Here is a 57671-nt window from a genome sequence, read left to right on the forward strand (position 1 = left end):
CCGGCGCGAGATCCTCCCGTGGTACCCGACCGCGCCGTGGGCGTGACCCCAGCCCCCGCCAGCGCGGGGGAGTGACGGAGAAGGCGATGGTTGCCGGGCGGGTCATCTCATCCGTTGTCCAGCGACAGGTCAAGTACGTGGTGCCGGTGCCGCCGGCCGCCGCGCGCGACGTGGTGGCGGCCGTGTACCAGCAGGCGGCGGAGGAGATGCGGCTGGTGGTGCCGCCGGTCCTGCTGCACTCGCCCTCACCGCCGGCGTTGGCCGCGTACTGGGCGCTGATGCGCGAGCCGCTGATGACCGGGGGAGCGGTCGACCGCCTGGGCAAGGAGGCGGTCGCCGCCGCGGTGTCGGTCGCCAACATCTGCCCGTACTGCGTCGACATGCACAGCACGGGGATGTACGACCTGTCCACCGAGCACGACGCGGAGGCCATCGCCGCGGACCGGTTGGACGACGTCGCCGACGTCCGGGTACGTGCCCTCGCCAGTTGGGCCCGGGTCGCGCACCAGCCGGACGCGCCCGCGGCGGTGCGCCCACCGTTCCAGGAGGACGAGCGGGCCGAGCTCGTGGGTGTGGTGGTGAGCTTCCACTACCTGAGCCGGATGGTGAACGTCTTCCTCGCCAACTTCCTGCTGCCGCCGAGGCTCAGCCCCGGGCCCGGCGCCGCTTCAAGCACGGCATCAGCCGGGTGCTCAGCGCGTCGCTGCGGGAGATCCGCGAGCCCGGGCGGTCGCTGCCCCTGCTGCCGGACGCGCCGCTGCCGCCCGACGCGGGCTGGGCCGTCGGCAACCCCACCGTCGCCTCGGCGGTGGCCCGGTCGTACGCGGCGTTCGAGGCCGCCGGTGAGCGTGCCCTGTCACCGGCGGTACGGGCGCTGGTGCGCCAGCGGCTGGACGGCTGGCGCGGCGAGGAGACCGGGCTCAGCCGGGAGTGGTGCGAGGACCTCATCGCCGCGCTGCCCGAGCCCGACCGTGCCGCGGCCCGACTGGCCTTGCTGACCGCCCTGGCCTCGTACCAGGTGGACGAAGAGACCGTCCGGGAGTTCCGGCTGCGTGGGCACTCCGCCGCCGACCTGATCGACGCCGCCGCGTGGGCCAGCTTCACCGCAGCGCGCCGCGTGGGCGGCTGGCACCTGCCGGCCTGAGACACCGGGTCTTCATCCGGAGCGTGCGCAGAGCTACCGCATTATCAACGATCGATTGCGCCGGCCGTGCAGAAAATGAATAGTGGCACTCACCAGAATCGAATTTCTGGCATCGGCGAGCACGTCTGAAGAAGGCCCAGAGCACGTCCGGAGATGACGTGCGTTGCACCCTTTGCGAGGCTCAATCCAGCCCACTCTCCACGATGGGTAATTCGATGTTTGGGGGAGAGTTGACCGGTGTATGGCCAGCGCTGAGGCGCCGCATTCTGACACCTAACATGTCGGCGACAAGATTGGACGTCCGAGGATTCAACGAGAAAAGCCCAGCCGCCAAAGAGCTGCTGGAGCGGGTCGGCCGGACGTTTCTCACCGGTTACGCCTATGCCGCCGAGGCGCGGACGCCATTGGATGCGGAGGAACGCCTCGAAGAAATCCCGACGCGCTTTCGCGGATTCGCTTACGAGGGCGCGGCAATGGGATTCGCCGTCCGGGACGCACTGCCATTCGGCAGCGGTGGGCTTCTCTCCCGATTCATCGCCGGTCGCGGCGCGGCGCACATCTACATGGTCATCGTCGGGGTGGGTTGGGCCATGGCCCGGGTGCCCCGCGCTTCGTGGTCGAAGATCGCGCCGACCGACCCGCTGCTGCGGTGGCTCGCGCTGGACGGGTACGGCTTCCACCAGGCGTACTTCCGCACCCAGCGGTACGTGCACGAGCAGTACCGCGAGGAGCGGTTCCCGTGGCCCTCGGATGGGCCGAGGTGGCACGCCGACCGCGTCATCGACCAGGGCATCGGCCGGGCGATGTGGTTCGTCGGCGGCACCGACGCCGACCTCGTCGCGTCGATGATCGAGAAGTTTCCCGAGCAGCGGCGGGCGGACCTCTTCGCCGGCGCCGGGCTGGCCGCCACCTACGCGGGTGGGGCCGACGAGGCGGAGCTGCGGTCGTTCTGGGACCGCGCCGGCGAGTACCGGCCACAGGTCGCGCAGGGCGCCTCGTTCGCCGCGTCGGCCCGCGTCCTCGCCGGCCTGGTGGTGCCGCACAACGAGGTCGCGACCGAAGTGTTCTGCGGCATGGCGGTCGCCGAGGCGGCGGAGGTGAGCACCCGGACGCGTCCCGACGGACCGGTCCGGGGCGAGATCCCCGCGTTCGAGGTGTGGCGCCAGCGCATCGCCAACGAGTTCGTGTCGATCGGAAGGTGCTAGCACATGGCCCAGAGAGTTGGCTGGCTGCGCAGGCAGCTGCCCGGAATCGTCGCCTTGGCGCTGGTCGCGACGCTGTTCCAGGTGTCCCGGCTGCCCACCGCGACCGCCGCCGAGCTGGAGAGCATGGCGAGCAGGTACGCGTTCACGCCGATGTCGATCGCGATGCCGGGCGGGTACCCGCAGCAGACGATCCGCAAGGTGAACAAGGACTACAAGAACATCGACGCCTGGATCTCCTCCGTGGGCGCCGGCGTGGCGATGAACGACCTGGACGGCGACGGGCTCGCGAACGACCTCTGCATCACCGACCCGCGCATCGACCAGGTCGTGGTGACGCCGGTGCCGGGTGCGAGCGCCGGCCGGTACGCGCCGTTCGCGCTCAACCCCGGTGCGCTGCCGATGGGCGTCGCCATGGCGCCGATGGGCTGCCTGCCCGGCGACTTCAACGAGGACGGGCGGATGGACGTGCTCGTCTACCTGTGGGGCCGCACGCCGATCGTCTACCTGGCGCGGGCAGCCGAGGAGTCGGCCACCACCGGCACGACCGACCTCACCGCGGCGTCGTTCCAGGCCACCGAGCTCGTCCCCGGCGGACGCGGCCCGGACTACACGGGTCCACTGTGGAACTCGAACTCCGCCGCCGCGGACGACTTCGACGGTGACGGCCACCTCGACATCTACATCGGCAACTACTTCCCGCACGGCCCGGTGCTGGACGACACCAAGAGCACCGGCGTGGCGATGAACCACTCCATGTCCAACGCGTTCAACGGCGGCGAGGACTACTTCTTCCGCTGGACCGAGGCCACCGCGGGCGCGCAGCCCACGGCAACGTTCGAGATGGTCGCCGACGTGCTGCCCCGCAACGTCTCCAAGGGCTGGGTGCTCGCCTCCGGCGCCAACGACCTCGACGGCGACCAGCTGCCGGAGCTGTACCTCGCGCACGACTTCGGCCCCGACCGCCTGCTCTACAACCAGTCGACCCCGGGCCGCATCAAGTTCTCCCCGGTCAAGGCCGTACGCAAGCCGTTGGTGCCCAAGTCGAAGCGGATCGGCGCGGACTCGTTCAAGGGTATGGGCGTCGACTTCGGCGACCTCGACGGTGACGGCCTCTACGACATGTACGTCAGCAACATCACCACCTCGTTCGGCCTGGAGGAGAGCCACTTCGCGTTCATGAGCACCGCCAAGGACGTGGACGACCTGCGGGCCCAGCTCGGCAACGGCAAGGCGCCGTACGTGGACCGCAGCGCGCCGCTCGGTCTGGCCTGGTCCGGGTGGGGCTGGGACGTCAAGCTCGCCGACTTCAACAACAGCGGCTCGCTCGCCGTCGCGCAGACCACCGGGTTCGTGAAGGGCGAGGTCAACCGCTGGCCGCAGCTCCAGGAGCTCGCCATGGCCAACGACCTCGCGCTGGACAACCCGCACTGGTGGCCGCACGTGGTCGCCGGCGACGACGTCGGCGGCAGCCAGCGCATGCACTTTTTCGTCAAGGGCGAGGACGGGCGCTACGTGAACCTGGCCGGTGAGCTCGGCCTGGACATCCCGGTACCGACCCGCGGCATCGCCACCGGCGACGCGGACGGCGACGGCCTCCTCGACTTCGCGGTCGCCCGCCAGTGGGACGCGCCGGTCTACTACCAGAACGACAGCGAGTCCTCGGGTGCGTTCCTCGGCCTGCGGCTGACCCACCCGGCCGCGCCGGCCGGCGCCACGGACGAGGCGGAGAAGCCCGCGGCCGATGCCGCGACGGCGACCACTGGTGCGGCGACCGGCTCCCCGGTTGTCGGCGCCCAGGTGACGGTGACGACCGAGGACGGGCGCAAGCTGCTCGGCCGGGTCGACGGCGGCAGCGGCCACTCCGGCAAGCGCAGCCACGAGGTGCACATCGGCCTCGGCGAGAACGTCACCGGGACGGTGCAGGTGCACCTGCGGTGGCGGGACCGCGCCGGAGAGGTGCACGAGCAAGACCTACGACTGACCCCGGGCTGGCACTCGCTCGAGCTCGGCGCCCTGGCCCTGGAGAGGTGACGGACATGGCCGAGACTCAGAAGGCACCACGGCACGATCCCAAAGTGATCAAGGCACTCCGCAACTTCGCCATCTCGATCACCGTTTTCAACATCCTCGGCTTCACCATCTTCGGCTTCGAGCAGCCGTGGACCTGGCCGTTCATCGCCATCCTGACCGGCTACACGATCGAGATCGCGCTGGAGATCATCGGAGCCCGCGCGGAGGGCCGCTCGCCGCGGTTCATGGGCAACGGGGTACGCGGCATGGTGGAGTTCCTCTACCCGGCCCACATCACCAGCCTCGCGCTCAACATGCTGATCTACGTCAACGACCAGGTCTGGGCGATGATGTTCGGGGTGGCGGTCGCGATCGGCGCCAAGTGGGTGCTGCGGGCGCCGGTGCGCGGCCGGCTGCGCCACTACATGAACCCGTCGAACTTCGGCATCGCGGTGATCCTGCTGGTGTTCCCGTGGGCCAGCGTCGCGCCGCCGTACCACTTCACCGAGCACGTCAGCGGTCCCGTCGACTGGATCATCCCGGCGGTCATCGTCCTCGGCGGCACCATGATCAACGGCATGCTCACCGGCCGGATGTGGCTGATCATGGGTTGGCTTGTCGCGTTCGCGCTCCAGGGCATCTTCCGCGGCATCGTGCTGGACACGTCGATACCGGGTGCTCTGATCATGATGACCGGCGTCGCGTTCGTGCTCTTCACCAACTACATGGTCACCGACCCCGGTACGAGCCCGTCGCGTCCCGCCGCCCAGATCGCCTTCGGCGCCGGCGTCGCGATCGTGTACGGCATCATCACCGGCGCCGGCATCGCGTACGGGATCTTCTTCGCCACCGCACTCGTCTGCCTGACCCGCGGCGGCTTCCACTGGGCGCTCTACTTCGTCAACAAGGCCCGCGAGGAGCGCGAGGCGGCCGAGCGTGCCGCCGCCCTGGCGGCAGCACCGCCCGAGCCGGCGGTCGCGGTGGTCTCGCCCAACGGCAAAGACCACACCGAGAAAGAGGTCGTGAACGCATGACGCGGATCGCAATCGTCGGCATGGCCTGCCGCTACCCGGACGCCACTTCGCCCCGCGAGCTGTGGGAGAACGCGCTCGCCGGCCGCCGCGCCTTCCGCCGGCTGCCGGACGTGCGGATGCGGCTCGAGGACTACTGGGACCCGGACCCGGCCACACCGGACCGCTTCTACGCGCGCAACGCCGCGGTCATCGAGGGGTACGAGTTCGACCGGATCGCCTACAAGGTCGCCGGCAGCACGTACCGCTCCACGGACCTCACCCACTGGCTCGCGCTCGACACTGCGGCGCTCGCCCTGGCCGACGCGGGCTTCCCGATGGCCGAGGGGCTGCCCCGCGAACGCACCGCCGTGGTGGTGGGCAACACGCTCACCGGCGAGTTCTCCCGGGCCAACCAGCTGCGGCTGCGCTGGCCGTACGTGCGCCGCATGGTCGCCGCCGCGCTCAAGGAGCAGGAGTGGGACGACGACCAGCTGACCTCGTTCCTGGACGGCTTCGAGTCGACGTTCAAGAGCCCCTTCCCGGCGGTCGACGAGGACACCCTGGCCGGTGGCCTCTCCAACACGATCGCCGGCCGGATCTGCAACCACTTCGACCTCAAGGGCGGCGGCTTCACGGTCGACGGCGCCTGCTCCTCCTCGCTGCTGTCGGTCGCGACCGCGAGCAAGAACCTCATCGACGGTGAGGTGGACGTCGCGGTCGCCGGCGGGGTGGACCTCTCGATCGACCCGTTCGAGATCATCGGGTTCGCCAAGACCGGTGCGCTCGCCAAGGGCGACATGAAGGTGTACGACCGCGGTTCCAACGGCTTCTGGCCGGGCGAGGGCTGCGGGATGGTCGTGCTGATGCGGGAGCAGGAGGCGGTCGCCGCCGGGCACCGCGTCTACGCCACGATCGCCGGCTGGGGGATCTCCTCGGACGGCAAGGGCGGCATCACCCGGCCCGAGGTGAGCGGGTACCAGCTCGCACTGCGCCGCGCGTACGAGCGGGCCGGCTTCGGCATCGGCACGGTGAGCCTCTTCGAGGGACACGGCACCGGCACCGCGGTCGGCGACGCGACCGAGCTCCAGGCGCTGTCGCTGGCCCGGCGGGGCGCCGACCCCGACGCGGCACCCGCCGCGATCAGCTCGGTGAAGGCGATGATCGGCCACACCAAGGCCGCCGCCGGCGTGGCCGGCCTCATCAAGGCCGCGATGGCGGTACACCAGGAGGTCCTGCCGCCGGCGATCGGCTGCGTCGACCCGCACCCGTTGCTGACGGAGGACTCGGCGGCGCTGCGGGTGCTGCGCAAGGCCGAGGCGTGGCCTTCCGGCATGCCGGTGCGCGCCGGTATCACGGCCATGGGGTTCGGCGGCATCAACACCCACGTGGTACTGGACAAGTCGGACCTGCCGCGGCGTACCTCGTTCGACACCCGTACCCGCGCGCTGGCCTCGTCGGCGCAGGACGTCGAGCTGCTGGTCGTCGACGGCGCGACGCCGCAGGAGCTGCGCGAGCGGCTGGGCCGGCTGGTCGACTTCGTGCCCGCGCTGGCGTTCGCCCAGCTCGCCGACCTGGCCGCCACGCTCCACCGGGAGCTGCGCGACCTGCCGTACCGCGCGGCCGTCGTGGTCTCCTCGCCGGACGACGCGGAGGCCCGGCTGCGCCGGGTCTGCGACGCGCTCGACGCCGGTGAGACCACGCTCTTCGCCGCCGACGGGCGCAGCTTCCTCGGCCACGCCAGCGGGCCCGGCCGGATCGGGTACCTCTTCCCGGGCCAGGGCTCGGGAAGGGGCACGAGCGGCGGTGCGCTGCGCCGCCGGTTCCCCGAGGTGGACGAGGTGTACGCCGGGGCGGCGCTGCCCACCGGCGGCGACATGGTGGCCACCGCGGTGGCCCAGCCGCGGATCGTCACCGGTTCGCTGGCCGGCCTGCGCGCCCTCTCCACCCTCGGCCTGGAGGCGACCGTCGCGGTCGGCCACAGCCTGGGCGAGATCTCGGCGCTTCAGTGGGCCGGCGCGATGGACGAGGAGACGCTGCTGCGCGTCGCCGCCGTCCGGGGCCGGACGATGACCGAGCACAGCGCCTCCGGCACCATGGCCGGCATCGGTGCGTCGCCGGAGACGGTCAGCGCGCTCATCGCCGGCCTGCCGGTCGTGATCGCCGGCTACAACGGGCCGACCCAGACGGTCATCGCCGGCACGGTCGAGGCGATCGAGGCGGCCGCCGGCAAGGCCGCCGAGGCCGGCCTCCAGTGCACCCGGCTGTCGGTGTCGCACGCGTTCCACTCGCCGCTGGTGGCACCGGCGGCGGCCGCGTTCGGCGACCGGCTCGCCGCCGAGCGGTTCGGCCGGGTCGGGCGGCGCATCGTCTCCACCGTCACGGGTGAGGCGCTGGCGCCGGAGACCGACGTACCGGCCCTGCTGCACCGGCAGATCACCGACCCGGTGCTCTTCGCCCAGGCGGTCGCGCTCGCCGCGAAGGACATCGACCTGCTCGTCGAGGTCGGGCCGGGGCGGGTGCTCAGCGGGCTCGCCAGCGGCACCACGGACGTGCCGGCGGTCGCCCTGGACACCGACGACGAGTCGCTGGCCGGGCTGCTTCGCGTGGTCGCCGCCGCGTACGTCGTCGGCGCCGCGGGCGTGCACGCCACGCTGTTCCACGGCCGGTTGACCCGGCCGCTCCAGGTGGGCGCCGAGTTCAAGTTCTTCGCCAGCCCGTGCGAGGCCGCCCCGGTGGTGGACGTGCGGGGCGGCGTAGGGCAGGCCGCGGTCGCGGCCACGAGCGCGCCCGCGCTGCCCGCCGACCCGACCGAGTCCAGTGTGGACGTGCTGCGACGGCTGGCGGCCGAGCGGGCCGAGCTGCCGATGGACATGGTCCGCGAGGACAGCCGGCTCCTGGACGACCTGCACCTGAGCTCGATCACGGTCGGCCAGGTGATGAACCAGGCCGCCCAGCACCTCGGCCTGTCACCGGCCCAGGCACCGACCAACTTCGCCACCGCGACGGTGGGGGAGCTGGCCAAGGCCCTCGCCGAGCTGGCCGAGACCGCCCAGGAGGCGGACGCGGCCGGGCCGAAGCTCGTCGCGGGCGCCGCCGTGTGGGCCCGGCCGTTCACGGTCGACCTCGACGAGGTACCGCTGCCGGCCCGCGCCGCGACCGAGCACAACGGCCCGTGGCGGGTGTACGCGGCCGGGGACAGCCAGCTCGCCGAGTCCCTGCGCGGGGTGCTCGAGCACGGCAAGGTCGGCGGCGGCGTGCTCGTCTGCCTGCCCGAGGACTGCACCGAGCAGCACCTGGAGGTGGCGCTGTGGGGTGCCAAGGCGGTCGCGACCGGCGCCGCCGCCAACCGGTTCGTGCTCGTGCAGCACGGCCGAGGCGCGGCTGGCCTGGCCAAGACGCTCCGGCTGGAGGCGCCGCACGTGCGCACCACGATCGTGCACCTGCCGCCGACGCCCGACGCGCCCGACCGGGTGCTCGCGGAGGTGGCCGCGACCGCGACCTTCAGCGAGGTGTACTACGACGCGGCCGGCGTGCGGCGGGTGCCGACGCTGCGCCCGATGCCGGTCCGGCCGGCCCGCACGCAGCAGCCGCTGGACGACACCGACGTGCTGCTCGTGACCGGCGGCGGCAAGGGCATCACCGCCGAGTGCGCGCTCGCGGTGGCCGCCGACACCGGCGCCGCCCTGGCGGTGCTGGGCCGCTCCGACCCGGACGCGGACCCGGAGCTCGCGGACAACCTGCGCCGCATGGCGGACGCCCGCGTGCGCGTGCACTACGCCCGGGCGGACGTCACCGACCCGGAGCAGGTGCGGCAGGCGGTCGCGAGCGTGACGGCCGAGCTGGGCCCGGTCACCGCTGTGCTGCACGGCGCGGGTCGCAACGAGCCGGCCGCGCTGACCAGCCTCGACCAGGCCGCGTTCCGCCGTACCTTCGCCCCGAAGATCGACGGGCTGCGCGCGGTGCTGGACGCGGTCGACGGCGACCGGCTGCGGCTGCTCGTCACGTTCGGCAGCATCATTGGCCGGGCGGGGCTGCGTGGCGAGGCGCACTACGCCACCGCCAACGACTGGCTGGCCGACCTCACCACCGAGTACGCGCGGGAGCACCCGCATTGCCGCGCCCTCTGCCTGGAGTGGTCGGTCTGGTCCGGCGTGGGCATGGGCGAGCGGCTATCGGTCGTCGAGGGCCTCTACCGCGAGGGCATCACGCCGATCTCGCCCGACCAGGGCGTGGAGATCATGCGGCGGCTGCTCGACGACCCCGACGCGCCCGGCGTGGTCGTGGTCAGCGGGCGGACCGAGGGCATCGACACGGTACGCCGCGAGCTGCCCGGCCTGCCGCTGCTGCGCTTCGTCGAGAAGCCCCTGGTCCGGTACCACGGGGTCGAGCTGGTCACCGAGGTGGAGCTGAACGCGGGCACCGACCTGTACCTGGCCGACCACCGCCTCGACGGCAACCTGCTCTTCCCGGCGGTGTTCGGCATGGAGGCGATGGCCCAGGTGGCCACCGCGGCAACCGGCCGGGGCACCGTACCCGTGCTCGAGCGGGTCGAGTTCGAACGGCCGATCGTCGTGCCGCCGGAGGGGAGCACCACCATCCGGATCGCGGCGGTCGTCACCGACGACGACACCGTGGATGTCGCGATCCGCAGCTCGGAGACCAGGTTCGCGGCCGACCACTTCCACGCCCGGCTGCGCTTCATCGGCGCGGGCGTGCCGGACGGGGCGCCGTACCAGGTCGCCGAAGGGCTGCCGGCGGTGCCGCTGGACCCCGCCCGCGACCTGTACGGGGACACGCTGTTCCAAGGTGGACGGTTCCACCGGCTGGTCCGCTACCACCGGGCGGCCGCCCGGCACGTCGACGTCGACGTGGCCGCGGTCGAGGCGGGAAACTGGTTCGCCAGCTTCCTCCCCGGCGAGCTGCTGCTCGGCGACCCGGGCATGCGGGACGCGCTGATGCACGGCAACCAGGTCTGCGTACCGCACGCCACGCTGCTGCCGGCCGGCATCGAGCGGGTGCACCCCGGGGGCGACAAGCTCGCCGCCGCCGGCGAGCTGCGCTTCTGCGCCACCGAGCGCAGCCGCGACGGGGACACGTACGTCTACGACATCGCCGTACGCACCAGGGACGGCGAGGTCGTCGAGCGGTGGGACGGGCTGCGCCTCCAGGCCGTACGCAAGAAGGACGGCCGGGGTCCGTGGGTCGCCCCGCTGCTCGGGCCGTACCTGGAAAGGGCGCTGGAGGACCTGCTCGGCGCGCGGATGGCGGTGGCGGTCGAGCCGTACCCCGGTGGCCGGGAGGCGCAACACCGCGACCAGACGGCGCTGACGGCAGGCCGCGCACTCGGCGGCCCGACCTCGGTCGGGTACCGGCCGGACGGGCGCCCCGAGATCGACGGCGACCGGGCCATCTCGGCCTCGCACGGCGGCGGCGTCACGCTCGTCGTGGCGGCCCCCGGCACGGTCGGCTGCGACGTGGAACCGGTCGCCGAGCGGGACCCGGCGGCGTGGCGCGCGCTGCTCGGCGGGCACGCCGGCCTGGCCGAGCTGGTCCGCGCCGAGCTGGGCGAGTCGGCGGACGCGGCGGCAACTCGGGTGTGGGCGGCCATGGAGTGCCTACAGAAGGCGGGCCTCCCGGCACACGCGCCGCTCACCGTGACCCCACGGCGGCAGGACGCCTGGCTGGTGCTCGCCTCCGGCACGCTCCGGATCGCCACGCTGGTCACGAGCCTGCGGGACGCCGCCGAACCGGTCGCGATCGCGATCCTCACCGAGGGATGGAAGTAGCAGATGGACAAGTACTTCGAGTACCCGCACACGGTCGGCTTCGAGGAAACCAACATCGTCGGCAACGTCTACTACGTCAACTACCTGCGGTGGCAGGGGCGTTGCCGGGAGATGTTCCTCAAGGAGCGGGCGCCGGCGGTCCTCGCCGACCTCCAGGACGACCTCAAGCTCTTCACGCTGAAGGTGGACTGCGAGTTCTACGCCGAGATCACCGCGTTCGACGAGCTCTCCATCCGGATGCGCCTGGTCGACCTGGCCCAGACCCAGGTCGAGTTCAGCTTCGACTACGTGCGGCTCGAGCCGGGCGGCGGGGAGACCCTCGTCGCCCGGGGCCGGCAGCGGGTGGCCTGCATGCGCGGGCCGAACACCGCCACCGTGCCGACCCGGGTGCCGGAGTCGCTGGCCCAGGCCCTCGAGCCGTACGCGCCTGCCCGGGTGTAGCCATGGGAGAGGTGAGCGTCAACGGATCCGGGCCGTCCGGCGAGGTCACCGACACGAAGGTGCTCCGGCGTGCGTTCGGCACCTTCGCGACCGGCGTCACGGTCGTCACCGTGGGCGGCAGCGTCGCGCACGGGATGACCGCCAACTCCTTCACGTCGGTGTCACTGGACCCGCCGCTGGCGTCGGTGTGCGTGGACCAGGACGCGATCATGCACACCAACCTGACGGCGGCGGGCAGCTTCGGCGTGTCCATCCTCGCCGCCGACCAGGAGGACGTGGCGCGGCACTTCGCCAACCGGTGGCGGCCGCTGGGGATGGCGCAGTTCGAGCAGGTGTCGTGGGAACCCGGCCGGCTCACCGGCGCGCCGCTGATCGCCGGTGCCGTCACGCACTTCGAGTGCGAGCTGTGGCGCTCGTACGGCGGCGGCGACCACACCATCTTCCTCGGCAAGGTGGTCTCCCTGTACCGGTGCTCCGACGACGACGTGCTGGTGTTCATCAACGGCCGGTTCCGCGCGGCCGCCGTGTCGAACGAGGTGTCCACATGACGCTCGCCCCTGCTCGACGCGTGCCGCCCGGACCCCCGGCCCGGATGGCGCCCGCGCTGCTGTGGAAGCTGGTCCGGGACCGGCTCGGGCTGATGTCGTCGGCCGCCGCCTACGGCGACGCGGTGCGGATCGCCATCGGTCCCAAGGTTCTCTACTTCTTCAACCACCCCGACCACGCCAAGTACGTCCTGGCGGACAACCCGACCAACTACCACAAGGGCGTGGGGCTGGCGCAGGCCAAGCGGGCGCTCGGCGACGGGCTGCTCACCAGCGAGGGCGAGCTGTGGCGCAAGCAGCGCAAGGTGATCCAGCCGGTGTTCCAGGCCAAGCGGATCGCGCAGCAGGCCAACGTCGTCGCGGAGGAGGCGGCCGGGCTTGTCGCCCGGCTGCGCGCGCACGCCGGGGGTGAGCCCATCGACGTGGTACCCGAGATGACCGGGCTCACCCTCGGCGTGCTCGGCCGCACGCTGCTCGACAGCGACCTGGGCGGCTTCAGCACGGTCGGGCAGTCGTTCGAGGCGATGCAGGACCAGGCCATGTTCGAGATGGTCTCGATGAGCATGGTGCCGATGTGGGTGCCGCTGCCCCACCAGCTGCGCTTCCGCCGCGCTCGCAAGGACCTCCAGCGGATCGTCGACGACCTGGTCCGGCGGCGCGGCGAGCGCCCGCCGGGGGACGACGCGCTGTCCCGGCTGATCGAGTCGACGACCCGCGAGGCGGACCCGCTGGTCGGGCGGCAGCGGATGCGCGACGAGATGGTCACGCTGCTGCTGGCCGGTCACGAGACCACGGCGAGCACGCTGAGCTGGACCTTCTACCTGGCCGACCAGCACCCGGAGGTGTGGGAGCGGCTGCGGGCCGAGGCGGTCGAGGTGCTCGGTGACCGGCTGCCGACCTTCGAGGACCTGCACCGGTTGCGCTACACCACGATGGTCATCGACGAGGTCATCCGGCTGTTCCCGCCGGTGTGGATGCTCTCCCGGCTGGCCCAGGAGGCCGACGTCGTGGGCGGGTACGACGTACCGGCCGGCTCCGACGTGCTCATCTGCCCGTACACGCTGCACCGGCATCCGGCCTTCTGGGACCAGCCGGAACGCTTCGACCCCGAGCGGTTCGAGCCCGGGCGGGCCGTGGACCGGCCGCGGTACGCGTACATCCCGTTCGGTGCCGGTCCGCGGTTCTGCGTCGGCAACAACCTCGGGATGATGGAGGCCGCGTTCGTCGTGGCGATGGTCGCCCGCGAGCTGCGTCTCACCAAGGTGCCCGGCTACCGCGTCGTCGCCGAGCCGATGCTCTCCCTGCGAGCCCGCGGTGGCCTACCGATGACAGTGCGCACGGCCTGAAGGAGCGTCGACGGACGGTACGGCGCTGGCTTCAACCGGCGCCGTACCAACGACTTCGGGAAGTCGGCCACATCGCTCCGTCCACAATGGCGGCCGTGGGACTCGTTGCCCTGACAAAGATTCGAGCTACCGCGATGTCCGCGGTGGTCCGGACCCAATGTCACTCAGCTTAAGTCGATCGTGAAGCCAGTCCCATCCTGGGCCGCCTTGACCCGCCCCAAGGACCCGGCCGTACCCGGCACTCCGCGCGGCCTCGGAGAATGCCCAGGTCATCGCCTTGATCACTCTAGGCTGGTGGCATTGGGTCAAGACCGCCGCCCGCGGCCCCGCCCTCCGCGGTTCCACAACCCGAGACTCCTCGGCTGGCATCGCCGGCGTGAGGCCGCGACCCATCCGGGCACCGATCAGAGCCGGTCGAATCGTGAACGCTCGTCCGGCGCCGCACCCGGACGCTATCCAGCAGATCGTGGTATTCAGCTGTGGTTATAGCGACAGCTAAATACCACGATCGCTGGCGTGCTCGGACTGGCATGCGGACAAACCAGCTAAAGCACCCAACCCGAGGTGCCGCTGTGGCCAAGCCCGCGAGATCTAGTCGACTTCCTGTCGTCCTGACGGCAGAAAGTCGACTAGATCCAGAGTTTCCGTCGGGAGGGCGCGGACTCGGCGCCGGCACGGCCGGCGGCGAGGCTGGGGTCCACGACCGGCCCTGGGCCGGCACGGCCGGCGGCGAGGCCGCGTCCCGTCTGGCGCGCGCGACGCGGAGCTGGCGCATCTTTGACCGCTTGTTTCCCTTGATCGCTGCGTGCTCCAATCCCATCGCGCCGACGAGGGCGATGGCGGTGGGCAGCTGGCGCTGTCGGAGGGGCGGGCCTTGATCGGTTGGCGCTCTGGTCGTCCGTGGCGAAAAATTGACCCTCCAGGGGCAATTCCTCGCCACGGACGCAGCGCGACACGACGCTGCCTGCGTCGATCAAGGGAAATCCGCCGCATAGGTTGGTGTCTCGGGGACTTTCGCTGGCGCGCTCCGACCAATGGCGCCGATCAAGGGGAACCAAGCCCGAGACCTGGATCTATGAGCCTTCGGAGTCGGGGTCATTGAGTCTGTCCGCAGTCCCTTTGCGGATCTGCTTCGCGTCGGGATTTGAGCCGGCGCGATGTCCGCCGCCGTGTGGCGAGGGGTGGCTTTGTGAGGACTTGTGGTTGCCCTGGCAGCAACAAGTCTTCACAAAGCCTGACGAGCCACTTGCGCGGAGAGCTCTGGTGATCGTTCGCCCAGAATCTGCGGCCCCGTCGGCGTGTCGTGTAGGTATCGGGCGAACGATCACCAGGGAGATCACCAACGGCGCGCGGCGCCAGGCGCGCCCCCACCCGCAGTGCCGTCCCGTCGGCCCTCGACCCGCTTGCTCCTTGGAGCGGGCCAACGCCCGGGGCGCCACCACCCACGGACATCAACAGGTAGCACTGACGCTGGCGCCCCGGGCGTTGGTCTGCTCTGCTCTTGACGGGTCGAGGGACGCCGGGACGGCACTTCCCCCATCCCGGGCGCCGGAGATCGCCGCCGGAGGCAAAGAAGGGGTAGGGCTTGCTCGGCTAGATCCAGCGTTCTTGCGGCGATCTGCTCGCGCTGCCGCCCGCGGGCCGGGGGTTGGGTTGTGAATCGCGGAGGGTGAGGCCGCGGGAGCAGCGGTCTGGACCACGGCGGACATCGCGGTAGCTCAAATGTCCATGATGGAGGACGGGTAAGAGATCCTCGACGGCCGGTCCACACAGGACGATGGGGTGGCCGGCGGTGCCGGCCACCCCTGATGGGTGTCGCCTAGCGGATGTCCGCGTCCGCGACGGCGAAGAGGATGCCGTGCGGCCGGGCGTTGCCGGTCGCGCCGTGGGGCCAGGTGGCCCGGTTGAAGTTGACGCACGGGGTGTGCCGGTGCTCGTCGCGGAACCCCTCGTCCGGCGACAGTTGGCCGCCGAGGCTCACGTTGAACAGGCACAGCTCGTGGTTACCACCGCGACCGGTGGCGGCGAGGAAGTAGTTCGACACCGCGATCCGGCGGGTCTGCTCGGCCTCCTTGTAGAAGCCGCCCGGCCCGATCTGGAAGTTGTCCATGGCGGCCCAGTGCGCGCCGCCCGGCGTGAGGTCCTCGATCGGCACCGCGCTCACCAGCGACGGGCAGTCGCGTTCCGCGCCGCCGGCGCCGATCTCCTCGACGGTGTCGATCCGGCACTTGACGCCTCGGCCGGCGTCGAGCAGCTTCCGGATGTCCAGGGTGAGGAGCATGCCGGTGTCAGTGTCACCGGGTGAGCCGACCCCGCCGCCCGGGATCAACCGGTACAGGTACCGGTCGTCGGGGCTGACCTGGCTCCACGAGGCGCCGTCGACGATGCTGGTCGGCGTCTGCTCGGGGAACAGGCGCTGGAAGGCGTTGAGGTCGTCGTACACCACTCTCCACTGTGGATTAGTGACGGTGATGTCCGGCGCGTAGTACAGGACGCCGCTCAGGTTGGTGGTGAAGGCGCCGCGGTTCTTCGCCTTGTGCGGCATCGCCGTCTCCATCGGACCGAACGGCTCGGTCAGCGCGACGTCCGGCACCTGCCGCGGCCCCGGCGGCAGCTTCGAGACCGAGACCAGCTTCGGCCGCGCGCGGTTGCTGATGTCGAAGATCCGGACGGTGTTGCGGATCAGGATCTCCGCCGGCGGGGGCCCACCGAGGAAGTTGCGCGCCTCGAGGAAGTCACCGGTCACCATCCGGTTGAGGTCCTCGCGTACCGCGACGCCGTGCGGGTTGGCGCAGCTGGACAGCGGCAGCGCCGGGATGTTGTTGCAGACGTCGCCCTCGTCCACAGTGGATGCCGCCGGGATCTCGGCGAGCAGCTCGCCCTTCGGGCTGATCCGGACGATCTCGCCGGGGCTGCCGCCGAACCCGTTGCCGACCCGGGTCTGCCCGTCCGAGTACGTGCAGGGACCGGCGACGTCGGGCCCGCCCAGGTAGGTGCCGTAGGCGGTGCCGTCGGAGAGCACCTGGTACGCGTCGGGCACCGAACCGCACGGGGTCGCCGCGCCCGGCACGACACCGCTGATCCGGACGACCGGCAGGTGCTTGATGTCGAAGACGTAGGTGATGTCGGAGAGCAGGCCTCCGGCGAACACCTTGTCGCCCTTGTGCCACTGGTACTGGAGGTGGTGCGGCTCGTTACCGAACACCGTGTCCATGGTGACGGTGTTGACCACCTTGCCGTAGTGGCGCGACCCCTTTGTCACGTCGATGATCGCCAGGAAGTCGGGCTCCGTGGCGGTCGTCGGGTTGGGCGCGTTGTTGCTCTCGTCCCCGGCCCAGGCCAGCAGGTACTCACGGCGCTGGTCGTGCCGTCCGCGCTCGCCCGTCGCGGCCTTGGTGAGGTGGTTGGTGATGTGGTAGCTCTGCCCGTCGGATGCCACCACGCTGGACGGGACCTCGACGACGCCCCGCGTGTGGGCGTCGGCCCTCGTTGCGAGCCCACCGGTGGTCATTGCCACCACGGCGATCGTGGCTCCTGCCAGAACTCGCCGCAATCTGGTATGAAAAGCACTGAGACTGGACATAAGTGTAGGGTCACAGCCGGGGGGATCGACACGCATCTTCACCCGTGCGCACCATCATCCCGCCCGCGCCGCCAGCGGGCCGCTGACGGCCGTGAGCCGGCCACCGGCCAGCCAATGCGCACCCGACGCCCCGCCGTGGTCGTGGTGTGCCATTCCGCCGAGGAGGCGCGGGTTCAGCGACACGGGCGCGTACAGCCGGGTGCTCTCCGCGCCGGCTTCGTGGCCGGTGCCGAGCCACGCGGCGAAACCGGCGCCGGTGGGTGCCGCGCCCGGGAGCGCGGCGCCGAGCGAGCCGAGGTAGTGGCGGGCGCGCTCGCCGTCCGGCGCGAACGGCGCGGCCACGAGCTGCCCCGCCGGTACCGCCAGCAGCGGCGGGCTGAAGAGCCAGGGTGCCAGGTACGTGGCCTCGGCCCGCGCGCCGCCGGTCAGGACACCGTCGAGCGCCGCGGCCGCCGCCTCCCAGCCGGCCACCACGACCGCCGGCCCCTTCGCCGGCGCCCCCTCCGGCAGCACCGTGACGCCTTCGCGGGCCGCGGCGGCGCGGACCACCTCGGCGGCCGCCGCCGAGCGCGGTGACGCGTCTGTCACCAGCGTGATGGCGCGGTCCTTCCGGGCGGCGACAAAGCCGACCGTCGCGCGCAACGCGGCACCGTCCACAGGCGACAGCTGGTCGGCGGGACACGCCGCCGGGGTCGCCGTGCCCGCGAGATGGGCGCCGAGGACCGCGCTGGCACACTCCGGCCCGTCGGGCCCGCGCAGGTCGACCGCCGCCGGCTCCCGGCCGGTGTCCACAGTGAGCATCGCCGTGTGACCGTCCTGGCGTACCCACAGGCGGCTCGACCCCTCGGGCAGCTTCACCAGCGCCCACGCACCTTCGGCACCGGGCCGGCTGTTTGCGGGCGACATGTGATCTCGTCGCGTACCGGCTGCGGCGCCCGCGCCGGACAGCAGGACGAGATTCCACCCAGGACGCTCGGGGGCGACCAGGACCGACATCGCGTGTCCGTCCACTGTGACCCGGTGCACGAGGTCGCCGGTGGGCTCCGGTGTGCCCGGCACGACGGCCACGACCCCGAGGGCTGCGACGAACAGCAGAGCCGACATGGCGATTTCGATGGCGGTTGAGCGCCAGCGCGTCATAGACGCAGCTTAATGCAATAAACGCCATGAGCATCTCGCGTCAGCACGCACGAAGAAGGACGCCGTCGATTCCCGGGAGCAAGCTGGTCTCGACAGTGGTCGAAAGGAGTGGGCCGTGGCGGATCTAAATGTGGGTTCGGCTCCTCCCGGCCGAGCCGCAGCCTGGCAGCCGCAGGGTGAAGGCCAGTGGGCGCTCGGGCATCGCGAACCGCTCAACGACAACGAGCGGATCAAGAGGGACGACGACCCGCTTAACGTGCGGGAACGCATCGAGACGACGTACTCCCGCCGTGGTTTCGCCTCGATCGACCCGGACGACCTGCACGGGCGCTTTCGCTGGATGGGGCTCTACACGCAGCGCAGGCCTGGCATCGACGGCGGACGCACTGCGGTGCTGGAGCCGCACGAGCTGGACGACGAATACTTCATGATGCGTATCCGCGCCGACGGCGGGCAACTCGACCTGGCACAGCTGCGTACGGTGGCGCGGATCTCGCGGACCTACGCGCGGGACACGGCCGATATCACCGATCGGCAGAATATCCAGCTGCACTGGGTGCGGATCGAGGACGTCCCAGCCATTTGGGAGCAGATCGAGGCGGTCGGACTCTCCACGATGGAGGCCTGCGGAGACTGCCCGCGGGTGATCTGCGGCAGCCCGGTCGCCGGTGTGGCCGAGGCGGAGATCGTCGACCCGACACCGGCCATCCGGGAGATCGTCGACACCTACCTCGGCGACCCCGACTACGCCAACCTGCCGCGCAAGTTCAAGAGCTCGGTCGCCTGGCTGCCGGACACCCCGTACCAGACGAACGACCTCGCCTTCGTCGGCACGATCCATCCCGACCTCGGGCCGGGGTTCGACCTGTGGGGTGGCGGCGGCCTCTCCACCAACCCGCGCCTCGCCGAGCGCCTCGGCGCCTGGGTGCCGATGCACGAGATACCCGAGGTGTGGGCGGCGGTCGTCCGGCTCTTCCGCGAGTACGGGTACCGCCGCCTGCGCAGCCGGGCCCGGCTCAAGTTCCTCTTCGCGGACTGGGGTGCGGCGCGGGTACGCGAGACGCTGGAGGACGAGTTCCTCGGCCGGCCGCTCGTCGACGGCCCGGCACCGGAGCTGCCCGACCGCCCGATCGACCACGTCGGCGTTCACCGCCAGTGGGACGGCAACCGGTACGTGGGTGTCGCGCCGATCGCCGGCCGTACCTCCGGCACGTCGCTGGATCGGGCGGCGGACGCCGTCGAGGCGCATGGCAGCCACCGGGTGCGGCTCACCCCGTACCAGAAGCTGCTGGTCCTCGACGTGGCGCCGGAGCGGACCGAGCCGCTGATCGCGGCGCTGCGTGAGGCCGGCCTGTCGGCCCGCCCAACGACCTGGAGGCGCAACACGATGGCTTGTACCGGCATCGAGTTCTGCAAGCTCGCGATCGTCGAGACCAAGGCACGGGCGGTCTCGCTCGTCGGCGAGATCGAGCGCCGCCTGGCCGACCTTGACGTGGACATCTCCGTCAACGTGAACGGATGCCCGAACGCCTGTGCCCGCACCCAGGTCGCCGACATCGGGCTGAAAGGCCAGCTGGTGCCCGGGCCGGATGGCACGACGGTGGAGGGGTTCCAGATCCACCTCGGCGGCGGGCTCGCGCTGGGTCGGGGCCAGCGCAGCGACTTCGGCCTGAAGCTGCGCGGCCTGAAGACCTCTGCCAGCGAGCTGCCCGACTACGTGGAACGGGTGGCCCGAAACTACGCCACGCAGCGAACAGAAGGCGAGACATTCGCCGAGTGGGTGCTCCGTGCCGACAAGACCAGCCTTTCGTGAGGTCGAGATGACGACCGCGCTGCGCGACCTGGCCGACCAGGCGTCGACCACCCTGGAGGGCAGGCCCGCCGAGGAGATCGTGGAATGGGCCGCGACCCAGTTCGGCGAGCGGTTCTGTGTGACGAGCTCGTTCGCCGACGCCGTGCTCGTGCATCTGGCGTCTCGGGTGGTGCCCGGCATCGACGTGGTATTTCTCGACACCGGATTGCATTTCGCGGAGACCCGGCACGTCCGCGAGCTCGTGCAGCTCGCGATGCCGGTGACCGTCAAGTCTGTGCGACCCGAGCTGACCGTGGCCCAGCAGGACGCCAGGTACGGCCCGCGCCTCTACGAACGCGACCCGGACCACTGCTGCGACATGCGCAAGGTGCAGCCGTTGCGGCGCACGCTGGAGGGCTACGACGCGTGGGCCGCCGGACTACGCCGCGACGAGTCCCCGACCCGGGCGGACACGCCTGTTGTCGGGTACGACGCCAGCCGCGGCAAGATCAAAGTAGCGCCGCTCGCCGCGTGGACCGAGGCGGACGTGCGGGAGTACATCGACCGGTACGACGTGCCGGTCAACGCGCTGCTGCGCCAGGGGTACGCGTCCGTCGGCTGCTGGCCGTGCACCCGCCGGACGCCGCCCGGTGCCGACCCGCGGGCAGGCCGCTGGCCGATGTTCGACAAGACCGAGTGCGGCCTGCACGCCTGAGCGCCACACCGGCGCTGGCGCTACCCGTGACGGCGTTCGGGCTGCTCCTGGGTCGCCGCGGAGCCGGCGAGGCGATCGGTGATGTGGCCCGCACGGTGCAACCAACGCACGGTGTCCAACATGGTCGTCTCAAGTGGATGGTGGTGCGGCCCGAGCAGCGCGGCGGTGGCGCTGGTGTCGACGGCGCGGCCTACCAAGCAGGTGTAGATCGCGCCGTACTCCGCCGGGATGTGCGCGGGGACGATCCGCTGCGTCAGCCCGGTCAGGGCACCTACCGGCAGCATCGCGCGAGCGGGGAGGTGGATGGCGGGCAGCGCGCGACCGGTGACCCGCCGCAGCGTCTGGACGAGCTCGCGGGTGCTGACATACGAACCGGGGGCGAAGTACCGGCGCGGCCCCTGCCCGGGCCGCAGGACGGCGGCGTGCAACCCGGCGACGTCGCGTACGTCCCCGATCGGAAACCCGCCCGAAGGCCACATCGGCATCAGACCCCGCAACGCGTTGCGGATCCTGCTGGTCTGGTCGCCGAGATGCGGATCGTGCGGGCCGAGGGTGGCCAGCGGATAGGTGATCACCACCGGCTCGCCGGCGTCCTGCCGCCGCCGGGCGACAAGCTCCGCCGCGGCCTTGGTCGCCATGTAGGTCTCTCGGGGAGCGCCCACCGGGCTGTCCGTGGTGATCGGGTCCTCCGCGCTCGGCAGCAGAGCGGCGAAGCTGGAGACGTACACGATCGGGTCGGCGCCGGCATCCCGGGCGGCGTCGAGCACCACCTCGGTACCGCGAACGTTGACCGCGCGCATCCGGGTGTGCTCCCGGGTGTCGAAGCTGTACACCGACGCGGCATGCAGCACCGCGTCGCATCCGCGCATCGCCAGGGCCACGGCCGCCGCGTCGGTGACGTCGCCGCGCGCCACGTCCACCGCCGCCGGGTCCACGCCGAGCGGGCCGAGCGCGGGAACGACCCGGGTCGGGGCGCGGACCAGCAGGCGCACCTCATGGCCGGCCGCAAGGATCCGCGCCACCGAGTGGGAGCCGAGAAAGCCGGTACCTCCGGTCACCAGAACACGCACGTTGACAGCGTGCGATCCCGCGCAACCGGTGTCATCCTCCGGATTGCCTTGCCCGGTTGCTTGCCCGGTGTCCCGAAAGGAATGGGCAGGTGGTGCCCCCGGTGGGATTCGAACCCACACTGTCGGAGGTTTGAGCTCCGTTCCTCTGCCGGTTGGGATACGGGGACGGCCGGTCGGGTCGGGCCCTGACCGCGACCAGACTACCCACTACGCTGAGGGCGGCGACACCCGACGGGTCGGTGTGTCGAAAGCAGATGCCGGGGAGCACCGTGAGGGGTAGGGGTTCGTGGCCGACACGCAGGTGGGTGCCGAGCGCAGGCGGGTGCTGATCGCCGAGGACGAGGCGCTCATCCGCCTGGACCTGGCCGAGATGCTGGTCGAGGAGGGCTACGACGTGGTCGGCGAGGCCGGCGACGGCGAGACCGCCGTTCGGCTCGCCCTGGACCTCAAGCCCGACCTGGTCATCCTCGACATCAAGATGCCGATCATGGATGGGCTCGCCGCCGCCGAGCGGATCGCGGCGGAGCGGGTGGCGCCGGTCGTCATCCTCACCGCGTTCAGCCAGCGCGACCTGGTGGAGCGGGCCCGTGCGGCCGGCGCGATGGCCTACCTGGTCAAGCCGTTCCAGAAGAGCGACCTGGTGCCGGCCATCGAGATCGCTCTCTCCCGCTACCAGGAGGTCGCCGCGCTGGAGGCCGAGGTGGCCGGGCTGACCGACCGGCTGGAGACCCGCAAGGCCGTGGAGCGGGCCAAAGGCACCCTCATGACCACATATGGGATGACCGAGCCGCAGGCCTTCAAGTGGATCCAGCGCACCGCGATGGACCACCGTATGACCATGCGAGAGGTGGCCGAGCGGATCTTGACAGAGACGCCGACCGAAGGCTCCGAGCAGCCCAAACAGTAGCTGTTTATGACACCGTTACCGTCTGGCCGAGCACGCTACGTAACGGTTTCGTCAACTGCTCCGTCAAGCCCTTACGGGCCGCCCGCCTGGTGGGATAACGTCCCGGCGCAGACCGAGATAGCGGTCGGGCTCGTCTGTCCCGCAAGAGCCAATCGGCAGTGGGTGGTTCGGGCCATTTGATGGAGGAGGGTTCGAGCCTTGAGGCAGAAGCTCGCGCGGGCGTTCGGTGGCATCGTCGTCGCCGCGCTCGTATTCGGTGGTGCCGCGTGTCAGGCCGGAGAAGACAGTGACAGCGACAGCGGCAGCGGCGCCAACGCCGCCTGCGGCTTGAAGATCGGCTTCTTCGGTGCGCTCACCGGTGACGCGGCCGGCTTGGGTATTCACATGCGCAATGGCACGAAGCTGGCCATTGACCAGTACAACAAGGACAACGCCGACTGCACCGCTGAGATCGTGGAGTACGACTCCCAGGGCGACCCGGCCAAGGCCCCGGCCCTGGCCACGCAGGCGGTCGGCGACCAGAAGGTGATCGCCATCATCGGCCCGGCGTTCTCGGGTGAGTCCGAGGTCGCGGACCCGATCTTCCAGTCGGGCACCCTGCCCACCATCACCCCGTCGGCGACCCGCCCGAGCCTGAGCACCAAGGGCTGGAGCGTCTTCCACCGGGGTGTGGGCAACGACGAGTCGCAGGGCCCGGCCGCCGGTCGGTACATCAAGAACGTTCTGAAGGCCGAGAAGGTCTACGTCGTCGACGACCAGTCGGCGTACGGCGCGGGCCTGGCCGACGAGGTCAAGAAGGTCATCGGCGCCCCGGCCGGCGAGGACAAGGTCGCGGTCAAGCAGACCAACTTCTCGGCGGTCGTCACCAAGATCAAGAACTCGGGCGCCACGGCGCTGTTCTTCGGTGGCTACTACACCGAGGCCGGCCTGCTGCTCAAGCAGCTCAAGGGCGCGGGCTGGACCGGCACGATGATCGCTGGTGACGGTGTCAACGACGCCAACTTCATCACGGTCGCCGGCCAGCAGGCCGCCGAGGGCACGATCCTGACCTGCCCGTGCGCGCCGGCGACGGAGGCCAAGGGCACGTTCGTGACCGACTACAAGGCCGCGTTCGACAACGCCGAGCCCGGTACCTACGCGGACGTGTCGTACGACATCACCAAGATCGTTCTTGAGGGCCTGAAGGACGGCAAGTCGACCCGCGCCGACATGCTCGCCTGGATCAAGGCCTACAACAAGGCGGGCCAGGCCACGGGTGTGACCTACAAGTTCGAGAGCAACGGCGAGCTTGACCCCACCCAGGTCCTCGTCTGGGCGTTCAAGGTCGAGGCCGGGAAGGTTGTTCCGGACGTGGAGATCCCGAAGGCCTAACGGCCATTTCGGGTCACCGAGTCACGTGGGTGCGGCCGGGAGCAGGCGCTCCCGGCCGCACCTGACTATGCAGACACTTTCCCCTGGAGCACTACTTGGACTTCGACGGCTTGCTGCGGGACTTCCCCGACCTGACCACCACCGGCCTCGCGCAGGGCGCCATCTACGCGCTCGTCGCTCTCGGCTACACCCTGGTGTACGGTGTCCTGCGCCTCATCAACTTCGCCCACTCCGAGGTCTTCATGATCGGCACGGTTGCCGCTCTGGGGACCTGGCAGGCGCTGGGCTACAACCAAAACTCGTCGGTAGGCGGGATCGGGCTCATCCTGCTCCTCCTCCTTGCCGGCCTGGCCGCCGCGGTGGTGGCCTCCACGCTGACCGCGGTCGCGGTGGAACGGGTGGCCTACCGGCCGCTGCGCCGCCGCAACGCCCCACCACTGGCGTTCCTGATTACCGCGATCGGCGCGTCGTTCGTCCTCTTCGAGGCGGTCGGGCTCTTCAGCGACAACCTGCACATCGGCGGCGAGCGGGCGCCGTTCGGCATGGTCACCGTGATCAAGCCGGAAAACGTGATCAGCGTCGGCGGCTGGGACATCACCAACACCCAGATCCTGGTGATCCTGTCGGCCATCGGCATGCTTATCGCCCTCGACACGTTCGTCAACCGCAGCCGCCTCGGCCGGGGTATCCGCGCGGTGGCCCAGGATCCGGACACCGCGGCCCTCATGGGTGTCAACAAGGACCGGGTCATCCTGCTCGTGTTCGTGATCGGCGGCATCATGGCGGGCGCCGCCGCCCTGCTCTGGAACGTCGCCTACACCTTCAGCCGCTTCGACGTCGGCTTCCTCATCGGCCTGAAGGCATTCTCCGCGGCGGTCCTCGGCGGTATCGGCAACCTGCGTGGCGCGCTCCTCGGTGGCCTGCTCCTCGGCGTGGTGGAAAACTACGCTGCTGGACTGTTCGGCGGCGACTGGAAGGACTTCACCGGCTTCGTCGTGCTGATCGTGCTGCTGATGTTCCGACCTACCGGCCTGCTGGGCGAGTCGCTTGGGAGGGCTCGGGCATGAACGCGCACATCGAAAAGGTCAGGTCTCGCGGCGCCTCGATGCGCGCCCGCTGGGACAGCATGCCGCGCCAGGTGCGCTGGGTCGCGCTCCTCGCCCTGATCGTCTTCCTCTACCTGCTGCCGAACCGCTGGTTCTACATCAACCTCTGGTACTTCCGGACGATGGAATCGGACATGGCTACGGTCCTGTTCGAGACCGCGTTCTTCGTGCTGCTAGCCGTCGGCCTGAACGTCGTGGTCGGCTTCGCCGGCCTGCTCGACCTCGGCTATTTCGGCTTCTTCGCGGTCGGCGCGTATACCGTCGCGCTGCTCACCTCCCCGGAGAGCCGGTTCGACATCGGCTGGCCGTGGCTGGCGGCGGTCCCGGCGGCGGTCGCGGTCACGATGATCTCCGGTGTGATCCTGGGCGGTCCGACACTGCGATTGCGCGGGGACTATCTCGCCATCGTGACGCTCGGCTTCGCCGAGATGATCCGCCTTTACGCGTCACGCAACGAGGGCATCGCGAACGGGCAGCGGGGCATCCCCCAGATCCCGCACCCGGTGCCGGACGTGAAGGGGAGCGACGGCCAGTCGCTGTTCGGCGTGGTCGACGCGCGGCCGTACTACTGGCTCACGTTGACGATCATCATTTTCGTGATCCTGGGCGTCCGAAACCTCACCCGCAGCCGGGTCGGCCGGGCCTGGGTGGCGATCCGCGAAGACGAGGACGCGGCGCAGATCATGGGCGTGCCGACGTTCAAGTACAAGCTGTGGGCGTTCGCGATCGGCGCGGCGGTCGGCGGCCTGTCGGGTGCGCTCTTCGCCGGCAAGCAGAGCTTCATCAACTCCGACAGCTTCCAGCTCACGAACTCCATTCTGGTGCTGGCCGCGGTCATCCTCGGCGGTGCGGGCAACATCTACGGCGCGGTCATCGGGGCGTTCATCACCTGGTACCTGCCGGAGTGGGTGCGCGGTATCGGCGGCGCGCTCGGCTTGGAGATCAACGTGGCCGAGTACCGCATCCTGATCTTCGGGGCGGTGCTGATCGTCATGATGATCTTCCGACCGCAAGGCATCCTGCCGAACAGACGACGAGCGGCGGAGTTCGCTGACCGGCGCCAGGAGGCCGCACCGACGGAGGCGAGCACATGACCGACACGGTTCCCGACACGACCGCTCCGGCGAAGGCGCCACCGCGGGAGGCGCTGCTCGAGGTCGATCACGTCACGCTCCGCTTCGGCGGCGTGGTCGCGCTCAACGACGTCGACTTCACGCTGTACAAGGGCGAGATCCTGGGTCTGATCGGGCCCAACGGTGCCGGCAAGACCACCTGCTTCAACGCGATGACCGGTGTGTACACGCCGACGCAGGGGGAGATCCGGTTCAACGGCCAGCGGATCAGCGGCCGGGCCCGCCACAAGATCACCCAGATGGGCATCGCCCGCACGTTCCAGAACATCCGGCTCTTCCCCGAGATGACCGCCCTGGAAAACGTCATGGTCGGTGCCGACGCGCACCACAAGACCAGCGTGGTCTCGGCGCTCTTCCGGCTGCCGCGGTTCTGGAAGGAGGAGCGGAGCGGGCGCGACCGGGCGCACGACCTGCTCCGCTTCGTGGGCATCGCGCGTCCGGGCGAGCTGGCCCGCAACCTGTCGTACGGAGAGCAGCGGCGGCTGGAGATCGCCCGGGCGCTGGCGACCAGCCCGACGCTGCTCTGCCTCGACGAGCCGGCCGCCGGCTTCAACCCGGCCGAGAAGGACTCGCTTCTCCAGCTTATCCGCAAGATCCGCGACACCGGCATCACGGTGCTGCTGATCGAGCACGACATGCGGCTGGTCATGGGCGTCACCGACCGGATCGTGGTGCTGGAGTTCGGCAAGAAGATCGCCGAAGGGCTGCCCGCCGAGGTCCGGGACAACCCGGCCGTCGTCGCCGCGTACCTGGGAGTGCCGACCGATGCTGCTTGAGATCGAAGACCTGACCCTGCTGTACGGGCGCATCCAGGCCCTGCACGGGATCAGCCTGCACGTCAACGAGGGCGAGGTGGTCGCGCTCATCGGGGCGAACGGGGCGGGAAAGACCACCACCATGCGGGCCATCTCCGGCCTCCGCCCGGTGGCGAGCGGAAAGATCATCTTCGGTGGCCGGGACGTCACGAAGATGCGCGCCGACCTGCGAGTGGCCCTGGGCATCGGGCAGGCGCCCGAGGGCCGGGGCGTGTTCCCGGGCATGACGGTGCAGGACAACCTGGAGATGGGTGCGTACACCCGGCGCGACAAGCCCGGCATCACGCAGGACCTGGCGATGGTGTACGACCTGTTCCCCCGGCTCAAGGAGCGGCAGCGGCAGGCCGGCGGCACGCTCTCCGGCGGTGAGCAGCAGATGCTGGCGGTGGGGCGGGCGATGATGACCCGGCCCAAGCTGCTGCTGCTCGACGAGCCCTCGATGGGGCTGGCGCCGATGCTGATCCAGCAGATCTTCGAGATCATCACGCGGATCAACGAGCAGGGCACGACCGTGCTGCTGGTCGAGCAGAACGCGCAGCAGGCGCTCTCCCGGGCGCACCGCGGCTACGTGCTGGAGACCGGCTCGATCGTGAAGGAGGGCAGCGGCCAGGACCTCCTCCACGACCCGGCGGTCAAGGAGGCGTACCTGGGCGTCGCCTGACGTCCAGGGTGGTCCGCGGGCCCGGTCAGGGCTTGCGGGCCACCCCCGCGTACGACGGGAACATGTCGGTGACGTCGCCGTCGGCCCGCCACTCGGCGGGGTCGACGAGCCCCGGCTCGACAAGCTCCAGCCCGTCGAAGAACGCGCCGATCTGCTCCCGGCTGCGCAGGGCCACCGCGTTCGCCTTGGTGTAGCGGTCGGCGACGGCCCGCTGCTCGGCGGTCAGCTCGAACGGGAACGTCGCGACCTGCGAGATCCCGAGGTAGCTGCCCGGCACGATCGCGTCGCGCAGCCGGGCCACGATGCGGGCCGGGTCGTCCGCGTCGGGCACGAAGTGCAGGACCGCCACGATCAGCACGGCGACCGGCTGGGTGAAGTCGAGCGCGCCGGTGACCCGGGGGTCGGAGAGGATCGCGTCGGTGTCGCGGATGTCCGCCTGCACGACGGTCACCCGCTCGTCGCCCTCGACGATGGCGAGGCTGTGCGCCACCGCCACCGGGTCCACGTCGACGTAGACCACCTTGGCGTCCGGCGCGACGCGGTGCGCGGCCTCGTGCACGTTACCCACGGTGGGGATGCCGGAGCCCAGGTCGAGGAACTGCCGGATGCCCGCGGCGGCGAGGAACTCCACCGCGCGGCGCAGGAAGCCCCGGTTGGCGTGGGCGGTCAGACGGATCTGCGGGCCGACCGCGAGGACCTGCTCGGCCATCTGCCGGTCGATGGCGAAGTTGTGCAGGCCGCCGAGCATGTAGTCGTAGATCCGAGCGGTGCTCGGCCGCTCCAGGTCGACCTCGGGTGGCGCCCAAGCCGGCCGGTCCATCGCCGCCTCCAGATTTTGTTCGGTACCCATCGGCGCCTCACCTTACGGGGTTGGCGCATCCCTACGCGTGCCCGCTATAGGAGTGTCGGAGGTCCGGACTAGAGTCGCTTTCTGTGACAGAGTCAACGCCGCGCCTGCTGCTGCTCGACGGGCATTCGCTCGCATATCGGGCGTTCTACGCCCTGCCCGTGGAAAACTTCTCGACGGCCACGGGGCAGCCGACCAACGCGGTCTTCGGCTTCACGTCGATGCTGATCAACATGCTGCGCGACGAGCGGCCCACGCACATCATCGTGTCGTTCGACGTGTCACGGCAGTCCTTCCGGACCGAGAAGTACGCGGAGTACAAGGCCGGCCGCTCGGAGACCCCGGCGCCGTTCCAGGGCCAGGTGAGCCTGGTCAAGGAGGTGCTCGACGCGCTGCGCATCCCGATCGTGGAAAAGCCGGGCTACGAGGCCGACGACGTGATCGGCACGCTCACCAAGCAGGCCCGCGCGGCCGGCATGGAGGTGGTGATCAGCACCGGCGACCGCGACGCGTTCCAGCTTGTCGACGAGCACGTGACGGTGCTCTACCCGGTGCGCGGCGTGTCCGAGGTCTGGCGGATGGACCCGGCCGCGGTCGAGGCGAAGTATTTCGTGCCTCCCACGCAGTACCGGGACAAGGCCGCGCTGGTCGGCGAGACCAGCGACAACCTGCCGGGCGTGCCGGGCGTGGGGGACAAGACGGCCGCCAAGTGGATCAAGGAGTACGGCGGTCTTGAGGGCGTCATCGCCAGCGCCGACAAGATCAAGGGCAAGGCCGGCGACAACCTGCGTGCCCACCTGGCCGACGTCATGCGCAACTACGAGATCAACCAGCTCGTCTGCGACCTCGAGCTGCCGCTCCGCCCCGAGGACGCCCGCTGGCCCGGATGGGACCGTGAGGCGGTGCACCAGGTCTTCGACGCGCTGGAGTTCCGGGTGCTGCGCGAGCGGCTGTACCAGTACCTGGAGGCCGTCGAGCCGGAGGCCGAGGCGGGGTTCGAGCTCGACGGCTCGGTCCTGTCCGGCGGCGAGGTGTCCGGCTGGCTGGAGTCGTATGCGCCGGTGGGTACCCCGCTCGGCGTCGCGGTCGCCGGGCGGTTCGGCCGCGGCACCGGCGAGCTGACCGGCGTAGCGCTGGCCAATGCGGAGGGCCAGGCCGCCTGGTTCGACCCGGCCGAGCTGGACGAGGGCGACGAGGCCGCGGTGGGCGCCTGGCTCGCCGACACCAAGCGCCCCAAGGTCGTCCACGACAGCAAGCCGGCGCTGCTCGCGTTCCGCGCGCGTGGCTGGGAGCTGCGCGGCGTCACTCGCGACACCGCGATCGCCGCCTACCTCGCCCGCCCCGACCAGCGGACGTATGACCTGACCGACCTGGCCCTGCGCTACCTGCACCGCGAGCTCAGGGTCGACGCGCCGGACAACGGCCAGCTCACGCTCGAAGGGCTCGGCGACGGCGGCGAGGCGGTCGAGCAAAACCTCATGCTCCGCGCCCGCGCCACGCTCGACCTCGCCGACGCGGTCGACGCCGAGCTGTCCCGGGACGGCGAGCTGTCCGCGCGGCTGATGGCCGACGTGGAGCTGCCGCTCGTCGAGGTGCTCGCCGAGATGGAGCGCACCGGCATCACCGCCGACACCGACTACCTGTCCGACCTGGAGAGCGGGTTCGCCGCCGAGGTGAAGGCGGCGGCCCAGGCGGCGTATGGGGTGGTGGGCCGCGAGTTCAACCTCGGGTCGCCCAAGCAGCTACAGGAGATCCTCTTCGGCGAGCTCGACCTGCCCAAGACCAAGCGCATCAAGAGTGGGTACACGACGGACGCCGACGCGCTGCAAGGCCTCTTCGCGCAGACCGGGCACCCGCTGCTGGAGCACCTGTTGCGGCACCGCGACGTGGCCAAGCTCAAGTCCACCGTGGACGGTCTGCTCAAGTCGGTCTCCGACGACGGGCGCATCCACACGACGTACTTCCAGACGGTCGCCGCCACCGGGCGCCTCTCGTCCACCGACCCCAACCTGCAGAACATCCCGATCCGCACAGAGGAGGGCCGCCGCATCCGGCGGGCGTTCGTGGTGGGCTCGGGATACGAGTGCCTGATGAGCGCCGACTACAGCCAGATCGAGATGCGCATCATGGCCGACCTGTCCAAGGACGAGGCGCTGATCCAGGCGTTCAACTCCGGCGCCGACTTCCACGCCGCCACGGCCTCGTCGGTCTTCAGCCTCCCGATCGAGGACGTCACCGCCGACCACCGCCGCAAGATCAAGGCGATGAACTACGGCCTGGCGTACGGGCTGTCGGTCTACGGCCTCTCCCAGCAGCTCACGATCCCGACCGACGAGGCCCGGGCGCTGATGGACGAGTACTTCGAGCGCTTCGGCGGCGTCCGCGACTACCTCCAGGCGGTCGTGGGGCAGGCCCGGCAGGACGGGTACACGCAGACGATCCTGGGCCGGCGGCGCTACCTGCCCGACCTGATCCACGACAACCGCCAGCGCCGCGAGATGGCCGAGCGGATGGCCCTCAACGCCCCGATCCAGGGCTCGGCCGCCGACATCATCAAGGTCGCCATGCTCCACGTCGACCGTGCGATCCGCGAGGAGGGGCTGCGGTCGCGGATGCTCCTCCAGGTCCACGACGAGCTTGTCTTCGAGGTGGCCCAGGGCGAGCGCGAGACGATGGAGACGCTGGTCCGCCGCGAGATGGGCAACGCCCACCCGCTGTCGGTGCCGCTGGAGGTCTCGGTCGGCGTCGGCAGCGACTGGAATAGCGCCGACCACTGACCCACGGGCATCACGGTGTAAGTGGCATGTTTCCGCTTCGCCCTAATTTCTCCGGTCTGCGTATCTATGGTGAGGAGATCTAAAGGAGGAAGCGAGGAAGTCATGGCCACAACAAGCGCGGCCCGCGGCACGTGGGCGGTCGGCGGGCTCGTCTTCGCCGCCACCATGATGATCCTGTTGGGGATCTGGGAGATCTTCGTCGGCATCGCCGCGATCGTCAACGACAACTTCTTCGTCGTCGGCCCCAACTACACCTACAACCTCAACACCACGGCCTGGGGCTGGGCCCATCTCGTCCTGGGCGCACTCGTCGTCCTGGCGGGGTTTTCCCTCTTCACCGGGGCCACCTGGGCCAGGGCGGTCGGCATCACCCTGGCCGCGCTCGTGGCGATCAACAACTTCATCTTCCTGCCGTACTACCCGCTCTGGTCGCTGGTGATGATCGCGCTCGCCGTGTTCGTCGTCTGGGCGATGGCCACCGCGCGGGTCGACCGGTACCGCGGCTCGGGCACCAGCGAGCGGGGCGGCTACTACAGCGAAGTCCGTGGCGAACCCCGCCCGGCGCCGGACCGGTGGCCCAGCAACCGTGCGCAGGCCGGCCAGCACCGCAGCGACCAGCCGGCGTCCACCGACGGGATGCCGGCGAGCGACGCCGAGCAGGTCGGCCAGCGCCCGCCGACGGGCCGCTAGCGCAGGTATTACGGCCGTTCGCAGCTGAAGATCGCGGTACCCGGGATGACGCGGCCGCGCAGCGGGCTCCAGCCGCCCCACGTGCCCTCGTTCTCCGCGGGCCACTCCGGCTCCACGAGGTCGACCAGCCGCAGGCCGGCTGCGACGATGGAGCGGACCCAGTCGCCGACGGTGCGGTGGTGCTCCACGTAGGTGGCCACGCCCTTGTCGTTCTGCTCGACGTAGGCGCGGCGGTCGAAGTACGAGTCCACGGCGACGAGGCCGCGCTCGCCCGGGTCATCCAGAAATGACCAGCGCAGCGGGTGGGTGGCGGAGAAGACGAAGCGACCGCCCGGGCGGAGTACCCGGGCTACCTCGCGAAGGACGACGGTCGCGTCTTCGACGAACGGGAGTGCCCCGTACGCCGAGCACGCGAGGTCGAACTCCCCGGTGCGGAACGGGAGCCGCTGGGCGTCCGCCTGTACCACCGGCAGGGCGGTGCCGACCCTGGCGTCGAGGCGATGGGAGTGGACCAGCTGGCCCCAGGACAGGTCCAACCCGACGACCTGGGCGCCCTGTGATGTGAGCCACCGCCCGCACTGGCCGGCGCCGCAGCCGATCTCCAGGATCCGCCGGCCGGCGACGGGGCCGAGAAGGTGGACATCCGCCTCGTTGAGGCCTTCGGGACCCCAGACGAAACTGGCGTCACCGAGAAACTCCCCGTGCTCGGCCTGGTAGGAGTCGGCCTCGCCGTCCCACCAGCGCCGGTTGGCGTGCGTGGTCTCATCAGCGCCCGCCGACCTTCTGGCGGCCTCGATGACGGTACTCTCGATCACCCCGTCATTCTGGCCCCAGCGGCGTACACCCCAGCGGTCGCCCCGGCGGGTTGGTCCGGAACGCCGGAACTACTCGCGAGTGGGACATTGTGGGCGATTGGCGACACGAGTACATCTGGCCCCGCCAGGGCTTGCACGCTGTGGTAATGCGCACGGTAAGCTAGTCGATGCACTCGCGGATTGTGACCTCGGCAGGGAGCAGGTCCGCGGTCGACGGGCACATCTTGCATGCATCGATATTGGCTGGGTATCGAGAAGAGTGAGCTTGTGCCTGGCGGCGGGTCCGTGGGTGCAGCAGGTTCCCGCGACACCATCCGTTCGGAGCAACAGTCCACATGACGAGCAGCATCGAGGCCACCTCGAGCGCCAACAAGGTCACCGTCGACGACCTCGGTTCTGAGGAAGCGTTCCTCGCCGCGATCGACGAGACCATCAAGTACTTCAACGACGGCGACATTGTCGAAGGCACCGTCGTCAAGGTCGATCGGGACGAGGTCCTGCTCGACATCGGCTACAAGACCGAGGGCGTCATCCCCTCGCGCGAGTTGTCGATTAAGCATGACGTGGACCCCGCTGAGGTGGTGTCGGTCGGTGACCACATCGAGGCCCTGGTTCTCCAGAAGGAGGACAAAGAGGGCCGCCTGATCCTCTCGAAGAAGCGGGCGCAGTACGAGCGCGCCTGGGGCACCATCGAGAAGATCAAGGACGAGGACGGTGTCGTGCGCGGCTCCGTCATCGAGGTGGTCAAGGGCGGCCTGATCCTCGACATCGGGCTGCGCGGCTTCCTGCCGGCTTCGCTGGTGGAGATGCGGCGCGTGCGCGACCTGCAGCCGTATGTGGGCCGTGAGCTCGAGGCGAAGATCATCGAGCTGGACAAAAACCGCAACAACGTCGTCCTGTCCCGCCGGGCGTGGCTGGAGCAGACGCAGTCCGAGGTGCGCACCGAGTTCCTCAACAAGCTCCAGAAGGGCCAGGTCCGCAAGGGCGTCGTGTCCTCGATCGTCAACTTCGGCGCGTTCGTCGACCTTGGCGGTGTGGACGGCCTGGTGCACGTCTCCGAGCTGTCCTGGAAGCACATCGACCACCCGTCCGAGGTCGTCGAGGTGGGCCAGGAGGTGGAGGTCGAGGTCCTCGACGTCGACCTCGACCGCGAGCGGGTCTCGCTGTCGCTGAAGGCGACGCAGGAGGACCCGTGGCGGCAGTTCGCCCGCACCCACGCGATCCAGCAGATCGTGCCGGGCAAGGTGACCAAGCTTGTGCCGTTCGGCGCGTTCGTCCGGGTCGACGACGGCATCGAGGGCTTGGTCCACATCTCCGAGCTGGCCGAGCGCCACGTGGAGATCCCGGAGCAGGTGGTGCAGGTCGGCTCCGACGTGATGGTCAAGGTCATCGACATCGACCTGGAGCGCCGGCGGATCTCGCTGTCGCTCAAGCAGGCCAACGAGGGCTTCGTCGAGGGCGAGGAGCACTTCGACCCGACGCAGTACGGTATGGCCGCGACCTACGACACCGAGGGCAACTACATCTACCCGGAGGGCTTCGACCCGGAGACGGGCGAGTGGCTCGAGGGCTTCGACAAGCAGCGTGAGGAGTGGGAGCGGCAGTACGCCGAGGCCCGCCAGCGCTGGGAGGCCCACACCAAGCAGGTGCAGACGGCGCGTGCCGCCGACCTCGACGCCGCCGCGGCGCCCGCTCCCACGGGTGGCCCGGGCGGCGGCGGTGCCGCGCAGGCCACGGCCGCGCCGTCCCGCCAGGCCGAGGAGCCCGCGGGCACCCTGGCCACGGACGAGGCGCTCGCCGCTCTGCGCGAGAAGCTGGCCGGCGGCAAGTAAGGAACGACCGGAGGACCGGCCCCGTCGCGCTCACGCGCGGCGGGGCCGGTTTTTGCGTACTCAGCAGCGGTCGCGTGCGCCGCGCGGGGCGGCCGGGATGGAAGACTGAGGCTGTGCTGCTGATCGGGCTTACCGGGGGGATCGGGGCGGGCAAGAGCGCCGTCGCCACCCGCCTCGCCGCGCGGGGTGCGACCGTCGTCGACTCGGACCGGCTGGCGCGGGAGGTCGTCGCACCGGGTACCGACGGGCTGGCCGAGGTTGTCGCGGAGTTCGGCTCGGGGGTGCTCGGGGCGGACGGCGCTCTGGACCGGCCGGCGCTCGGCGCGCGCGTGTTCGGCGACGACGCGGCCCGCCGGCGGCTGGAGGCGATCATCCACCCCCGGGTACGCCAGCGCACCGCTGAGCTGGTCGCCGCCGCGGCGCCCGACACGGTCGTCGTCAACGACGTGCCGCTGCTGGTGGAGGTGGGGCTCGCGCCGACGTACCACCTCGTGATCGTGGTCGACGCGGCCGAGGCCACCCGCGTGGAGCGCCTGGTGCGGACCCGGGGGATGACGCCCGAGCAGGCGGACGCGCGGATCCGCGCCCAGGCCGGCGACGCCGAGCGGCGCGCGGCCGCCGACTCGCTGCTGCGCAACGACTCGACGCTGGCCGACCTTCAGACGCGGGTGGACGCGCTGTGGCACGAGCGGCTGGCGCCCTACGAGCAGAACGTCCGGCACCAGCGGGTCTCCTGCCCGGGCGCGTCGACGTCGCCGGAGGACTACCCGCGCGTCGCCGCCCGCCTGCGCCACGTGCTCGGCACCGACAAGGTGACCCTCGACGGCGGCGTGGTGCGTGTCGAGAGCGACCGGGTGGACGCGCTGGGCCCGGCCGGCTTCCCGCCGCTGGACGACGGCCGTGGGTGGGGGAGCGCCGACCCGGGGCGCCCGACCCGGATCATGGCCGGCTGAGCATCGGTACGTCCTCCGGCGTGATGTCGAGCTGGGCCAACGCCCCGGTCCGCGTACGCAGCTCCAGCCTCCGCAGCACCCCGGTGCGGTCCATCCAGTAGCGCATCAGGGCCGCGCCGCGGGCACCGCCGACCTCGGCGCCCTTCGCGATCTCGTACACGTTGACCGGCCCGCCGGCCAGCGTGTCCCTGCGCAGCCACACCGCCGACTCGCGGAGCGCCTCCGGGTCGTCCTCGCCGGTGCCGCTGACCGCGAGCGCCTCGTTGACCAGCAGGTCGAGGTCGAGCCCGCCGATCGCGTCGCCCCGCGCGGCCCACGGAATCGTCTCCCAGTCGCCCTCCGGCGGAGGGAGTGGGGGCAGCTTCCCGGCGGTGAAGCCGTCGTGCCGCACGGTCACGCCGGTGGCGGTGGCCCGCATGAGGACGCGCTCGTCCCTCTTGTCCATGTCGTACGCGCCGATGTAGGCCACGGCGTAGCGCCAGTCCAGCCACCCGTTCGCGAGCAGCATGCCGGCGGGCAGCATCGGCACGGTGAGCGTGATCCGGCCGCCGCCCGCGGCCCGGTTGCGCTGTGGCATGAGCGCGAGCGCCTCGGCCTCGTCGTCGGTGAGCGGGCGGGGCTTGGTGGTACGCCCGCCGAGCGCGTCGATCGCGGGGATCTCCGGCCGCTCCTCGCGGGTGAGGTCCACCTTGACCGGAAAGTCCTTGCTCAGCAACGCCTCGAACCTGTGCAGCCGCCCGTCGCCGTCCAGCCAGTACCGCACCGCGCCGCCCATCGCGGCCAGCGAGTTGGGCCCGGGCGTGGGGGAGGCAGGCCCGGTCGCGCTGGTCGTCGGCGAGGTGCTCGGGCTGAGCGTCGGCGCGAGCTGTGGCGGGACGGCCGGGCCGAGCAGCACGTCCACCGTCTTGTCGGCGATGCGGTCGGTGCCGAGCCAGCGCGAATCGCTCCGCGCCAGGAGGTCGGCCACGGCTCCTGACTGATCAGCGGGCTTGTCGCTTGCGATCGCGAAGAGCAGCGCGACGAACGAGTCGATCGGCGCCGGGTGGGTGGCGGTCGCGGTCGAGGGCCGTACCCGCCAATCTTTTGCCGGCGGCCGCTCCGGCGGAAGGCCGGCGTCCGCGCGGCCCGGCCTTGTCGCGATGATCCCGGGTACGGCCTGGAGCAGCCCGTCGTCCGGGCCCGGCGCGGGCGCTGTGGCGGCGAGGTAAGTGAGCGGCCGCCGCCAGTCGATCCAGCCCGCCAGCTTGATCTCGGCGCCCGGCTTGCCCAGCGAGGCGCGCACGCCGACCCGCCCGTCCTCGAAGTTGCGGGCGCGCATGCCGGCCAGCCGCTGCGCCTCGGTCGCCGACAGTGGACGGGCCGCCACCGACTTGTCGACCGGGGTGCAGGAGACGAGGCCGGTGGTGAGCCCCGCGGCCGAGCCGGCGGCGACGCAGACCAGGGCGGCGAGCGCGATGATCCGTCGCCGTTCGAAGCTTGCATTCACGCGTGGTTGAACGCGCTGCCGCCGGATGGGTGACGTGTACGCCGCGGGCTGTTGCCGTAATGAGTTGGGGCGCTCGCGGCGGCCGGTCAGCGCGTCATGCGCGACCGCGTCGGGTGCGCTCACCGGCGAGCTGCCGGGGCTGCGACCCTGCGCCGGGCTGATCGGCCGGTGTGGAGGCCCGATCGTGTGTCCCGGTCGGCCGCCGCGAGCGGCCTACTCATAAGACGGTAGCGTGGTGATCTTTTCCACACAACGCCAATATCGAAGTTGATCGCATGTGCGAAAGGCACAAGCGGCGGGTTGTCACACCCAGGGTTCTGATGCTGCGCTCCTCGGACCGGACGTTGTCGGACCCGCGGCGTACGGTTTAGCGCATGGGTCTCGACATCCCGCGACTCGACGGCCGCTTCCAGGTCGTCAGCGACTACACGCCTTCCGGCGACCAGCCGACGGCCATCGACGATCTTGAGCGTCGGGTGCGCCGTGGCGACCGCCACACGGTGCTGATGGGCGCCACCGGCACGGGCAAGAGCGCGACCACCGCCTGGCTGGTCGAGCGGATGCAGCGGCCCACGCTGGTGCTCGCCCACAACAAGACGCTGTGTGCGCAGCTCGCCAAGGAGTTCCGGGAGCTGATGCCCAACAACGCGGTGGAGTACTTCGTCTCGTACTACGACTACTACCAGCCCGAGGCGTATATCCCGCAGACAGACACGTACATCGAGAAGGACTCCTCGGTCAACGAGGAGGTGGAGCGGCTGCGCCACTCGGCGACGATGTCGCTGCTCACCCGCCGCGATGTGATCGTGGTGGCCACCGTCTCGGCGATCTACGGCCTGGGCACCCCGTCGGAGTACCTGGACCGGTCCGTCCGGGTCCGCGTCGGCGAGGAGATCGACCGCGACAAGCTGCTGCGCCGCCTCGTCGACATCCAGTACACGCGCAACGACATGTCGTTCAGCCGCGGCACGTTCCGGGTGCGCGGCGACACGCTCGAGATCATCCCGGCGTATGAGGAGCTGGCCGTCCGGGTCGAGCTCTTCGGCGACGAGGTGGAGAAGCTCTACTACCTGCATCCGCTCACCGGTGACGTGGTCAAGGAGGTCGACCAGCTGCTCATCTTCCCGGCCACCCACTACACGGCCGGGCCGGAGCGGATGGAGCGGGCGCTGCGCGGGATCGAGGCCGAGCTCGCCGAGCGGCTGGCCGAGCTGGAGGGGCAGGGCAAGCTGCTGGAGGCGCAGCGGCTGCGCATGCGCACCACGTATGACGTGGAGATGATGCGCCAGGTCGGCTTCTGCAACGGCATCGAAAACTACTCGATGCACATCGACGGCCGGTCGCACGGGGATCCGCCGCACTGCCTCATCGACTACTTCCCGGACGACTTCATGACCGTGATCGACGAGTCGCACCAGACGATCCCGCAGATCGGCGCGATGTACGAGGGGGACGCCTCGCGCAAGCGCCTGCTGGTCGAGCACGGCTTCCGGCTGCCCAGCGCGGCTGACAACCGGCCGCTGCGGTTCGACGAGTTCCTGGAGCGGGTGGGGCAGATGGTGTTCCTGTCCGCGACGCCGGGCCCATGGGAGCTTCAGCACTCCGGCGGCGAGTTCGTGGAGCAGGTGATCCGCCCGACCGGCCTCGTCGACCCCGAGATCATGATCAAGCCGACCAAGGGCCAGATCGACGACCTCATGCACGAGATCCAGCTGCGCACCGAGCGCGACGAGCGTGTGCTGGTCACGACGCTGACCAAGAAAATGTCCGAGGACCTCACCGACTACCTGCTCGAGCACGGCATCCGCGTGCGGTACCTGCACTCCGAAGTGGACACGCTGCGCCGGGTCGAGCTGTTGCGCGAGCTGCGCAAGGGCGACTACGACGTGCTCGTCGGCATCAACCTGCTGCGCGAGGGCCTTGACCTGCCCGAGGTGTCGCTCGTCGCGATCCTCGACGCGGACAAGGAGGGCTTCCTGCGCAGCGGTACTTCGCTGATCCAGACCATCGGCCGCGCCGCGCGAAACGTCTCCGGCCAGGTGCACATGTACGCCGACAAGATCACGCCGTCGATGGCCACCGCGATCGACGAGACAAACCGGCGGCGGGCCAAGCAGGTGGCGTACAACGAGGCGCACGGCATCTCGCCCGAGCCGCTCCGCAAGAAGATCCACGACATCCTCGACGACATCTACCGCGAGGCCGACGACACCGAAGGCGTGATCGGCGGCTCGGGGCGGCAGATGACGCGAGGCAAGGCGCCGGTGCCGCAGACCCGTTCGCGGGGCAAGGCGGCCACCCCGTCCCGCGAGGGCATGGCCCGCGCCGACCTGGCGCAGCTCATCCAGGACCTCAACGACCAGATGCTGGCCGCCGCGCGCGAGCTTCAGTTCGAGCTGGCCGCCAGGATCCGCGACGAGGTCGCCGAGCTGAAGAAGGAGCTGCGCGGGATGGACGCGGCCGGGGTGAAGTAGGCGGCCGGAAATGCAGGCGCGCACCGGGCTCGATGCCCCGTAGGGTCATGGGGTGCGCGACGGTGAGCTGACCTGGGGCCCGCTGGGCGGTGACGGTGACCGGGAGGCGGTGGCCGGGTTGGCCGGGCGGTGCCACGCGGTGGACGGCGGCATGTCTGAGGTCACCATCAGCCGGTTCGCGGCCGACGGCGTTGTCACGACCGGCGGCCGCACGGCAACGGGGGTGCTGGTCGCGGCCGCCGCCGTCCGCCCACTCTCGCCCGGCGCGGCGCACATCGGCCTCGTCGACCCCGCCCACCGGGGCCACGGCATCGGCGGCACGCTGCTCGACTGGGGCCTCGACGCGGCGGCCGCCGTCGATACCGGCGCGAGCGGTGTGACGGTGGAGACCGAGGCGCTGACCGAGGCGGCCGAGCGGTTGTTCGCAAGCCGGGGATTGCGGCAGGTCTTCGCCGAGGACGTGATGCGCTTCGACCTCGCCACGGCCGAGCCGCCGGCCGCGCCGCTCCCGCCGGAGCTGGCGCCGCACGAGTGGACGCCCGACCTCGCCGGCCGCTTCTTCGTCACGTACGACGCCGCCTTCCGCGACCGGCCCGGCTTTCCCGGCTGGCCGGCCGAGCGGTGGGTCGCGTGGACCGCCGGCGACGAGGAGTTTCGTCCACAGTGGTCGTTGCTGGCCACGGGCCCGGACGGCGACGCTGGCTTCGTCACCTGCGCCGAGGGCTGGATCGTCCAGGTCGGCGTGGTGCCGTCGTGGCGTGGCCGGGGCGTCGGCGGCGCGCTGGTGGCCGAGGCGCTGCGGCGGATGCGAGCCGGCGGCGCCCGCCAGGTGCTCCTCGACGTCAACGTGGACAACCCCGCCGGCCGCCTCTACACCCGGCTCGGGTTTACGACGCTGGGCCGCCGGGCGAAGTTTCAGGCCTCGCGGTGAGCGCCTCGTACGCCTCGGCGTAGCGCTCGGCCGCCGCGTCCACCCCGGCCCGGTCGCCGGTGGCCAGCAGGTCGAGCAGCAGGCCGCGCATCACCGCCACGCCCAGCCGCGCGTCGGCCCGGGCCACCGCCTCGGGCACGCCCCGGGCTTTGGCGAACTCCACCGCCGGCTCCAGCCACGACTCCACGATCCCGTCGAGCAGCGGTAGCGCGTGGGTGCGGCCCTGGAGCGCCTGCCCGTACACCTCGAAGAACAGCCGCTCGTGCGGCGCCAGTGCCGGGTCGGCGAAGCGCCGCCACATCCGCCGGATCGCGTCGCCCGGGGTGACCGCCTCGTCCAGCCCCAGGTCGGCGAAGGCCTCCCGCTGGCGCCGCTCGACCGCCCGGATGACCTCGACGAGCAGGCCCTCCTTGGAGCCGAAGTGGTAGATGAGCATGCGGTGGCTGGTGCCGAGGGCGGCCGCGAGCTGGCGCAGGCTCAGGTCGCTGAGGCCGTGCGCGGCGAGGTGGTCGATGGCGGCGTCGAGGAGGCGCTGCCGCGGATCGGGCATGTACCATATGGTACATGCGTGTGCAGGACATCGATGTGACGGCGCGCTCGCGAGCGGACGCCGATGTGGTGTACCGGCTGCTTGTCGACGGCGCGACCTGGCCCACGTGGTCGGGCCTGGGCTCGTTCGCGCTCGAGCGCGCGGACGCGGCGGGCGGTGAGGGCGTGGGGGCAATCCGGGTCTTCCGGACATGGCCGTTCACCAACCGCGAGGAGGTCGTCGAGGCGGTCCCGGGCCGCCGGTTCAGTTACCGGCTGCTGTCGGGCATGGCGCTCGTCAACTACCGCGCCGACGTCGACCTCACCCCGGACGGCGACGGGACGCTCATCCGGTGGCATTCCACCTTCACGGCGAAGCGCCCGTGGATGGGCGGCTTCTACCGGGGCTTCCTCGGCTCGTTCATCAAGGGTTGCGCGAGTGGCCTGGCCGAGGCGGCCGCGAAAGATCCCGCCGCCCGGGGTGGTGCGCCCGCCGGCGCGGGCGAGTGAGGATCAGGCCGGTACGTCGGTGAAGTGCTCGACCACCGGGGGCGCCGCGAAGTACGGCCCGATCAGCGAGCGCCACGTCGTGAAGCGCTCGCTCTCCCGGAAGTTCTCCACGTGCGCCTCGATCGAGTCCCACTCCACCAGGAGTACGAAGCGGGACGGCGACTCGACGCCGCGGGTCATCCGGACCGACTGGCAGCCCGGCGTACTGGACAGGACGCTGTGGCCCTTCGCGTACGCGGCCGCGAAGTCGTCCTCCTGACCTGGGTTGACGCTGATCAATGCGACTTCGAGAACCATGATCGGAGCTTACCGTGCCTAGCCTCCTAGGAAGGTGGAGCGCGTGTGCTAGGAGGCGCATTACACAGGGGGTGGGTGTGCCAAAACGCGGTCCCATGGTGGATGATGGAGGCCGTAGGAGGGGAGTATTCCCCCGCGACTTTGTCGTCAACACGGTCGTCACCGGTCCACCCGGCTGAGGGCCCGGCATCGTCGGTCGCCAGTCCATCGGGGGATCCGGGGGCGGCGGAAGAGACCTCCGACAGAGTTCACATCGCTTCGTCCACTGACGGGGCGATGTCGTATGTCTGCCGGAGGTTTCCTTGGACGTGTCCGCTGCGGTGTGGGTTGTCACCCTCGTCGTTCTCGGCGCGGTGCTCGCCGTCGATCTGCTGATCATCGGCCGCCGCCCGCACGAGCCCAGCATCAAAGAGTCCAGCATCTGGGTGAGCTTCTACGTCGCCTTGGCGCTGATCTTCGGTGTCGGCGTCTGGGTCACCAGCGGCGGCACGATCGCGGGCGAGTTCTACGCAGGCTGGCTCACGGAGTACAGCCTGTCGGTGGACAACCTCTTCGTCTTCGTGATCATCATGAGCCGCTTCGCGGTGCCCCGGAAGTTCCAGCAGGAAGTGCTGCTCATCGGCATCATCCTGGCGCTGGTGATGCGGGGTGGCTTCATCGCGGCGGGCGCGGCGTTGATCTCCCAGTTCGCCTGGGTGTTCTACATCTTCGGGGCGTTCCTGATCTACACGGCGATCAACCTCGCCCGCTCGGGCGAGATGGACGCCGCGGACTACAAGGAAAACGTCGTCATCCGGTACGCGCGGCGGGCGCTGCGGGTCTCCACCGACTACGGCACCGGCCGCTTCACGACGACCGGCGCCGACGGGCGGCGCATGTTCACGCCGCTGCTGCTCGTGATGATCGCGATCGGCACGACCGACCTCATCTTCGCGCTCGACTCGATTCCGGCGATCTTCGGTATCACCGACGAGCCGTACCTGGTCTTCACCGCCAACGTGTTCGCGCTGATGGGGCTCCGCCAGCTGTACTTCCTGCTCGGCGGCCTGCTGGAGCGCCTCGTCTACCTGTCGCTGGGCCTGGCCATCATCCTCGGCTTCATCGGTGTGAAGCTGGTGCTCGAGGCGCTCGCGGACAACAACGTGCCGTTCATCAACGGCGGGGAGCACGTGAGCTGGGCGCCGCACATCCCGATCTGGCTGTCGCTGACCGTCATCATCGGCACGCTGATCATCGCGACGGTGGCGAGCCTGATCAAGTCGTCCCGCGACAGCAAGAAAGAGCTAGTCAGCGCGGACCACTGACCACGCGGTGGGTCGCCACCAGCGTGGCGGCCCGCTCGGGTGGCATCGGCTCCTCGACCACGTGCCGCTGCTGGTAGCAGGCGTGCAGCAGGTGCCCCTGATCGGCCACGAAGCCCACGTGGTGCACGGGGCGGCCGGGGCGGGCGAAAAAATGCAGGTCACCCGGCTGCTCCGCGCCGGGCGGCACCGGCTCCGTGGCGTGCGCCTGGTCGCTCGCGTCCCGGGGGAGGCACACACCGAAGCGCCGCCACGCCAGGTGCACCAGCCCGGAGCAGTCGATGCCCTGGCCGGACATGCCGCCCCACAGGTACGCGGCGGCGCGCAGCCGGCGGGCCAGCGCCAGCACGTCCACGGCGGTCGCCGAAGCGGGCAAGGGGGCGACCGACCCGGGAGGAGCCCACAGCGGGCGGTCCTGGCCCGGCACATGTACGGGTTGGCAGCCGTCGACCGGGTCGCCGGCTGAGGCGAGCCGGGTGCCGAGCACCACCCCGGGCAGCACGACCTGACCGCCGGGCCGGTCCCGCAGAGCCGTCGTCACCGCGTCCACGACGTGCGAGGGCTCGGGGAGGAGCCGTAGGCGAGCTGGGTCGCGGGCAGCCATCCCGGGTAGCCGCGCGGGTCGAGGCGCGCCGCCGGCTGCTCGACCGCTACGACGCGGGCCCAGCCGTCCGGCCGTACCTCCTCGACAAGCACCCGCTCGCCCAGCAACAGCTGGCTGACGACATCGTCATTGAAGGGAGCGGACCACAGCGTCGCGAGCCCGGTCGCCACGAAACCAACTGCCGGTTCAGCTGCCATCCGTGGATATTATCTTCAGCACCCCGAGCCCGGGAGCCGCCGGCAGCACGACTTCAGCGCGCTCGTACCGGATGCCGCCCTCGACCGGCGACGAGGCAAGCCACCACGCGGCGTCGAGGTCGGAGACGGCCGTGGTGCCGTACCCGGCGACGAGGCTCGCGGCCGCCCCGATGCCCACCTCGGTCTCCATCATCGAGCCGACGACGGTGCCCATCCCATGCGCGGCGGCCAGCTCCAGCAGCGTGCGCGCGGGGCCGAGGCCGCCGCACTTGGCGAGCTTCACGTTGACCAGGTCGGCGGCCCGCCGGCGGATCACCTCGACGAGGTCGCGCACCCCGTACACCGACTCGTCGGCCAGGATCGGCAGCGACACCCGCTCGCTGACCCAGGCCAGCCCTTCCAGGTCCCACGCCGGCACCGGCTGCTCGACGAGCTCGACGTCCAGCCCCGCGTCCTCAATGCCCCGGATCACCCGCACCGCCTCGCGCGGCGTCCACCCCTGGTTGGCGTCGAGCCGGATGCGCGCCTCGGGTCCGGCGGCCGCGCGCACCTCCCGTACCCGCGAAATGTCGCCCGCGGCATCGAGCCCCACCTTGAGCTTGAGCACCGCGAACCCCTCGGCCACCCGGGCCTGGGCCGCCGCGGCGAGGGCGCCGGCCTCGCCGGCGGCGAGCGTGACGTCCGTCGGGACGCGCGGCGCCGTCCCACCCAGAAAACGCGCCAGGGGTACGCCGAGCCGGCGCGCGACAAGGTCGTGCAGCGCGGTGTCGACGGCGGCCTTCGCGGCCTCGTTGCCGGCGACCGCACCGGCCACCTCGGCCAGCCGCGCCTGGAGGTCGTCGGGGTCGCGGCCGGTGAGCAGCGGCGCGAGGATCTGGCGCACGCACGCCTCGCTGCCCGGCACCGAGGCGCCGGTGACCTGCCACACCTGGGGCGCCTCGCCGAAGCCGGACCGCCCGTCCGCATCGACGATCTCGACGAGCAGCGTCTCGACGGTGGTCGCCCGGCGCAGCGCGGTCACGAACGGCGTGTGCAGCGGCGCCGAGACGCGGTGCGTGCGGATCTCCGCGATCATCGGTGCGCCCAGGCGGCGGCGGAGACGCGTGCGATCAGCCGACACGCGCCGGCGTCCGGCAGGTCGGTGGTGGTGCAGACGGCGATCGCGTACGGCGGTGCGTCGTCCGGGAAGACCACGCCGGCGCCGTGCCGTACGCGGTCGACCCAGCCGTTCTTGTGCGCGATGCGGGTGCCGGGCGGCAGGCCGGCGGCGAGGTCCTCGGTGCGCTCCTGGCGCAGCAGCGTGTCCACCATCGCGTCCGGCGGGCCGAGCGCGCCGGTCACGATCGCGGTGAGTAGGGCGGCCAGGTCGGCGGCGGTGACGATGTTGTCCAGGCCGGCCTCGCGGGCCGCGTAGTCCTCGATGCCGCGCGTGGTCGTGCTGTGCCGCGCCCCGGCCAGGGCCCACACCTCGGCGACCGCGTCCAGCCCGACGTGGCCGAGCAGGATGTTGGTGGCGAGGTTGCTCGACCTGGTGATCATGCGCTCGGCCAGCCAGCCGAGCGGCGCGGTGTGGCCGAGCCGCTCCCACACCCGCATGTCGCTGTCGTACTCGCGGGTGCAGCCGAACATCCCGCTCGACGCCGAGCGGAAGACGTTGTGCACGGGTACCTCGGCGTGGAGGTCAACGCCGGAGCGGTGCAGCGCCGCGAGCACGGCGACCTTCATCGTGCTCGCGGCGTAGTGCGTCGTGTCCGGGAGGTGCGTGTACCGCGCCGGCCCGGCCAGCGGTCCGATGTGGACCGAGACGGTGCCCGGGACGCCGTCGAGCAAGCTATCCAGCATGCTTGCGCCGGGCGGTCTCCCGGGCGCGCTGGGTGGCGTCGAGCGTGACCTTGCGCAGCCGTACCGCCACCGGTGTCACCTCCACGCACTCGTCCTCGCGGCAGAACTCCAGCGCCTGTTCCAACGAGAGCTTGCGCGGCGGGATCACCTTCTCCGTCTCCTCGGAGGTGGAGGCGCGCATGTTGGTGAGCTTCTTCTCCTTGGTGATGTTGACGTCCATGTCGTCGGAGCGGGAGTTTTCCCCGACGATCATGCCCTCGTACACCTCCGTGGCCGGCTCGACGAACAGCGTGCCCCGCTCCTGGAGGTTGAGCATCGCGAACGCGGTGACCGCGCCGGTCCGGTCGGCGACGAGCGACCCGGTGTTGCGGGTGCGCAGCTCGCCGGCCCACGGCTCGTACGACTCGAAGACGTGGTGCAGGATGCCGGTGCCCCGGGTGTCGGTGAGGAACTCGGTGCGGAAGCCGATCAGTCCACGCGCCGGGACGAGCCACTCCATCCGGATCCAGCCGGTGCCGTGGTTGACCAGCTGCTCCATGCGGCCCTTACGGGTGGCGAGGAGCTGGGTGATCGCGCCCAGGTACTCGTCCGGGGAGTCGATGGTGAGGCGCTCCACCGGCTCGTACGTCTTGCCGTCGACCACCCGGGTCACCACCTGGGGCTTGCCGACGGTCAGCTCGTACTGCTCGCGGCGCATCTGCTCGACCAGGATGGCGAGCGCCAGCTCACCGCGGCCCTGTACCTCCCAGGCGTCCGGGCGGTCGGTGGCGATGACGCGGAGCGAGACGTTGCCGATCAGCTCGCGGTCGAGTCGGTCCTTGACCATGCGCGCGGTGACCTTGGCACCCTTCACCCGGCCGACCAGCGGCGAGCTGTTGGTGCCGATCGTCATCGAGATGGCCGGCTCGTCGACGGTGATGCGGGGGAGCGGGATCGGGTTTTCCGGGTCCGCGAGCGTGTCGCCGATCATGATGTCCGGGATGCCGGCGACGGCGATGATGTCGCCCGGCCCGGCCTCGTCGGCCGGCTTGCGCTCCAGGCCGTCGGTCATGAGCAGCTCGGAGATGCGCACCTTCTCCTCGGCGCCGCCCTCGCGGCACCAGGTCACCGTCTGCCCCTTGCGGATCGTGCCCTCCCGCACCCGGCACAGCGCGAGGCGGCCGAGGAACGGGGACGCGTCGAGGTTGGTGACGTGCGCCTGGAGCGGTGCAGCCTCGTCATACGCCGGGGCGGGGATCGTGTCGAGCAGCGTCTGGAAGAGCGGCTGGAGGTCGGGCGAGTCGGGCATCGCGCCGTCGCCTGGCTGCTTGAGGGAGGCGAGGCCGTCGCGGGCGCACGCGTACACGATCGGGAACTCGATCTGGGTCTCGTCGGCGTCGAGGTCGAGGAAGAGCTCGTAGGTGTCGTCGACCACCTCCTTGATCCGCGCGTCCGGCCGGTCGACCTTGTTGATCACCAGGATGATCGGCATCCGGGCCTTGAGGGCCTTGCGCAGCACGAAGCGGGTCTGCGGCAGCGGCCCCTCGCTCGCGTCGACGAGCAGCACCACGCCGTCGACCATCGTGAGGCCGCGCTCGACCTCGCCACCGAAGTCGGCGTGCCCTGGGGTATCGATGATGTTGATGGTGACCGGGTCGCCCTCGGCGGGGACGTAGCGGACGGCCGTGTTCTTGGCCAGGATCGTGATGCCCTTTTCCCGCTCGAGGTCCATCGAGTCCATCACCCGGTCGGCCACCTCGCCCCGGGTGTGGAGGGCCCCGGCCTGCCGCAGCATGGCGTCGACCAGGGTCGTCTTGCCGTGGTCGACGTGGGCGATGATTGCGACGTTACGGAGGTCAGAGCGGGTCTGCATACCGTCCATTGTCCCGTGCTTGTGAGGAAGCTGAGGAGCCGGGGTTAACCCCCGATGCCGCTGTCACACTTGGCTGGCATGCTGTCGGACGTGTATCGGGGGCACGCGTGCAAGAGCTGGTAAACCTGCTGACTGATCTACCGCCGCTGCTTATCTACGTGCTCGCGGCGGTCCTCGTCGCGGGAGAGACAGCCTTCATCGTCGGCCTCGTGGTGCCGGCCGAGGCGACGCTGCTGACTGTCGGGTTTCTCGCCTACCTGGGCACGTTACGGCTGGTGCCGGCGGTGATCCTGATGATCGCCGCCGGGCTGCTCGGCGACACGCTCGCCTTCCGCAGCGGCCGCCGCTACGGGCCCAAGCTGCGGTCCGGGCGGTGGGGCACGCGGATCGGCCACGAGCGCTGGCAGAAGGCCGACGCGATGCTGGCCCGCCTCGGCGGCCGGGCGATGCTGGGCGCGCGGTGGGTGGCGTTCGTGCGCACGCTCGCACCCCGGCTGGCCGGCGGCGCGGGCATGCCCTACCGGCGCTTCGCCCCTGGAATGCGCTGGGCGTGATCACCTGGGTCGGCGCCTCGGTCGTCGTCGGCTACCTGGCCGGCGAGTCGTACGAGACGGTCTCCCGATACCTGGGCCAGGCGACCGGGGCGGTGCTCGTGCTGCTCGTCGCGGTGGTCGCGATCGTCCTGATCGGACGGTGGCTGGGCCGCAACCCCGACCCGGCGCTCGTGCTGGCCCGCCGGGCGGCGGCCCTTCCGCCCATGAGGTGGCTCATCCAGCGGTACGGGCTGCTGCTCTTCCTCCTGTCGATGCGGGTCGGGCCGAGGTGGGCCTTCGTGGCAAACCTTGTCTTCGGGCTGGGCCTGCTGCTGCTCTTCGCGTTCGCGATGGCTTACATGGTCAACGCCGTCGTCGGTCACAGTGGACTGTCCGTGGTGGACTCGGTCATCGCGGACTGGATCTCCGCCCGGCGCACCGAGGGCTTCGCGCACGCGGCCGACGTGGTGGTCGGCGTGTTCGGGCCGAAGAGCCTCGTCGTGGTGGTGGCGCTGGCCGCGCTGGTGCTGGCGTGGCGCCGGCGGGCCTGGCGCGGCGACCTCGTGACGCTCGTCGCGACGGCGGGCGCGTTCCTGCCGCTGGTGCTGCTGGCGGTCGCGGAGAAGGCGCTGGCCGAGCGGTTCTTCCTGACCCAGCACGCGGTCGTCACGGCCAGCATCTGCACGCTGGCCTGGCTGTTCGCGCGCCGTATCCGGTGGATGGTGGCGGTGGCCATGTGGACCGTGGCGGTCGTGGGAGTGGTGATGGTCACCGCCGCCCGCCTCTACGTCGGGTGGAATACGGCCAGCCAGCTCGTCACGTCGGTGCTGCTGGGCGTGCTGTGGACGGCGGTCTTCATGGTGGCGTGGGCGACCCGCGTCCGCGTCGACAACCCATCGGCCGACGTGCCGGACATGTCGGGTTCGGCCCCCGGTAGGCCCGCTGACAAGCTGTTATGGTGCGCACCGTGAAGGTGTTCACGGGGGTTATCGCGTTCGTTGTGTTGTTGGCTTTGACCGGGTGTCTGGAGCAGGGGCGGGTCGAGTCGCCGCCGGCGCAGTCGGCGGTCGTGGCGGAGGAGACGCCGGAGGTCGAGGCGCTGGCGCAAGAGTTGGGTGCCGCGCCGACGCCGAGCGCCACGCCGAAGAAGCCCACGCCGACTCCGAAGAAGTCGCCCACCACCCGCCCGCCGGCCAAGCCGAAGCCTAAGCGCAAGCCGCCGGTGGAGACCCAGCTGCCGCCTCCCGCGCCGCCGAAGCCGCCGGTGGCCGGGTGCACCAAGCCGAAGTACGAGGGCACCGCCGCCACCCGCGCCCAGGTGAAGCAGGCGCTGACCGCCGCCGCGGGGCGCACGTACTGGCCGACGTCGGCGCCGAGCATCAAGGTGCCGGTCAACCTCGTCAAGGCGACGGCCTGGCAGGAGAGCGGCTGGCAGTCGAACATCATCGCGTGCGACGGCGGCATCGGGCTGATGCAGGTCATGCCGGACACCGCCACGTTCGTCAACAACCGCTTCGGCCAGTCGTACGACATCCGTGACTACACCGACAACGCCGCGCTGGGCGCCAACTATCTGGCTTGGCTGATCAAGTACTTCGGCGACGTCTACTTCGAGGGCGACTACACGCTCGAAGAGTGCGGCGTCACGGAGCTCTGCCTCCTCAACGCGGTGATCGCGTCGTACAACTTCGGGTTCGGCGCGGTCGACACCCCGAACGGGCTCGTGATCCCCAACCCGCGTTACGTGCAGAATGTCCGGGCGCTCATGACCGAGTGCGAGTGTCTCTCCTTCTGAGTACTATTTCCACAATTTTCTCCTGCGTCGCAATTCGGGCAAATACCGTGTAGTGCATGAAGTGCACCAATCCCACCGAGTGCGGCGGCGAGCGTTTCGGGCGGCGCCATCGCAGACGCGGCAACAACGGCAGCGAGTCCAGTGTGGACACTGCGGGATGGCTGCGGCTCCTTTAGAATTGGACATGTGTTCGATCTCGGCGTGACGGTGGAGGAGCTGGCTCGGCTGGCGCCCGGCCCTGAGCTGGCCGCCGTGCTGGATCGTGTCGATCGCTCGGCGTTGAATGGGTTCGAGTTGGTGGAGGTGGCCAAGGCCACCAGCCGGCAGGTAGCCCTACCAGGGAGAGTTGCTGGCCACGGTACGCGAGACGGCCTATTGCCCGCCGGGCGACCGCACCAGCCCACCGCGGCGCACCGACCACCCGTGTGAGTATGCCGCCGACGAGATCCGGTGGGCGTTGACGCTGACCCGGCGGGCGGCGGACGCCCTGCTGGGCGCGGCTTACTCCCTGGTCGAGCGCCTCCCTGCTGCGGGCCGTGCGTTGCGGTCCGGCGTGATCGACCTACCCAGGGCGCGTGTCCTGGACGAGGAGACCGCCGGCCTGCCGCAGCCGGCCGCACGGCAGATCATCGACCAGATCCTGCCGGACATGGGTGGGTTGACGACTGGGCAGCTGCGTGCCCGGTTGCGCCGTCTGGTCATCACCTGCGACCCGGAAGCGGCCGCCAATCGGCAGCGACGAGCGGTCCGCCAGCGGCGCGTCGACCACGGTCTGGACCTGGACGGCACGGCCACCCTCGCCGGCTATCACCTGCCTGTCGACCAGGCAGCCGCGGCCGCCGCCCGTATCGATGCCCTTGCCCACGCCGCCAAGCGTGCCGGCGACCCGAGGACGCTGGATGAGCTACGCGCTGATACGTATCTGAGCATCCTCAACGGCGAGGCCCCTCCCACGCCGGCGGGAGGTGGCGGTGGAGTGGAAATCGTCGTCCCGCTGGCGACACTAACCGGCGCGTCCGACGCGCCAGGCTTTATCGTCGGCTGGGGACCGGTCCTCGCCGAGATCGCCCGTAAGCTGGCGCACCAGCAGCGAGACCGGCCGTGGCGGGTGAGCGTCTACGGCCAGGACGGCGTCCTGACCGCGCATGGCCGCCTACGCCGTCGCCCATCGGTGGGAGACGGCGAATTCGTCAAAGCCCGCGACCGGACCTGCCGGGCACCCGGCTGCCGGACGCCTGCTCACCGGTCGGACCTAGACCACACCCAGGCGTGGGAAGCTGGTGGACCCACCGTTCCGGCCAACCTTGGCGTCCTGTGCAGGCACTGCCATGGATACAAGCACAGCGCGGGCGTCCGCCTGACGCAGCCCACACCCGGCACGTTCGTCTGGCGCACGCGCCTGGGCCACGCCTACACCACCGAGGCGGAATCACCACCCTGACGGCCCTACGCACGGATTCATCACCGTCAGAGTCGCGGCAGCAGCGCCAATGCGACGTCAAGCGCGCGCGTGCCGACCTGCCCGGCGTCCTCGGCGTTCCACACCTCGGAGAGCACCGCCGTGACGAAGGCCCACGCGACTACCCGGTCGATCGGCAGCCCCATGCCGTCGGCGAGCTGCTCGACGCGGGTCGGGACCAGCGCGAGCAGCTCGTCCTCGCGACGGTCGGGGTCGGGGTTGTAGACCATCGGGCCGGCCTCGTAGCCCGGGTCGCCGACCACGCCGTGCGGGTCGATCGCCAGCCACGGCTCGCGCTCCGCGCGCAGCACGTTGTCGTGGTGCAGGTCGCCGTGGAGCACCACCCGCCCCGGCGCAGAGGCGCAGAGTTCGTCGAAGAGCCGGCCCGCGCGCTCGACCAGGCCGCGGGGGAGCGGGTGGTCACCCGGGTAGGCCCGCAGATGCCGCGCGAACGCGTCACCCTGCGACTCCAACGGCGGCAGACCTTCATCGGGTACCGGCACCGTGTGCAGCCGCCGCATCACATCGAGGATCGCCGCGGTCGCCTCCTCGTCGCGGGCCGGGACGAGCGCGCTCGCCGGTGTGCCCGGGTCGGCCCGCTCCAGTAGCAGCGCGCCCCACGCCGGCTCGTACGCGAGGAGCCGCACCGCACCCGTGCCGGCCCAGCACCTCAGCGTGGCCGCCTCGACGGGCAGGTGGTCGGCGCCGGGGACGCCCAGCTTGAGCACGGCGGGCGTACCGTCCGCCCGGGTCGCCGGCGCCACCCAGTGGTAGCTGAGCGGGTACGGCTCGCCGAGCCGCAGCTCCCACGCCCGCGCCACCTCGGCCCGCAGCGCGGGCAGCTCAGCCAGCCAGCTGGCGCCCTCCGCACCCCAGACACCGACAACGTTGCGCGCCAGCACCGGCGGCGGGGCAGGGCCAGGCATTCAACAAGAGTGCCACGTAGCGGGGTGGCTCGGGTTGAACCGTATGGGGCTCGGTGCCGTACTCACGGGCGCAGCCCACTCCCAGGAGGTCCCGCATGCGTGTCCGGCTGGTCGCGGCAGCCCTGCTCGCCGCCGCTGTCGCCTTTGGGGCTGGCGGTTGTGCCAGTGGGGTGACCCCCAACGCGGACTGGAACGACGGCAAGCCGGCCGCGGCCGACGCCAAGCCCGCCGCCGATCAGAAGCCCGCGGACCAGAAGGCCGGTCCGGTGCCGGCCACGCTGACGTTCAGTGGTACCACGCTCGACGGCAAGCCGTTCGACGCGGCAAGCCTCGCCGGGCGGCCGACCGTGTTGTGGTTCTGGGCGCCGTGGTGCGCTACCTGCTTCGGGCAGGCCGCGTCCGTGGCGGACATGCAGGCCGAGTTCGGCCAGAAGGTCAACCTGCTGGGCGTCGCGGGGCTCGGCGACGCCAAGGAGATGAAGGAGTTCGTCACCGACGGCGAGGTCGGCAACGTCACCCACCTCAACGACCAGGCCGGCAGCGTGTGGAAGAAGTTCAAGATTGCCGAGCAGAGCACGTACGTCTTCCTCGACCGGGACGGCAAGGTGCTGAGCAAGGGGTGGATGGACAGCATCGACTTCGAGGGCAAGGTCGCCGAGCTGGCTGGCTGAGCGATGACACAGACTGAGCTTGTACTCGCGCTGACCGCGGGCATGCTCGCGGCGGTCAACCCGTGCGGTTTCGCGCTCCTGCCGGCGTACCTCTCGTTGCTCGTCGCCGGTGAGTCCACAAGCGACACCGTCCGGCGGGCCCTGGCCTCGACGGCGGCCATGACCGCGGGTTTCGTTGCGGTGTTCGGCGCGTTCGGCCTCGCGGTGGCGCCGGCCGCGGGCTGGGTCCAGGAGCGGCTGCCGTGGCTGACCGTCGGGCTCGGCGTGCTGCTCGTGGCGGTCGGCGCCTGGCTCGCCGCCGGCCGCACGCTGCCCACGCCGTGGCGCGGACCTCGGGCACCGGAGCTGCGCCGCACGCTGCCGTCCATGTTCGCCTTCGGGACGGCATACGCGGCGGCGTCGCTGAGCTGCACGATCGGGCCGTTCCTGGCCATCGTCGTGACAAGCATGCGGGCCGGCTCGACCGGCGCCGGGGTTGGGCTCTTCCTCGCGTACGCGGCCGGAATGGGGCTGGCCGTCGGCGCCGCCGCCCTCGCCGTGGGACTCCTGCGCACCTCGCTGATCCGGGCCGTGCGCCGGGCCGGCGCGGTGATTTCCCGGCTGGGCGGGGCGTTGCTGTTGCTCGCTGGCGCCTACGTCGCGTACTACGGCTGGTACGAGATCCGGCTCAGCGCCGATCGTTCCACAGTGGACGACCCGGTGGTGACGGCTGCTGGCCGGATCCAGCACACAATCTCGTCCGCGCTCACCTCGGCCGGCGTCGGGGTGGTGGCCGGGGTGTTCGTGGTACTGCTGGCCGCCGCGCTGCTCACCCGGCGGCTGAGCGCCCGGTCAGCAAAGGCGCGGTCAGAAGTCCGCGAAGATGTAGGGGACGGCGCGGGGGAAGAGCGTCCGCAGCTGCGCGCCGGCGTCGGCGGGCACGGCGCCGAACCCGCGTAGCGGCAGGTCGTCCGGGTCCAGCACGCCGTACACGAGGGCGGACAGCCCGGCCGCGCGCAGCGTCGCCCGGGGCACATTGGACTCGTCGCCGCCCACCTCGAGGCGGCCCCCGCGCCCGTCCAGCAGGTAGGTGCCGGCGATGAACGGGTCGTCGACCACCTCGACCACCACGCGCCCCGGGCCGACCTGGGCACCGGCGAGCGGCGGGACGGCCAGGACCCGGGCCATCGGCGCGTTCATGTTGGGGACCCGGGTACGGGCCTCGGTGACCGTGCCGAGGTCGGTGGCCCACAGCTCGGGCAGCTCGTCGGCGGCGATCCCGGCGACCACCCGGTCGACCTGGTCGACGTGCCGGGCGAAGAACTGGAGCAGCAGCGCGCGGCTCAGCGGCGTGGTGGTGAGCAGGTCGTCCACCAGCATCTCCCCGCCGTGGCGGCTGATCTGGTACGCCGCCGCGCCGACCACCTCGCCGTCGACCCGCGCGGCGACAAGCCAGTGCGCGTCGTCCTCCCGCAGCCGCTCGGCCCGATAGTCCGGGAACACCGCGAAGCCGTGCCGCTCGGCGGCGAGCCGCAGCGTGAACGCGCGGTACGCGTCGTACCCCGTGCTGATCCGCTCCCAAGTGATCTCGCCGGGCAGGTCGGCGCGCACCAGGTGGGCGAGGTCGCCGGGGGCGAACGTCACCCGGCGCCTCTTCGGCAGCCCGACGTACCCGAAACGCTCGTAGAACGAGGCCCGGAACGGATACAGCGCGGTAACCGGGTGGCCGCCGTCCCGCATGTCGCCGAGCAGCCGGGTCAGCAGCGTGCGGATGTGCCCTCGACGGCGGGCCAGCGGGTGCACGGCGACGCTCGCGACGCCGGCCATCGGGTGCAGCGTGCCGCGCACGTTCTGCCGCATCGGCAACGCGGAGACGGCGGCGAGCGAGGTGCCGCCCTCCTCCGCCACGAGAGTGACGTTGTCCTCCTGGAAGGGGAGGTAGCCGCGGTATCTCGCCGCGTCTTCCAGGGGTGCTGGGCTCGCCTCGAAGGCGTACGCCTGCAGGGGGAACGCGTGCGTGAGCCGCTCCTCAGAGCTGATTCGGCGGATCTTCATGCACACCAGCAAACCATGTGGATGCCCGCGGACCCCTAGGGCGTTCTCACCCTCCGGTCCAGGCGCCGAATCAGGGAGAAGTCGGTGCCCAGCCCGGATGGAAGTGTCAAGATCAAGCTAGAGGCTGTCCACATGGCGGTCATAACGGGGGAAACACAGGTCCGGCCGGCTGTACACACACCGGTCCGGCTCGGGCAACAGATCATCATCCTGCTCGGGCTATCGTCATCTACTTCGGCGTGCGCCACCTGACCGAGGGGTCAGTCAGCGCCGCGATCGCGAACGCGGAACGCGTTGTCGACTTCGAGAAGGCGCTCGGGCTGTACCACGAGCAGTGGTTGCAGGAGACGTTCGCGAGCAACGCACGGGTCAGCACGGTATTCAACTGGATCTACATCTGGGGGCACTGGCCGGTCATCGCGGTCACGCTGGTCTGGCTGGCCCGGCGGCACACGGCCATCTACCTGCGTACCCGCAACGCGATGATCCTGTCCGGCGCGATCGGCATGGTCATCTTCGCGACGTTCCCGGTCGCGCCGCCCCGGCTCGCGCCGCTGGGCATGGTCGACACCGTGACGGTCAGCTCGCACGCGTACCGGGTGCTGCAACCGCCGATGTTCACCAACCAGTACGCGGCGGTGCCGAGCCTGCACGTCGGCTGGGACCTGCTGATGGGCGTCGCGATCGTGATCGCGGCCCGGCGGATGTGGGTGAAGATCCTCGGCGTGATGATGCCGGTGGCGATGACGCTCGCGGTGGTGTTCACGGCCAACCACTACATCGTGGACGCGATCGCCGGTGCGGCGCTGACGATGGCCTGCTGGTTCGCGGTTCGCTGGTGGACCGCGCGGCGCGCGCGACGCCTCCAGCCGGCGGGCACTTAGTCAGAATGTATTGACAAAGTCCCGACCCCGGGGCGACGGTGGGTGGCATGCAGCTGCGGATCGCGGGCGCACCCATCTCGTGGGCGTGTGTGAGGTGCCCGGCTGGGGCTACCAGCTGCCGGCCGGGCGCGTGCTCGACGAGATGGGCTCCCTGGGCCTCGCGGCCACCGAGTTCGGGCCGGTGGGATACCTCCCAGACGATCCCGCCGGTCTGCTCGCCGCACACGGCCTGCGCGCGGTCGGCGGCTTCGTCCCGGCGGTCCTGCACGAGCCCGCCCGCGACCCGCGGCCGGAGGTGGGCGCCGTCGCCGCGCGCTACGCCACCGCCGGCGCCGACACCGTCGTGCTCGCCGCCGACACCGGACGCCAGGGGTACGACGCCCGCCCGGAGCTGGACGCCGCCGGCTGGGCCACCCTTCTGTCCAACCTGGACGGTGTGGCCGCCGCGGTCGCCGCGACCGGTCTCACGCCCACGCTGCACCCGCACGTCGGCACGATGGTGGAGACCGCGGACGACGTCGAGCGGGTCCTGGGCGGCAGCGCGGTGCCGCTCTGTCTGGACACCGGGCACCTCACGGTGGGCGGCGCCGATCCGGCCCGGATCGCCGCCGAGCACCCGCATCGCGTCGCGCACGTGCACCTCAAGGACGTCGACGCCGGGCTCGCCGCGCGGGTGCGGGGCGGCGACGTGTCGTACACGGAGGCGGTGCGCGCGGGCATGTTCCGCCCGCTGGGCAAGGGCGACGTCGACATCGCCGGCATCGTGCGGGCGCTCGACGCGGCCGGCTACGACGGGTGGTATGTGCTGGAGCAGGACGTCGTGCTCGCCGGCCCGGACGCCGACCCGCTGCCGGACGTCGCCGCGAGCGTGGACTACCTGCGGGGCCTGTGATGGGCTTCGAGGTGCTCACGATGGGGCGCGTCGGGGTGGACATCTACCCGCTCCAGGTGGGCGTCGGGCTGGCCGAGGTGGAGACGTTCGGCAAGTACCTGGGCGGCAGCCCGACCAATGTCGCGGTCGCCGCCGCACGCTACGGCCGGCGGGTCGCGGTCATCACCCGTACCGGCGCCGACCCGTTCGGCGACTTCGTCCACAGTGCACTGCGGGGGTACGGGGTGGACGACAGGTACGTGACCGCGGTCGCGCACCTGCCGACGCCGGTCACGTTCTGCGAGATCTTCCCGCCGGACGACTTCCCGCTCTACTTCTACCGCCTGCCGAGCGCGCCTGACCTGCAGATCAGGGCGGACGAGCTGGACATCGAGGCGATCCGGTCGGCGGGCGTCTTCTGGGTCACCGGCACCGGGCTGTGCGAGGAGCCCAGCCGCTCGGCGACGCTCGCCGCGCTGCGCCATCGAGCTGAGTCTCCAGGTGCCGGGGCCGGGATCACCGTGCTCGACCTCGACTACCGGGAGATGTTCTGGCCGTCCCGGGAGGAGGCGCGGCGCTGGCTCCAGGAGGCGCTGCCCTACGTCACGGTGGCGGTCGGCAACCTCGACGAGTGCTACACGGCGGTCGCCGAGCGGGATCCGGCCGCCGCGGCCAAGGCGCTCCGCGACCGTGGCGCCGACCTCGCGGTGGTCAAGCAGGGCCCGCGCGGGGTGCTCGCCGTCGACGGGTCCGGCGCCGTCGAGGTGCCGCCGGTGCCG

47 protein-coding genes, 1 tRNA gene and 3 pseudogenes (2 of these 51 cut by a window edge) are annotated in these 57671 nt (G+C 70.9%); 34 read left to right on the top strand and 17 right to left on the bottom strand.

Annotated elements, in window-relative coordinates; all coding sequences use genetic code 11:
- Nucleotides 1-46 carry the 3' portion of a hypothetical protein gene (locus tag Pflav_RS44655; RefSeq protein ID WP_232070933.1) on the top strand. The gene continues 416 nt to the left of window position 1, outside the view, so the window shows 46 of its 462 coding nt (coding positions 417-462); the start codon falls outside the window, past its left edge; it ends in the stop codon at nucleotides 44-46.
- A 61-nt stretch (nucleotides 47-107) separates the two neighbouring features.
- On the opposite strand, the gene Pflav_RS47090 is transcribed toward Pflav_RS44655, so the two are convergent.
- Nucleotides 108-239 (bottom strand): hypothetical protein, encoded by a 132-nt coding sequence (locus Pflav_RS47090; RefSeq protein WP_269474451.1) that lies wholly within the window; start codon nucleotides 237-239, stop codon nucleotides 108-110.
- Nucleotides 240-293: 54 nt separating this feature from the next.
- Between Pflav_RS47090 and Pflav_RS48345 the strand changes: the two are divergent.
- The 9 genes and pseudogenes from Pflav_RS48345 to Pflav_RS02315 all read left to right on the top strand — a co-directional run.
- A pseudogene (locus Pflav_RS48345) lies at nucleotides 294-434 on the top strand (carboxymuconolactone decarboxylase family protein); the annotation flags it as partial.
- A 254-nt stretch (nucleotides 435-688) separates the two neighbouring features.
- Entirely contained in the window at nucleotides 689-1144 is a 456-nt protein-coding gene (locus Pflav_RS44660) for a hypothetical protein (protein ID WP_232070934.1), read from the top strand.
- A 215-nt stretch (nucleotides 1145-1359) separates the two neighbouring features.
- Nucleotides 1360-2349: a DUF1702 family protein gene (locus tag Pflav_RS02285; protein WP_173033351.1), complete on the top strand. Its 990-nt coding sequence runs from the start codon at nucleotides 1360-1362 to the stop codon at nucleotides 2347-2349.
- A gap of 3 nt (nucleotides 2350-2352) precedes the next feature.
- A complete protein-coding gene (locus Pflav_RS02290) occupies nucleotides 2353-4380 on the top strand; it encodes a CRTAC1 family protein (RefSeq protein WP_173033353.1) in 2028 nt (675 codons plus the stop codon).
- Between the two features lie 5 nt (nucleotides 4381-4385).
- A complete protein-coding gene (locus Pflav_RS02295; protein ID WP_173033355.1) occupies nucleotides 4386-5393 on the top strand; it encodes an enediyne biosynthesis protein in 1008 nt (335 codons plus the stop codon).
- Nucleotides 5390-11158, top strand: coding sequence for a type I polyketide synthase (locus Pflav_RS02300; protein WP_173033358.1), 5769 nt, complete (start codon nucleotides 5390-5392; stop codon nucleotides 11156-11158). Before Pflav_RS02295 ends, Pflav_RS02300 begins: the two co-directional genes overlap by 4 nt.
- Nucleotides 11159-11161: 3 nt before the next feature.
- Nucleotides 11162-11599, top strand: coding sequence for an acyl-CoA thioesterase (locus Pflav_RS02305; RefSeq protein ID WP_173033359.1), 438 nt, complete (start codon nucleotides 11162-11164; stop codon nucleotides 11597-11599).
- A 2-nt stretch (nucleotides 11600-11601) separates the two neighbouring features.
- A complete protein-coding gene (locus Pflav_RS02310; protein ID WP_173033361.1) occupies nucleotides 11602-12147 on the top strand; it encodes a flavin reductase family protein in 546 nt (181 codons plus the stop codon).
- Entirely contained in the window at nucleotides 12144-13490 is a 1347-nt protein-coding gene (locus Pflav_RS02315; protein WP_173033363.1) for a cytochrome P450, read from the top strand. Before Pflav_RS02310 ends, Pflav_RS02315 begins: the two co-directional genes overlap by 4 nt.
- Before the next feature lie 1819 nt (nucleotides 13491-15309).
- On the opposite strand, the gene Pflav_RS02320 is transcribed toward Pflav_RS02315, so the two are convergent.
- Together Pflav_RS02320 and Pflav_RS02325 are read right to left on the bottom strand one after the other, a co-directional pair.
- Complete coding sequence (locus tag Pflav_RS02320) at nucleotides 15310-17007, bottom strand: hypothetical protein (protein ID WP_173033365.1); 1698 nt, start codon at nucleotides 17005-17007, stop codon at nucleotides 15310-15312.
- Nucleotides 17008-17127: 120 nt separating this feature from the next.
- Nucleotides 17128-18177 carry a hypothetical protein gene (locus Pflav_RS02325; protein WP_173033367.1) on the bottom strand — a complete coding sequence of 350 codons (1050 nt, stop codon included), beginning with the start codon at nucleotides 18175-18177 and terminating at the stop codon, nucleotides 17128-17130.
- 151 nt (nucleotides 18178-18328) lie between these two features.
- On the opposite strand from Pflav_RS02325, the gene Pflav_RS02330 reads away from it, so the two are divergent.
- Nucleotides 18329-20026, top strand: a complete 1698-nt coding sequence (locus tag Pflav_RS02330; RefSeq protein ID WP_173033369.1) for a nitrite/sulfite reductase — start codon at nucleotides 18329-18331, stop codon at nucleotides 20024-20026.
- 7 nt (nucleotides 20027-20033) lie between these two features.
- Nucleotides 20034-20720 (top strand): phosphoadenylyl-sulfate reductase, encoded by a 687-nt coding sequence (locus Pflav_RS02335; RefSeq protein WP_173033371.1) that lies wholly within the window; start codon nucleotides 20034-20036, stop codon nucleotides 20718-20720.
- Between the two features lie 20 nt (nucleotides 20721-20740).
- Here Pflav_RS02335 and Pflav_RS02340 read toward each other — a convergent pair whose 3' ends face one another.
- A complete protein-coding gene (locus Pflav_RS02340; RefSeq protein WP_173033373.1) occupies nucleotides 20741-21790 on the bottom strand; it encodes an NAD-dependent epimerase/dehydratase family protein in 1050 nt (349 codons plus the stop codon).
- Nucleotides 21791-21880: 90 nt separating this feature from the next.
- Nucleotides 21881-21957 (bottom strand) — tRNA-Leu (locus tag Pflav_RS02345).
- Between the two features lie 119 nt (nucleotides 21958-22076).
- On the opposite strand from Pflav_RS02345, the gene Pflav_RS02350 reads away from it, so the two are divergent.
- The 6 genes from Pflav_RS02350 (at nucleotide 22077) to Pflav_RS02375 (ending at nucleotide 27783) form a co-directional block, all read left to right on the top strand.
- Complete coding sequence (locus Pflav_RS02350) at nucleotides 22077-22697, top strand: ANTAR domain-containing response regulator (RefSeq protein ID WP_173033375.1); 621 nt, start codon at nucleotides 22077-22079, stop codon at nucleotides 22695-22697.
- 198 nt (nucleotides 22698-22895) lie between these two features.
- Nucleotides 22896-24068, top strand: a complete 1173-nt coding sequence (locus Pflav_RS02355) for a branched-chain amino acid ABC transporter substrate-binding protein (protein WP_173033377.1) — start codon at nucleotides 22896-22898, stop codon at nucleotides 24066-24068.
- Nucleotides 24069-24163: 95 nt separating this feature from the next.
- A complete protein-coding gene (locus Pflav_RS02360; protein ID WP_173033379.1) occupies nucleotides 24164-25135 on the top strand; it encodes a branched-chain amino acid ABC transporter permease in 972 nt (323 codons plus the stop codon).
- Nucleotides 25136-25173: 38 nt separating this feature from the next.
- Nucleotides 25174-26268, top strand: a complete 1095-nt coding sequence (locus Pflav_RS02365) for a branched-chain amino acid ABC transporter permease (RefSeq protein ID WP_197938902.1) — start codon at nucleotides 25174-25176, stop codon at nucleotides 26266-26268.
- Nucleotides 26265-27083 (top strand): ABC transporter ATP-binding protein, encoded by an 819-nt coding sequence (locus Pflav_RS02370; protein WP_173033383.1) that lies wholly within the window; start codon nucleotides 26265-26267, stop codon nucleotides 27081-27083. The genes Pflav_RS02365 and Pflav_RS02370 overlap by 4 nt, the downstream gene beginning before the upstream one ends.
- A complete protein-coding gene (locus Pflav_RS02375) occupies nucleotides 27073-27783 on the top strand; it encodes an ABC transporter ATP-binding protein (RefSeq protein WP_173033385.1) in 711 nt (236 codons plus the stop codon). Before Pflav_RS02370 ends, Pflav_RS02375 begins: the two co-directional genes overlap by 11 nt.
- A gap of 25 nt (nucleotides 27784-27808) precedes the next feature.
- Here the strand turns inward: Pflav_RS02375 and Pflav_RS02380 are convergent, their stop codons facing one another.
- Nucleotides 27809-28633, bottom strand: coding sequence for an SAM-dependent methyltransferase (locus Pflav_RS02380; protein ID WP_232070935.1), 825 nt, complete (start codon nucleotides 28631-28633; stop codon nucleotides 27809-27811).
- Nucleotides 28634-28716: 83 nt separating this feature from the next.
- Between Pflav_RS02380 and polA the strand changes: the two genes are divergently transcribed.
- Both polA and Pflav_RS43070 read left to right on the top strand, forming a co-directional pair.
- Nucleotides 28717-31407, top strand: coding sequence for a DNA polymerase I (gene polA, locus Pflav_RS02385; protein WP_173033387.1), 2691 nt, complete (start codon nucleotides 28717-28719; stop codon nucleotides 31405-31407).
- A 102-nt stretch (nucleotides 31408-31509) separates the two neighbouring features.
- The gene (locus Pflav_RS43070) at nucleotides 31510-32097 is read left to right on the top strand and encodes a DUF7144 family membrane protein (protein ID WP_197937844.1); all 588 of its coding nucleotides are present in this window, start codon (nucleotides 31510-31512) and stop codon (nucleotides 32095-32097) included.
- 8 nt (nucleotides 32098-32105) lie between these two features.
- On the opposite strand, the gene Pflav_RS02395 is transcribed toward Pflav_RS43070, so the two are convergent.
- A complete protein-coding gene (locus Pflav_RS02395; protein WP_232072598.1) occupies nucleotides 32106-32909 on the bottom strand; it encodes a class I SAM-dependent methyltransferase in 804 nt (267 codons plus the stop codon).
- Between the two features lie 338 nt (nucleotides 32910-33247).
- Here Pflav_RS02395 and rpsA point away from each other — a divergent pair, with 338 nt between their 5' ends.
- Together rpsA and coaE are read left to right on the top strand one after the other, a co-directional pair.
- Nucleotides 33248-34744 (top strand): 30S ribosomal protein S1, encoded by a 1497-nt coding sequence (gene rpsA, locus Pflav_RS02400; protein WP_173033389.1) that lies wholly within the window; start codon nucleotides 33248-33250, stop codon nucleotides 34742-34744.
- Nucleotides 34745-34857: 113 nt separating this feature from the next.
- Nucleotides 34858-35547, top strand: a pseudogene (gene coaE, locus Pflav_RS02405) (dephospho-CoA kinase); the annotation flags it as partial.
- A 136-nt stretch (nucleotides 35548-35683) separates the two neighbouring features.
- On the opposite strand, the gene Pflav_RS02410 reads toward coaE, so the two are convergent.
- The gene (locus tag Pflav_RS02410; RefSeq protein ID WP_173033393.1) at nucleotides 35684-37306 is read right to left on the bottom strand and encodes a hypothetical protein; all 1623 of its coding nucleotides are present in this window, start codon (nucleotides 37304-37306) and stop codon (nucleotides 35684-35686) included.
- Between the two features lie 251 nt (nucleotides 37307-37557).
- On the opposite strand from Pflav_RS02410, the gene uvrB reads away from it, so the two are divergent.
- Both uvrB and Pflav_RS02420 read left to right on the top strand, forming a co-directional pair.
- Nucleotides 37558-39657, top strand: a complete 2100-nt coding sequence (gene uvrB / locus Pflav_RS02415) for an excinuclease ABC subunit UvrB (RefSeq protein WP_173033395.1) — start codon at nucleotides 37558-37560, stop codon at nucleotides 39655-39657.
- A gap of 52 nt (nucleotides 39658-39709) precedes the next feature.
- Nucleotides 39710-40588: a GNAT family N-acetyltransferase gene (locus tag Pflav_RS02420; protein ID WP_173033397.1), complete on the top strand. Its 879-nt coding sequence runs from the start codon at nucleotides 39710-39712 to the stop codon at nucleotides 40586-40588.
- Here Pflav_RS02420 and Pflav_RS02425 read toward each other — a convergent pair.
- A complete protein-coding gene (locus tag Pflav_RS02425; protein ID WP_173033399.1) occupies nucleotides 40545-41138 on the bottom strand; it encodes a TetR/AcrR family transcriptional regulator in 594 nt (197 codons plus the stop codon). The two genes, Pflav_RS02420 and Pflav_RS02425, sit on opposite strands and share 44 nt — an antisense overlap.
- Nucleotides 41139-41152: 14 nt before the next feature.
- Here Pflav_RS02425 and Pflav_RS02430 point away from each other — a divergent pair, with 14 nt between their 5' ends.
- Complete coding sequence (locus tag Pflav_RS02430) at nucleotides 41153-41626, top strand: SRPBCC family protein (RefSeq protein WP_173033401.1); 474 nt, start codon at nucleotides 41153-41155, stop codon at nucleotides 41624-41626.
- Between the two features lie 3 nt (nucleotides 41627-41629).
- Here the strand turns inward: Pflav_RS02430 and Pflav_RS02435 are convergent, their stop codons facing one another.
- Complete coding sequence (locus Pflav_RS02435) at nucleotides 41630-41923, bottom strand: antibiotic biosynthesis monooxygenase family protein (protein ID WP_173033403.1); 294 nt, start codon at nucleotides 41921-41923, stop codon at nucleotides 41630-41632.
- Between the two features lie 302 nt (nucleotides 41924-42225).
- On the opposite strand from Pflav_RS02435, the gene Pflav_RS02440 reads away from it, so the two are divergent.
- Nucleotides 42226-43227 (top strand): TerC family protein, encoded by a 1002-nt coding sequence (locus tag Pflav_RS02440; protein WP_173033405.1) that lies wholly within the window; start codon nucleotides 42226-42228, stop codon nucleotides 43225-43227.
- Here Pflav_RS02440 and Pflav_RS02445 read toward each other — a convergent pair.
- Genes Pflav_RS02445 through typA form a run of 5 tightly spaced genes read right to left on the bottom strand, consistent with a single transcriptional unit; the run spans nucleotide 43211 to nucleotide 47719 of the window.
- Entirely contained in the window at nucleotides 43211-43765 is a 555-nt protein-coding gene (locus Pflav_RS02445; protein WP_232070936.1) for a C40 family peptidase, read from the bottom strand. The two genes, Pflav_RS02440 and Pflav_RS02445, sit on opposite strands and share 17 nt — an antisense overlap.
- Nucleotides 43762-44025 carry a hypothetical protein gene (locus Pflav_RS44665; protein ID WP_232070937.1) on the bottom strand — a complete coding sequence of 88 codons (264 nt, stop codon included), beginning with the start codon at nucleotides 44023-44025 and terminating at the stop codon, nucleotides 43762-43764. Before Pflav_RS44665 ends, Pflav_RS02445 begins: the two co-directional genes overlap by 4 nt.
- Nucleotides 44015-45100 (bottom strand): mandelate racemase/muconate lactonizing enzyme family protein, encoded by a 1086-nt coding sequence (locus Pflav_RS02450; protein ID WP_173033407.1) that lies wholly within the window; start codon nucleotides 45098-45100, stop codon nucleotides 44015-44017. Before Pflav_RS02450 ends, Pflav_RS44665 begins: the two co-directional genes overlap by 11 nt.
- On the bottom strand, nucleotides 45097-45867 hold the full coding sequence (locus Pflav_RS02455; RefSeq protein WP_173033409.1) for a serine hydrolase: 771 nt from the start codon (nucleotides 45865-45867) through the stop codon (nucleotides 45097-45099). Before Pflav_RS02455 ends, Pflav_RS02450 begins: the two co-directional genes overlap by 4 nt.
- Nucleotides 45857-47719: a translational GTPase TypA gene (gene typA / locus Pflav_RS02460; RefSeq protein WP_173033411.1), complete on the bottom strand. Its 1863-nt coding sequence runs from the start codon at nucleotides 47717-47719 to the stop codon at nucleotides 45857-45859. The genes Pflav_RS02455 and typA overlap by 11 nt, the downstream gene beginning before the upstream one ends.
- Nucleotides 47720-47826: 107 nt before the next feature.
- Here typA and Pflav_RS02465 point away from each other — a divergent pair.
- From Pflav_RS02465 to Pflav_RS02475, 3 genes and pseudogenes are all read left to right on the top strand, one after another.
- A pseudogene (locus tag Pflav_RS02465) lies at nucleotides 47827-49223 on the top strand (DedA family protein).
- On the top strand, nucleotides 49208-50047 hold the full coding sequence (locus tag Pflav_RS02470; protein WP_173033413.1) for a lytic transglycosylase domain-containing protein: 840 nt from the start codon (nucleotides 49208-49210) through the stop codon (nucleotides 50045-50047). Before Pflav_RS02465 ends, Pflav_RS02470 begins: the two are co-directional and overlap by 16 nt.
- A 346-nt stretch (nucleotides 50048-50393) precedes the next feature.
- Entirely contained in the window at nucleotides 50394-51488 is a 1095-nt protein-coding gene (locus Pflav_RS02475) for an HNH endonuclease signature motif containing protein (RefSeq protein ID WP_173033415.1), read from the top strand.
- 26 nt (nucleotides 51489-51514) lie between these two features.
- Here Pflav_RS02475 and Pflav_RS02480 read toward each other — a convergent pair whose 3' ends face one another.
- Entirely contained in the window at nucleotides 51515-52432 is a 918-nt protein-coding gene (locus Pflav_RS02480; RefSeq protein ID WP_173033417.1) for an aminoglycoside phosphotransferase family protein, read from the bottom strand.
- Nucleotides 52433-52527: 95 nt separating this feature from the next.
- Here Pflav_RS02480 and Pflav_RS02485 point away from each other — a divergent pair, with 95 nt between their 5' ends.
- Both Pflav_RS02485 and Pflav_RS02490 read left to right on the top strand, forming a co-directional pair.
- Nucleotides 52528-53103, top strand: a complete 576-nt coding sequence (locus Pflav_RS02485; RefSeq protein ID WP_173033419.1) for a redoxin family protein — start codon at nucleotides 52528-52530, stop codon at nucleotides 53101-53103.
- A 3-nt stretch (nucleotides 53104-53106) separates the two neighbouring features.
- A complete protein-coding gene (locus tag Pflav_RS02490) occupies nucleotides 53107-54042 on the top strand; it encodes a cytochrome c biogenesis CcdA family protein (RefSeq protein WP_173033422.1) in 936 nt (311 codons plus the stop codon).
- Here the strand turns inward: Pflav_RS02490 and Pflav_RS02495 are convergent.
- Nucleotides 53950-55137, bottom strand: a complete 1188-nt coding sequence (locus tag Pflav_RS02495) for a GNAT family N-acetyltransferase (protein ID WP_173033424.1) — start codon at nucleotides 55135-55137, stop codon at nucleotides 53950-53952. The genes Pflav_RS02490 and Pflav_RS02495 overlap by 93 nt on opposite strands.
- A gap of 239 nt (nucleotides 55138-55376) precedes the next feature.
- Here Pflav_RS02495 and Pflav_RS02500 point away from each other — a divergent pair, with 239 nt between their 5' ends.
- From Pflav_RS02500 to iolC, 3 genes are all read left to right on the top strand, one after another.
- Entirely contained in the window at nucleotides 55377-56021 is a 645-nt protein-coding gene (locus Pflav_RS02500) for a phosphatase PAP2 family protein (RefSeq protein WP_173033426.1), read from the top strand.
- A gap of 85 nt (nucleotides 56022-56106) precedes the next feature.
- Nucleotides 56107-56913, top strand: a complete 807-nt coding sequence (locus Pflav_RS02505; protein WP_232070941.1) for a TIM barrel protein — start codon at nucleotides 56107-56109, stop codon at nucleotides 56911-56913.
- Nucleotides 56914-56933: 20 nt separating this feature from the next.
- Nucleotides 56934-57671, top strand: partial view of a 5-dehydro-2-deoxygluconokinase gene (gene iolC / locus Pflav_RS02510; protein ID WP_197937846.1) — the 5' portion only. 189 nt of this gene lie beyond the right edge of the window; only the first 738 of its 927 coding nucleotides appear in the window; it begins with the start codon at nucleotides 56934-56936; its stop codon lies off the right edge, out of view.

Origin of the sequence: Phytohabitans flavus, assembly GCF_011764545.1 — a bacterium.
In the GTDB taxonomy this organism is placed as follows: domain Bacteria; phylum Actinomycetota; class Actinomycetes; order Mycobacteriales; family Micromonosporaceae; genus Phytohabitans; species Phytohabitans flavus.

What these genes read in the sequence shown, in the direction of transcription:
- Pflav_RS02285 (WP_173033351.1), top strand. Translation starts at nt 1,360, where the DNA reads ATGTTTGGGGGAGAGTTGACCGGTGTATGGCCAGCGCTGAGGCGCCGC.
- Pflav_RS02290 (WP_173033353.1), top strand. Translation starts at nt 2,353, where the DNA reads ATGGCCCAGAGAGTTGGCTGGCTGCGCAGGCAGCTGCCCGGAATCGTC.
- Pflav_RS02295 (WP_173033355.1), top strand. Translation starts at nt 4,386, where the DNA reads ATGGCCGAGACTCAGAAGGCACCACGGCACGATCCCAAAGTGATCAAG.
- Pflav_RS02300 (WP_173033358.1), top strand. Translation starts at nt 5,390, where the DNA reads ATGACGCGGATCGCAATCGTCGGCATGGCCTGCCGCTACCCGGACGCC.
- Pflav_RS02305 (WP_173033359.1), top strand. Translation starts at nt 11,162, where the DNA reads ATGGACAAGTACTTCGAGTACCCGCACACGGTCGGCTTCGAGGAAACC.
- Pflav_RS02310 (WP_173033361.1), top strand. Translation starts at nt 11,602, where the DNA reads ATGGGAGAGGTGAGCGTCAACGGATCCGGGCCGTCCGGCGAGGTCACC.
- Pflav_RS02315 (WP_173033363.1), top strand. Translation starts at nt 12,144, where the DNA reads ATGACGCTCGCCCCTGCTCGACGCGTGCCGCCCGGACCCCCGGCCCGG.
- Pflav_RS02325 (WP_173033367.1), bottom strand. Translation starts at nt 18,177, where the DNA reads ATGTCGGCTCTGCTGTTCGTCGCAGCCCTCGGGGTCGTGGCCGTCGTG.
- Pflav_RS02335 (WP_173033371.1), top strand. Translation starts at nt 20,034, where the DNA reads ATGACGACCGCGCTGCGCGACCTGGCCGACCAGGCGTCGACCACCCTG.
- Pflav_RS02365 (WP_197938902.1), top strand. Translation starts at nt 25,174, where the DNA reads ATGCGCGCCCGCTGGGACAGCATGCCGCGCCAGGTGCGCTGGGTCGCG.
- Pflav_RS02370 (WP_173033383.1), top strand. Translation starts at nt 26,265, where the DNA reads ATGACCGACACGGTTCCCGACACGACCGCTCCGGCGAAGGCGCCACCG.
- Pflav_RS02375 (WP_173033385.1), top strand. Translation starts at nt 27,073, where the DNA reads ATGCTGCTTGAGATCGAAGACCTGACCCTGCTGTACGGGCGCATCCAG.
- Pflav_RS02380 (WP_232070935.1), bottom strand. Translation starts at nt 28,633, where the DNA reads ATGGGTACCGAACAAAATCTGGAGGCGGCGATGGACCGGCCGGCTTGG.
- Pflav_RS43070 (WP_197937844.1), top strand. Translation starts at nt 31,510, where the DNA reads ATGGCCACAACAAGCGCGGCCCGCGGCACGTGGGCGGTCGGCGGGCTC.
- rpsA (WP_173033389.1), top strand. Translation starts at nt 33,248, where the DNA reads ATGACGAGCAGCATCGAGGCCACCTCGAGCGCCAACAAGGTCACCGTC.
- uvrB (WP_173033395.1), top strand. Translation starts at nt 37,558, where the DNA reads ATGGGTCTCGACATCCCGCGACTCGACGGCCGCTTCCAGGTCGTCAGC.
- Pflav_RS02425 (WP_173033399.1), bottom strand. Translation starts at nt 41,138, where the DNA reads ATGCCCGATCCGCGGCAGCGCCTCCTCGACGCCGCCATCGACCACCTC.
- Pflav_RS02430 (WP_173033401.1), top strand. Translation starts at nt 41,153, where the DNA reads ATGCGTGTGCAGGACATCGATGTGACGGCGCGCTCGCGAGCGGACGCC.
- Pflav_RS02435 (WP_173033403.1), bottom strand. Translation starts at nt 41,923, where the DNA reads ATGGTTCTCGAAGTCGCATTGATCAGCGTCAACCCAGGTCAGGAGGAC.
- Pflav_RS44665 (WP_232070937.1), bottom strand. Translation starts at nt 44,025, where the DNA reads ATGGCAGCTGAACCGGCAGTTGGTTTCGTGGCGACCGGGCTCGCGACG.
- Pflav_RS02450 (WP_173033407.1), bottom strand. Translation starts at nt 45,100, where the DNA reads ATGATCGCGGAGATCCGCACGCACCGCGTCTCGGCGCCGCTGCACACG.
- Pflav_RS02455 (WP_173033409.1), bottom strand. Translation starts at nt 45,867, where the DNA reads ATGCTGGATAGCTTGCTCGACGGCGTCCCGGGCACCGTCTCGGTCCAC.
- typA (WP_173033411.1), bottom strand. Translation starts at nt 47,719, where the DNA reads ATGCAGACCCGCTCTGACCTCCGTAACGTCGCAATCATCGCCCACGTC.
- Pflav_RS02470 (WP_173033413.1), top strand. Translation starts at nt 49,208, where the DNA reads ATGGTGCGCACCGTGAAGGTGTTCACGGGGGTTATCGCGTTCGTTGTG.
- Pflav_RS02480 (WP_173033417.1), bottom strand. Translation starts at nt 52,432, where the DNA reads ATGCCTGGCCCTGCCCCGCCGCCGGTGCTGGCGCGCAACGTTGTCGGT.
- Pflav_RS02485 (WP_173033419.1), top strand. Translation starts at nt 52,528, where the DNA reads ATGCGTGTCCGGCTGGTCGCGGCAGCCCTGCTCGCCGCCGCTGTCGCC.
- Pflav_RS02490 (WP_173033422.1), top strand. Translation starts at nt 53,107, where the DNA reads ATGACACAGACTGAGCTTGTACTCGCGCTGACCGCGGGCATGCTCGCG.
- Pflav_RS02495 (WP_173033424.1), bottom strand. Translation starts at nt 55,137, where the DNA reads ATGAAGATCCGCCGAATCAGCTCTGAGGAGCGGCTCACGCACGCGTTC.